The 57,026-nt window shown below is 55.2% G+C and carries 57 protein-coding genes (2 of these 57 only partly in view); 17 read left to right on the top strand and 40 right to left on the bottom strand.

What is annotated here, in order from left to right; all coding sequences use genetic code 11:
• Together J1C54_RS00875 and J1C54_RS00870 are read right to left on the bottom strand one after the other, a co-directional pair.
• Positions 1–2,336: the 5' portion of a cation-transporting P-type ATPase gene (locus J1C54_RS00875; protein ID WP_229143940.1), read on the bottom strand. It extends 391 nt beyond the left edge of the window; only the first 2,336 of its 2,727 coding nucleotides appear in the window; the start codon lies at positions 2,334–2,336; its stop codon lies off the left edge, out of view.
• Positions 2,337–2,357: 21 nt separating this feature from the next.
• Positions 2,358–4,019: a hypothetical protein gene (locus J1C54_RS00870; protein WP_229143939.1), complete on the bottom strand. Its 1,662-nt coding sequence runs from the start codon at positions 4,017–4,019 to the stop codon at positions 2,358–2,360.
• 175 nt (positions 4,020–4,194) lie between these two features.
• Here J1C54_RS00870 and J1C54_RS00865 point away from each other — a divergent pair, with 175 nt between their 5' ends.
• Positions 4,195–5,472 (top strand): MgtC/SapB family protein, encoded by a 1,278-nt coding sequence (locus J1C54_RS00865; protein WP_229143938.1) that lies wholly within the window; start codon positions 4,195–4,197, stop codon positions 5,470–5,472.
• Here the strand turns inward: J1C54_RS00865 and J1C54_RS00860 are convergent.
• The 8 genes from J1C54_RS00860 to J1C54_RS00825 all read right to left on the bottom strand — a co-directional run bounded on the left by J1C54_RS00860 (position 5,461) and on the right by J1C54_RS00825 (position 12,978).
• Positions 5,461–6,012, bottom strand: coding sequence for a methylated-DNA--[protein]-cysteine S-methyltransferase (locus tag J1C54_RS00860; protein WP_229143937.1), 552 nt, complete (start codon positions 6,010–6,012; stop codon positions 5,461–5,463). The genes J1C54_RS00865 and J1C54_RS00860 overlap by 12 nt on opposite strands.
• Before the next feature lie 33 nt (positions 6,013–6,045).
• Positions 6,046–6,429, bottom strand: coding sequence for a DUF302 domain-containing protein (locus J1C54_RS00855; RefSeq protein ID WP_229143936.1), 384 nt, complete (start codon positions 6,427–6,429; stop codon positions 6,046–6,048).
• 44 nt (positions 6,430–6,473) lie between these two features.
• A complete protein-coding gene (locus J1C54_RS00850; protein ID WP_229143935.1) occupies positions 6,474–8,714 on the bottom strand; it encodes an NADP-dependent isocitrate dehydrogenase in 2,241 nt (746 codons plus the stop codon).
• 214 nt (positions 8,715–8,928) lie between these two features.
• Complete coding sequence (locus J1C54_RS00845; protein ID WP_229143934.1) at positions 8,929–9,261, bottom strand: thioredoxin family protein; 333 nt, start codon at positions 9,259–9,261, stop codon at positions 8,929–8,931.
• Between the two features lie 74 nt (positions 9,262–9,335).
• Entirely contained in the window at positions 9,336–9,806 is a 471-nt protein-coding gene (locus J1C54_RS00840) for an RNA methyltransferase (protein WP_229143933.1), read from the bottom strand.
• Between the two features lie 5 nt (positions 9,807–9,811).
• Positions 9,812–11,626, bottom strand: a complete 1,815-nt coding sequence (locus tag J1C54_RS00835; protein WP_229143932.1) for a 7TM diverse intracellular signaling domain-containing protein — start codon at positions 11,624–11,626, stop codon at positions 9,812–9,814.
• Positions 11,627–11,728: 102 nt separating this feature from the next.
• Positions 11,729–12,031 carry a chaperone modulator CbpM gene (locus J1C54_RS00830; RefSeq protein WP_229143931.1) on the bottom strand — a complete coding sequence of 101 codons (303 nt, stop codon included), beginning with the start codon at positions 12,029–12,031 and terminating at the stop codon, positions 11,729–11,731.
• Between the two features lie 2 nt (positions 12,032–12,033).
• Complete coding sequence (locus J1C54_RS00825) at positions 12,034–12,978, bottom strand: DnaJ C-terminal domain-containing protein (protein ID WP_229143930.1); 945 nt, start codon at positions 12,976–12,978, stop codon at positions 12,034–12,036.
• 215 nt (positions 12,979–13,193) lie between these two features.
• Here J1C54_RS00825 and modA point away from each other — a divergent pair, with 215 nt between their 5' ends.
• From modA to J1C54_RS00805, 4 genes are read left to right on the top strand one after another with little or no spacing between them, the layout of a single operon-like run.
• Positions 13,194–13,952, top strand: coding sequence for a molybdate ABC transporter substrate-binding protein (gene modA / locus J1C54_RS00820; protein WP_229143929.1), 759 nt, complete (start codon positions 13,194–13,196; stop codon positions 13,950–13,952).
• Between the two features lie 33 nt (positions 13,953–13,985).
• Entirely contained in the window at positions 13,986–14,654 is a 669-nt protein-coding gene (gene modB, locus J1C54_RS00815) for a molybdate ABC transporter permease subunit (protein WP_229143928.1), read from the top strand.
• Positions 14,644–15,762: a molybdenum ABC transporter ATP-binding protein gene (modC, locus tag J1C54_RS00810; RefSeq protein WP_229143927.1), complete on the top strand. Its 1,119-nt coding sequence runs from the start codon at positions 14,644–14,646 to the stop codon at positions 15,760–15,762. Before modB ends, modC begins: the two co-directional genes overlap by 11 nt.
• Positions 15,763–15,790: 28 nt before the next feature.
• The gene (locus J1C54_RS00805; RefSeq protein ID WP_229143926.1) at positions 15,791–16,363 is read left to right on the top strand and encodes a hypothetical protein; all 573 of its coding nucleotides are present in this window, start codon (positions 15,791–15,793) and stop codon (positions 16,361–16,363) included.
• A gap of 32 nt (positions 16,364–16,395) precedes the next feature.
• Here the strand turns inward: J1C54_RS00805 and J1C54_RS00800 are convergent, their stop codons facing one another.
• The 3 genes from J1C54_RS00800 to J1C54_RS00790 are packed head-to-tail and all read right to left on the bottom strand — an operon-like array spanning position 16,396 to position 19,332.
• On the bottom strand, positions 16,396–17,220 hold the full coding sequence (locus J1C54_RS00800) for a hypothetical protein (protein WP_229143925.1): 825 nt from the start codon (positions 17,218–17,220) through the stop codon (positions 16,396–16,398).
• Between the two features lie 19 nt (positions 17,221–17,239).
• Positions 17,240–18,079: a hypothetical protein gene (locus J1C54_RS00795; RefSeq protein WP_229143924.1), complete on the bottom strand. Its 840-nt coding sequence runs from the start codon at positions 18,077–18,079 to the stop codon at positions 17,240–17,242.
• A 17-nt stretch (positions 18,080–18,096) separates the two neighbouring features.
• On the bottom strand, positions 18,097–19,332 hold the full coding sequence (locus J1C54_RS00790; protein WP_229143923.1) for an energy-coupling factor transporter transmembrane component T: 1,236 nt from the start codon (positions 19,330–19,332) through the stop codon (positions 18,097–18,099).
• 310 nt (positions 19,333–19,642) lie between these two features.
• Between J1C54_RS00790 and J1C54_RS00785 the strand changes: the two genes are divergently transcribed.
• From J1C54_RS00785 to J1C54_RS00770, 4 genes are all read left to right on the top strand, one after another.
• A complete protein-coding gene (locus tag J1C54_RS00785; protein WP_229143922.1) occupies positions 19,643–21,082 on the top strand; it encodes a hypothetical protein in 1,440 nt (479 codons plus the stop codon).
• Between the two features lie 120 nt (positions 21,083–21,202).
• On the top strand, positions 21,203–21,730 hold the full coding sequence (locus tag J1C54_RS00780; protein WP_229143921.1) for a hypothetical protein: 528 nt from the start codon (positions 21,203–21,205) through the stop codon (positions 21,728–21,730).
• A gap of 41 nt (positions 21,731–21,771) precedes the next feature.
• The gene (locus J1C54_RS00775) at positions 21,772–22,278 is read left to right on the top strand and encodes a hypothetical protein (RefSeq protein WP_229143920.1); all 507 of its coding nucleotides are present in this window, start codon (positions 21,772–21,774) and stop codon (positions 22,276–22,278) included.
• Between the two features lie 229 nt (positions 22,279–22,507).
• Positions 22,508–23,920 carry a hypothetical protein gene (locus tag J1C54_RS00770; protein WP_229143919.1) on the top strand — a complete coding sequence of 471 codons (1,413 nt, stop codon included), beginning with the start codon at positions 22,508–22,510 and terminating at the stop codon, positions 23,918–23,920.
• Positions 23,921–23,999: 79 nt separating this feature from the next.
• Here J1C54_RS00770 and J1C54_RS00765 read toward each other — a convergent pair whose 3' ends face one another.
• The 5 genes from J1C54_RS00765 to J1C54_RS00745 all read right to left on the bottom strand — a co-directional run bounded on the left by J1C54_RS00765 (position 24,000) and on the right by J1C54_RS00745 (position 27,974).
• Entirely contained in the window at positions 24,000–24,308 is a 309-nt protein-coding gene (locus J1C54_RS00765) for a DMT family protein (protein WP_229143918.1), read from the bottom strand.
• Between the two features lie 27 nt (positions 24,309–24,335).
• Positions 24,336–24,842, bottom strand: coding sequence for a DMT family protein (locus J1C54_RS00760; protein WP_229143917.1), 507 nt, complete (start codon positions 24,840–24,842; stop codon positions 24,336–24,338).
• A gap of 144 nt (positions 24,843–24,986) precedes the next feature.
• The gene (locus J1C54_RS00755) at positions 24,987–26,249 is read right to left on the bottom strand and encodes an NAD(P)/FAD-dependent oxidoreductase (protein WP_229143916.1); all 1,263 of its coding nucleotides are present in this window, start codon (positions 26,247–26,249) and stop codon (positions 24,987–24,989) included.
• A 3-nt stretch (positions 26,250–26,252) separates the two neighbouring features.
• Positions 26,253–27,641 (bottom strand): cytochrome P450, encoded by a 1,389-nt coding sequence (locus J1C54_RS00750; RefSeq protein ID WP_229143915.1) that lies wholly within the window; start codon positions 27,639–27,641, stop codon positions 26,253–26,255.
• Between the two features lie 12 nt (positions 27,642–27,653).
• A complete protein-coding gene (locus tag J1C54_RS00745) occupies positions 27,654–27,974 on the bottom strand; it encodes a 2Fe-2S iron-sulfur cluster-binding protein (protein ID WP_229143914.1) in 321 nt (106 codons plus the stop codon).
• Positions 27,975–28,137: 163 nt separating this feature from the next.
• Here J1C54_RS00745 and J1C54_RS00740 point away from each other — a divergent pair, with 163 nt between their 5' ends.
• The gene (locus J1C54_RS00740; protein WP_229143913.1) at positions 28,138–29,187 is read left to right on the top strand and encodes an AraC family transcriptional regulator; all 1,050 of its coding nucleotides are present in this window, start codon (positions 28,138–28,140) and stop codon (positions 29,185–29,187) included.
• A gap of 81 nt (positions 29,188–29,268) precedes the next feature.
• Here J1C54_RS00740 and J1C54_RS00735 read toward each other — a convergent pair whose 3' ends face one another.
• From J1C54_RS00735 to J1C54_RS00720, 4 genes are all read right to left on the bottom strand, one after another.
• A complete protein-coding gene (locus J1C54_RS00735) occupies positions 29,269–29,844 on the bottom strand; it encodes a DUF1415 domain-containing protein (RefSeq protein WP_229143912.1) in 576 nt (191 codons plus the stop codon).
• Between the two features lie 131 nt (positions 29,845–29,975).
• Positions 29,976–30,593 carry a GNAT family N-acetyltransferase gene (locus J1C54_RS00730; protein ID WP_229143911.1) on the bottom strand — a complete coding sequence of 206 codons (618 nt, stop codon included), beginning with the start codon at positions 30,591–30,593 and terminating at the stop codon, positions 29,976–29,978.
• Between the two features lie 202 nt (positions 30,594–30,795).
• Positions 30,796–31,197, bottom strand: coding sequence for a GFA family protein (locus J1C54_RS00725; protein ID WP_229143910.1), 402 nt, complete (start codon positions 31,195–31,197; stop codon positions 30,796–30,798).
• Positions 31,198–31,295: 98 nt separating this feature from the next.
• Positions 31,296–32,102 carry an amidohydrolase family protein gene (locus J1C54_RS00720; RefSeq protein ID WP_229143909.1) on the bottom strand — a complete coding sequence of 269 codons (807 nt, stop codon included), beginning with the start codon at positions 32,100–32,102 and terminating at the stop codon, positions 31,296–31,298.
• 422 nt (positions 32,103–32,524) lie between these two features.
• Between J1C54_RS00720 and J1C54_RS00715 the strand changes: the two genes are divergently transcribed.
• Positions 32,525–33,379 (top strand): HD domain-containing protein, encoded by an 855-nt coding sequence (locus J1C54_RS00715; RefSeq protein ID WP_229143908.1) that lies wholly within the window; start codon positions 32,525–32,527, stop codon positions 33,377–33,379.
• Positions 33,380–33,394: 15 nt separating this feature from the next.
• On the top strand, positions 33,395–34,270 hold the full coding sequence (locus tag J1C54_RS00710; protein WP_229143907.1) for an inositol oxygenase family protein: 876 nt from the start codon (positions 33,395–33,397) through the stop codon (positions 34,268–34,270).
• Between the two features lie 235 nt (positions 34,271–34,505).
• On the opposite strand, the gene J1C54_RS00705 is transcribed toward J1C54_RS00710, so the two are convergent.
• The 6 genes from J1C54_RS00705 to J1C54_RS00680 form a co-directional block, all read right to left on the bottom strand.
• On the bottom strand, positions 34,506–34,997 hold the full coding sequence (locus J1C54_RS00705) for a hypothetical protein (protein ID WP_229143906.1): 492 nt from the start codon (positions 34,995–34,997) through the stop codon (positions 34,506–34,508).
• Positions 34,998–35,329: 332 nt separating this feature from the next.
• Positions 35,330–35,935: an SMI1/KNR4 family protein gene (locus tag J1C54_RS00700; protein WP_229143905.1), complete on the bottom strand. Its 606-nt coding sequence runs from the start codon at positions 35,933–35,935 to the stop codon at positions 35,330–35,332.
• 74 nt (positions 35,936–36,009) lie between these two features.
• Positions 36,010–36,474 carry a hypothetical protein gene (locus J1C54_RS00695; protein ID WP_229143904.1) on the bottom strand — a complete coding sequence of 155 codons (465 nt, stop codon included), beginning with the start codon at positions 36,472–36,474 and terminating at the stop codon, positions 36,010–36,012.
• A gap of 84 nt (positions 36,475–36,558) precedes the next feature.
• On the bottom strand, positions 36,559–37,017 hold the full coding sequence (locus tag J1C54_RS00690; RefSeq protein WP_229143903.1) for a DMT family transporter: 459 nt from the start codon (positions 37,015–37,017) through the stop codon (positions 36,559–36,561).
• A gap of 5 nt (positions 37,018–37,022) precedes the next feature.
• Complete coding sequence (locus J1C54_RS00685; protein ID WP_229143902.1) at positions 37,023–37,409, bottom strand: VOC family protein; 387 nt, start codon at positions 37,407–37,409, stop codon at positions 37,023–37,025.
• Positions 37,409–37,612: a 2-hydroxymuconate tautomerase family protein gene (locus J1C54_RS00680; RefSeq protein ID WP_229143901.1), complete on the bottom strand. Its 204-nt coding sequence runs from the start codon at positions 37,610–37,612 to the stop codon at positions 37,409–37,411. The genes J1C54_RS00685 and J1C54_RS00680 overlap by 1 nt, the downstream gene beginning before the upstream one ends.
• A gap of 239 nt (positions 37,613–37,851) precedes the next feature.
• Here J1C54_RS00680 and J1C54_RS00675 point away from each other — a divergent pair, with 239 nt between their 5' ends.
• Positions 37,852–38,958: an integron integrase gene (locus tag J1C54_RS00675; RefSeq protein WP_229143900.1), complete on the top strand. Its 1,107-nt coding sequence runs from the start codon at positions 37,852–37,854 to the stop codon at positions 38,956–38,958.
• Here J1C54_RS00675 and J1C54_RS00670 read toward each other — a convergent pair.
• On the bottom strand, positions 38,894–40,471 hold the full coding sequence (locus J1C54_RS00670; RefSeq protein WP_229143899.1) for a peptide chain release factor 3: 1,578 nt from the start codon (positions 40,469–40,471) through the stop codon (positions 38,894–38,896). The two genes, J1C54_RS00675 and J1C54_RS00670, sit on opposite strands and share 65 nt — an antisense overlap.
• 117 nt (positions 40,472–40,588) lie before the next feature.
• Here J1C54_RS00670 and J1C54_RS00665 point away from each other — a divergent pair, with 117 nt between their 5' ends.
• Entirely contained in the window at positions 40,589–41,122 is a 534-nt protein-coding gene (locus J1C54_RS00665) for a hypothetical protein (RefSeq protein WP_229143898.1), read from the top strand.
• Between the two features lie 3 nt (positions 41,123–41,125).
• Here the strand turns inward: J1C54_RS00665 and rimI are convergent, their stop codons facing one another.
• The 6 genes from rimI to J1C54_RS00635 form a co-directional block, all read right to left on the bottom strand.
• Entirely contained in the window at positions 41,126–41,590 is a 465-nt protein-coding gene (gene rimI, locus J1C54_RS00660; RefSeq protein ID WP_229143897.1) for a ribosomal protein S18-alanine N-acetyltransferase, read from the bottom strand.
• Positions 41,587–42,318 carry a hypothetical protein gene (locus J1C54_RS00655; RefSeq protein ID WP_229143896.1) on the bottom strand — a complete coding sequence of 244 codons (732 nt, stop codon included), beginning with the start codon at positions 42,316–42,318 and terminating at the stop codon, positions 41,587–41,589. The genes rimI and J1C54_RS00655 overlap by 4 nt, the downstream gene beginning before the upstream one ends.
• Before the next feature lie 3 nt (positions 42,319–42,321).
• Positions 42,322–43,869, bottom strand: coding sequence for a 2-isopropylmalate synthase (locus tag J1C54_RS00650; protein WP_229143895.1), 1,548 nt, complete (start codon positions 43,867–43,869; stop codon positions 42,322–42,324).
• A 62-nt stretch (positions 43,870–43,931) separates the two neighbouring features.
• Entirely contained in the window at positions 43,932–45,641 is a 1,710-nt protein-coding gene (locus tag J1C54_RS00645; RefSeq protein ID WP_229143894.1) for a DUF3592 domain-containing protein, read from the bottom strand.
• Positions 45,599–46,201, bottom strand: a complete 603-nt coding sequence (gene rrtA, locus J1C54_RS00640) for a rhombosortase (RefSeq protein WP_229143893.1) — start codon at positions 46,199–46,201, stop codon at positions 45,599–45,601. Before rrtA ends, J1C54_RS00645 begins: the two co-directional genes overlap by 43 nt.
• A gap of 215 nt (positions 46,202–46,416) precedes the next feature.
• The gene (locus tag J1C54_RS00635) at positions 46,417–47,157 is read right to left on the bottom strand and encodes a hypothetical protein (RefSeq protein ID WP_229143892.1); all 741 of its coding nucleotides are present in this window, start codon (positions 47,155–47,157) and stop codon (positions 46,417–46,419) included.
• 94 nt (positions 47,158–47,251) lie between these two features.
• Between J1C54_RS00635 and J1C54_RS00630 the strand changes: the two genes are divergently transcribed.
• The 3 genes from J1C54_RS00630 to J1C54_RS00620 all read left to right on the top strand — a co-directional run bounded on the left by J1C54_RS00630 (position 47,252) and on the right by J1C54_RS00620 (position 49,687).
• A complete protein-coding gene (locus tag J1C54_RS00630; protein ID WP_229143891.1) occupies positions 47,252–48,574 on the top strand; it encodes an ATP-binding protein in 1,323 nt (440 codons plus the stop codon).
• Positions 48,571–49,254: a response regulator gene (locus J1C54_RS00625; RefSeq protein WP_229143890.1), complete on the top strand. Its 684-nt coding sequence runs from the start codon at positions 48,571–48,573 to the stop codon at positions 49,252–49,254. Before J1C54_RS00630 ends, J1C54_RS00625 begins: the two co-directional genes overlap by 4 nt.
• 88 nt (positions 49,255–49,342) lie before the next feature.
• Positions 49,343–49,687 (top strand): hypothetical protein, encoded by a 345-nt coding sequence (locus J1C54_RS00620; protein ID WP_229143889.1) that lies wholly within the window; start codon positions 49,343–49,345, stop codon positions 49,685–49,687.
• Positions 49,688–49,758: 71 nt separating this feature from the next.
• Here the strand turns inward: J1C54_RS00620 and aceF are convergent, their stop codons facing one another.
• The 5 genes from aceF to J1C54_RS00595 all read right to left on the bottom strand — a co-directional run.
• Positions 49,759–51,387, bottom strand: a complete 1,629-nt coding sequence (gene aceF, locus J1C54_RS00615; protein ID WP_229143888.1) for a dihydrolipoyllysine-residue acetyltransferase — start codon at positions 51,385–51,387, stop codon at positions 49,759–49,761.
• Positions 51,388–51,397: 10 nt separating this feature from the next.
• Positions 51,398–54,070 carry a pyruvate dehydrogenase (acetyl-transferring), homodimeric type gene (aceE, locus tag J1C54_RS00610; protein ID WP_229143887.1) on the bottom strand — a complete coding sequence of 891 codons (2,673 nt, stop codon included), beginning with the start codon at positions 54,068–54,070 and terminating at the stop codon, positions 51,398–51,400.
• Between the two features lie 145 nt (positions 54,071–54,215).
• Entirely contained in the window at positions 54,216–55,061 is an 846-nt protein-coding gene (locus tag J1C54_RS00605; protein WP_229143886.1) for a hypothetical protein, read from the bottom strand.
• Between the two features lie 42 nt (positions 55,062–55,103).
• Positions 55,104–55,661: a 1,6-anhydro-N-acetylmuramyl-L-alanine amidase AmpD gene (gene ampD / locus J1C54_RS00600; protein WP_229143885.1), complete on the bottom strand. Its 558-nt coding sequence runs from the start codon at positions 55,659–55,661 to the stop codon at positions 55,104–55,106.
• A gap of 87 nt (positions 55,662–55,748) precedes the next feature.
• Positions 55,749–57,026, bottom strand: the 3' portion of a protein-coding gene (locus J1C54_RS00595) for a DUF1631 domain-containing protein (protein WP_229143884.1). 1,008 nt of this gene lie beyond the right edge of the window; the window shows 1,278 of its 2,286 coding nt (coding positions 1,009–2,286); its start codon lies off the right edge, out of view — the gene reads right to left on this strand; it ends in the stop codon at positions 55,749–55,751.

The raw sequence follows: 57,026 nt of genomic DNA, 5'->3' as shown, positions 1-57,026 counted from the left end.
AAAAGCATCGACACAAATGCGATACGCCATACCAGCAGCCCGTTTAGCAGCTTCTCGTGGGAAGACCGGGGCGGGCGCTTCATAACGCCAGGCTCTGCCGGCTCAAACGCCAGGCTCATGGCCAGCGCTACAGAGCTGACCATATTCACCCAAAGAATCTGTACTGCGGTGATTGGCAGCGTCAGGCCTGCCAGCAAGGCAATAATCAGACTGCCCGACTCTCCGCCATTAATGGGTAGAAAAAAGACAATAGACTTCTTCAGATTATCGTAAACCGTGCGCCCGGCCCTGACAGCCGCCGCCAGAGTGGCAAAGTTGTCATCCAGCAGGACAATCTCGGCTGCTTCACGGGCGGCCTCCGAGCCCTTGCCCCCCATGGCAATACCCACATCCGCTCGCTTTAGTGCCGGCGCATCATTAACTCCGTCCCCGGTCATGGCCACCACTTCGCCAGCGCCCTGTAGTACCTCCACCAGACGTAGCTTATGTTCCGGGCTAGTGCGGGCAAATACATCCACCTCCTGAGCCAGAGCCTGCAACGCCTCATCACTTAGCTCATCGATCTCCTGCCCGGTGACCACGCGCTGCGAGTTCTTCAGGCCAAGCTGGGCGGCAATAGCGGATGCGGTCAGAGCATGATCGCCGGTAATCATCTTTACCCGAATACCAGCCCCATGGCAGTCGGCCACCGCTGCGACAGCCTCTTCCCGTGGCGGATCGATCATGCCCGCAATACCAATCAGGGTAAGGCCTGCTTCCACTTGCTCGAAATCCAGCTCCACATCACCCCGACTGGCCGGCTGGCTGGCGAACGCCAGCACGCGCATACCATCGGCAGCCAATGCATCAATCTGATCCTGCCAAAACTGGCGGTTCAGGGGTTCGTTACCATTCTCAGCATGCTGTTCGGCGCACATATCCAGAAGTCTTTCCGGCGCTCCTTTGACGAACACCTGCTGGTGATCATGGTGGTCATGATTCAACGTCGCCATAAAGCGATGCCGTGCATCAAAAGGAATCACATCGATACGGCGCCAGTCCTGTCTGGCCACCTGGTCGTCCAGACCGGCCTTGATGGCGAATGCCACCAGCGCACCTTCCATCGGATCGCCTTCAACCTGCCAGACCCCGTTTTTGTGACGTAGACTGGCGTCGTTGCACAACAGGGCGGCACGGCCCAGCAAAGTCAGCGGCGTGCTTTGTTGAGCGGGCTCACCGTCACAACGTACCGCACCATCCGGTGAGTAACCGTCGCCATCCGGTGAGTAACCGTCGCCATCCACCTGATAGCGCCGACCACCAACAACCACGGCAGCCACCATCATCTCATTGCGTGTCAACGTGCCGGTTTTATCCGAACAGATCACAGAAACGGCGCCCAGGGTTTCAATTGCCGGCATGCGCCGCACCACCGCATTGCGGCGCGCCATGCCCTGCACTCCAATCGCCAGAGTAACTGTCAAAATTGCCGGCAAACCCTCTGGAATCGCGGCAATGGTTAATGCCACCACCGCAACAAAGAGCTCCGTCGGATCATTATGGCCAAGCCAATAGCCGGCGAAGAATATCAATACACCAAGACCAATAATGACGAACGACAGATAACGAGCGAAAACATCCATCTGCCTCAGCAACGGTGTAGACAGCTGCTCAATTGCCGCCAACATACCGGAGATGCGACCAATTTCCGTATCTGCACCGCCAGCGACAACCACGCCACGGCCAGTGCCGTAGGTCACCAGGGTGCCGGAGTAGGCCATATTGCGCCGATCGCCCAATGGCAACACGCCACTCAGTACTTCGCTGCTCTTCTCCACCGCCATGGACTCGCCAGTCAATACGGCTTCGTCCACTGCTAAAGATCGGCTCTCCAGCAAACGTAAATCCGCCGGCACCCGATCACCCGCTTCCAACAAAACAATATCACCGGGGACCAGATCCTCTCCGGCCACTGTTTTACGATGCCCGTCACGCCATACGGTGGCTTTCGGTGCCAGCATATGACGAATGGCGGCCAGCGCCTGCTCCGCTTTACCTTCCTGAAGAAAGCCGATCACCGTCTGCACCAGCACCACGATAAGAATCACCGTGCTGTCGATCCAGTGACCCATCAATGCGGTAATGGTAGCTGCCGTGATTAGCACATAGATAAGCAGGTTATTGATCTGATCAACAAAGCGCCGCCAGGTAGACCGGCGCGCACCTTCAGGCAAACGATTGGCACCGTAACGAACAAGCCGATCCGTCGCTTCTTGCGACGACAAGCCTGCGCAATCCACCTGCAACTCAGCAAGTACCTGCTTTACCTCAAGCGTGTGCCACTGCGTAACAGTCATTCCTATCCCTGCTCAAGCAATCTAGAATTCGAGCTTGCCGACAATCACAATCTGGTAGTTGTCTATGCTTTCCGTGGCGGTCAGCGGTACCGCCAGGTCGACGTGCAAAATCCTGTCAGCGCGCGCCTTGGAGGAGCTAATCCGTAGTCCCAGCCCCGCGTTAGCCAGCGTTTCGTCAATCTGCACTATGCTGTCAGTACTATCCCAGGTTCGGCCTACATCCACATAGGCGGCACCACCAATCCGTATCAAGTTATACGGATGCCAGTCGGTAAAGTGTCGCCGCTCTATACTCATTAACCAGCGTCGATCACCACGCTGTGTGTCGATGGGATAACCACGCAAAACATCAGCGCCGCCACTACTTAATTGCTCGTCCTGACGAATACCTTCAGCACTGTCGAGCCTCAGTGAAGCGAACCAGCGATCACGCCGACCGATAAAGTAGTAGTAGCGTGCTTCCGCAGCAAAAAAAGTACTTACCAACTGATCATCATCACGGCGCCAACGACCGGTAGAGGAGAGAGCCCATTGAGTCAGGTGACGATCGCCACCGCGCATCGACTTGCCCAGCTCTGTGGAGAATGGAATGGAGTTTTCGCTACTACCCATTCCCATATCAGCCACACCGACACTGAACGCCCAGCGGATACCCAGCGGGATGTCTTCCTGGCGATTATTAAATGAGATATTAGTGGCCCGCCAGAATGTATTACTGACCGACTCCAGACTAAACCACGGATAACGTATTTGCTGATCCTGAGGAACAACGGAACCAACATCAGTGGCAAAGAATCGATCCGCCTGATCGGTAAAACCCAGACGCCAGCGCAGCACCCGATCATTTCGCACGCCCGCCGACCAGCCGCCGAAAACCCGATCATAATCCAGTTCATGGGCATAACGATTCAGCAGCACACCAAGAAGTTCTATTTCATGCTCTTCACTTTGCCGCTGCCACGTGCCACCCCCGCTCCACTGACTATTAAGCTGGTAAAAGGGGCGTTCCACATTGGCCAGTCGCAACTCACCGTCAGTACTATCCACATAGGCTGCCTGCATGGCGACATGCGCACCAAAAAAATCAGTGCCACTCCACCATACAGCCTGACTGGTGCGCTCCGGGCCTGTGGACCAGGACACCGACAGATCCTGCCCGCTACCCAGCACGTTGCCATAGCTAAAGCCGCCAGAAGAAGAAGCCTCCCCACCTTGGCGAGATGCTGAAGCGATTGGCGTCAGTGTCCAGACATCGCGCACCACCACCAGCAGATCAATACGTCCGGCGCATACTCTGGCGGGCACAATCATGGCATCCGCGAAGTAGGGCTTCTCCCGTAACAGCCGCTCGCTTTCCTCCACTTTGGCGGCGATCAGTGGTGCGCCGCTGCGGATGGTCAACTGCCGTCTGACGGTACTGTGCCGAGTACTGAAATGAACCCGGTTTGCCATCCGATAGAGGCGATGGTCTTCATCTGGATTATCAAGGTTAAAAATCGGCAACACGACAATCTGCCGGTCTCCGATAACCAGCCCTTCATAAGCAGCATAGTCCACCGTGGCACGAGTGCTAAGAAACTGGAACAGGGCCGGGTCGTCTTCACTGAAATATTCTACGCAACCCTCCTCCGCATAGCCCGCAAGAGGCCAGAAAAGCAGCATAGGCAGCCAATAGCGAAGCATGGCGCGAGCCGTCACCGGAGAGCCCTCACTATAATGTCGATCTCATTTCTCCCTGGTCAGCTAGCCAAATCAATATACCTAAACCACACTACACTGACACCCGGATAGTCCGCAGAGTTGCCTTACCCCCGAACATTCGCGCAGCATGGACTTTGCTGTGACAAGGAACACCTCAATGGATGAACTTGCCAACCAGTTCATAAGCACCAACCAGACCGCACTGCGGCTCATTTCCGCCTTACTTATCGGCATGCTGATCGGTGTCGAGAGAGGCTGGGAAGCGAGAGAAAAACAATCTGGCCAGCGCATTGCTGGCATCCGCACTCACTCGCTGGTCGGCCTGCTCGGTGGCCTGGGAGTACTGCTGTCCAACCTGATCGGCAGCTGGGTATGGCCCGCACTGCTGTTAGCGCTGACTGCAGTCAGTCTGTCCGCCTACCGCATGCACAGCCAGCGGACTGGCGACCTCAGTATTACTGGCCTGGTCAGCTTGTTATTAACCTTTTGCTTTGGCGCCATGGCCATGGCCGGAGAACTGGTCTTGGCCGCTGCTGCCGCAGTGGTGACCGTCATTATTCTGGACAACAAGCGCGAAATTCATGGCCTGCTGAGCAAACTGCAGGCCCATGAGCTGGACGCCGGCTTCAAGTTACTGCTGATCTCCGTGGTGGTGCTGCCACTGCTGCCCAATGAGGGCATGGGACCCTACCAGGCCATCAACCCGTTTGAGATCTGGTGGATGGTGGTACTGATTGCTTCGATCTCTTTTGTTGGCTACTTTGCCATGCGCGGCTGGGGTGCCAGCAAGGGCATCCTGTTCACCAGTCTGTTCGCCGGCCTCAGCTCATCCACTGCACTGACCCTGCAATTCGCTCGCCAGTCCCGTGATGCACCAGCACTCAGCCCACTGTTAGCCAGCGGCATCCTGCTAGCCTGCGGCACCATGTTTCCTCGCATACTGGTTTACTGCGCCCTGCTATCACCCGCCTTATTCAACAGCCTCATCGTGCCGATGCTGGTGATGACGCTGGCGCTTTATTTGCCGGCTCTGGCCATCTGGCGGCGCCACCGGGTGCAGTCCGTTGACAGTCCGGAAATGAAACAGAATCCACTGGATCTGTCCGCTGCGGTTTTATTTGGCCTGCTGCTGGGCGGCGTCATGCTATTAGCCTCCTGGATGCAGGAAGTGATGGGAGACCAGGGCCTGTACCTGCTGGCGGCCGCTTCCGGTATCGCTGACGTGGACGCAATCACTCTATCGCTAACCCGAATGACCACGAGCGGCCTAGACCTGAGCACCGCCACATTGGCGATCGTGGTCGCTGCGGCGGTCAACAGTCTGGTCAAATCGTTTATCGCGGTGGCAATCGGCACCCGTGCTCTGGCCCTGCGCGTTGCTGTGCCAATGATGCTGTCACTGGGCGGCGGGCTGGTGGCTGCGCTAGTGCTCTGAAAGAACTAAAGCGGACTCTGCCGCCAGTAAGGTCTGCTTTCTGTGGACGCCCCAGCGATACCCGCCGGGCTTGCCATCCTGACGAATCACCCGGTGACAGGGAATCAACAGCGCCACCGGATTGCTGGCCACCGCACTACCAACAGCTCTGGCGGCGCCGGGGTGACCACTGGCCAAGGCCAGCTGTGAATAACTAATGCAGTGCCCTGCTGGAATCTGCAGCAACGCCTGCCAGATATCGAACTGAAAATCTGTTCCGGCAATATGCACTGGCACTGACTGCTGGCTAGCACTGCCTGCAAACAGGGAAGAGATCACTGACTGAGTGCGCCCCGGGTTTTTCCGCAACTGCGCCTTCGGCCAAAGTGACTGCAAAAAAAGCACTGATTTTTCAGAGGACGAATCGCCACACAGGGCATCGACGAAATCCAGCCGACAAACCCCAAGATCGGTCATCGCCACCAGCACATCACCAAAGGAAGTAGAATGAACACCGTAATCAAGGTGCCGCGCCGCCCCTTGAGAGGGGCAAGCGCTCATCCTGATAATTTTCCCGGCTGCTGGATGCACCCGTTACCTGGCCTCGTCCACCATCTGTATGGTGATATCTTCCACTTCACCGGCCACCTGAGCCAGCGCCGGATCCTGCGACAAACCCGCCAGCATTTGCTTGGGCCGGATCATACCAATCATGGTTTTACCTTGTTCGGTGTAAACGGAAATACGACAGGGCAGCGCCATATTCAAACGCATATCCGCAGACATGACCTTCGCCGCCTGAACCGGATTGCACACTTCAAACACTTTGCACTGCTCGGCAAACTCGACTCCCTTGCTACGCAAGGTGGCGCCGATGTCATGCACATACAGCACCCCGAATTTATGTCGAATTACTGCCGCATTCAGGTCCGCTGCAGCCTGCTCAAAGGATTTTTCTGTCTCGACAACGTAGTACATAGCAAACCCTCACTGCGTAAAACAGCCCGCCGGCTGCAGCTCTTTCAGCCTTTCTGACAGAACGAATCAATAATCCGGTTAAGCGTCTTGCTGGGTCTCATGGCAGCAGTCACTTTAGCCACATCCGGGTGATAGTAACCCCCCATATCCACCGGCTGGCCCTGCACCTCCTGCAACTCCTTGAGAACCACCTCTTCGTTATCCGCCAGCTCTTTGGCCAGCTTGGCAAAGCGCGCCTTCAGATCCGCATCTTCATCCTGCGCCGCCAGTGCCTGCGCCCAGTACAGGGCAAGATAGAAATGGCTTCCCCGGTTATCCAGCTCGCCAGTTTTTCGCGATGGCGACTTGTCCTGGTCAAGAAATACTGCGGTGGCCTGATCCAGAGCCTTAGCGAGAATCGAGGACTTGTTGTTGCCCGTCTTTTCACCCAGATCCTCTAGCGACACCATCATTGCCAGAAACTCGCCCAGGGAATCCCAGCGCAGATGATTTTCCTCAACAAACTGCTGTACATGTTTGGGAGCCGAACCGCCCGCGCCGGTTTCAAACAGACCACCGCCAGCCAGCAACGGCACAATCGACAACATCTTGGCGCTGGTACCCAGCTCCAGAATGGGGAACAGATCGGTCAGGTAATCACGCAGTACGTTACCGGTTACCGAGATAGTGTCTTTGCCACGAATCAGCCGTTCCATGGTATGACGGATGGCCTGATCCAGCGACATGATGCTGATGTCCAAACCTTCGGTGTCATGATCCTTCAGGTAGCGCTCTACCTTCTTGATCATCTGCGCATCATGGGCCCGCTCTGAATCAAGCCAGAACACCGCCGGCATACCGCTAAGACGAGCACGCTGCACTGCCAAGCGCACCCAGTCACGGATCGGCGCATCCTTGGTCTGACACATACGCCAGATATCACCCTTCTCCACATTCTGGCTGAACAACACCTCACCAGCCTGATTAACCACCTGAACGACGCCATCTTCCGGCAGCTCAAAGGTCTTGTCGTGGGAGCCGTACTCTTCCGCCTGCTGCGCCATCAGGCCAACATTTGGCACCGTGCCCATGGTGCGTGGATCAAAAGCATCATGGTGTTTGCAGAAGTTAATCACTTCCTGATAGATGGTGGCGTAGGTGCTTTCCGGAATCACCGCCTTGGTGTCCTTGAGCTTGCCATCGGTACCCCACATCTTTCCGCCAGCGCGAATCATTGCCGGCATGGACGCATCCACAATCACGTCACTTGGCACATGCAAATTGGAAATGCCGCGATCAGAATCCACCATCGCCATTTCCGGGCGATGTGCATAGCAGTCACGAATATCTTCCTCGATTTCCGCCCGCACCGAATAAGGCAGCGAAGAAATCTTCTGGTAAAGATTACTCAGGCCATTCTTGGGGTTAACACCAATTTCCTCAAACAGTGCCTGATGTTTTTCGAACACTTCTCTGAAATACACGGTGACCGCGTGCCCAAAAACGATCGGGTGGGACACTTTCATCATGGTTGCTTTAACATGCAGCGAGAACAGCAAACCCGCATTACGGGCGCCCTCGATTTCTTCCTCCAGAAACTTGCGCAGCGCCTTGACGCTCATAAACATGGCATCGACCACCTCGCCTTCCAGCACCGGGGTCTTTTCCTTCAGAACAATGGTGTTGCCATCTTTGCTGAGCAACTGGATGCGTAGCACATCAGCCTGTTCCATGGTCCGCGACAGCTCACCATGATAGAAATCTCCCTGCCGCATATGCGCCACGTGGGTGCGCGAAGCCTGACTCCACTTACCCATGGAATGGGGGTGCTTTCTGGCAAAATTCTTTACCGCAGTAGATGCCCGGCGATCAGAGTTACCCTCTCGAATTACCGGATTGACAGCGCTGCCCAGAGCCTTGCCGTAACGTGTCTGAATGGCCTCTTCTGCCTCATTAGCAGGCTCGTCCGGGTAATCTGGCAGCGGATAACCCTGGGACTGCAGTTCGGCGATGGCATTCTTCAGCTGCGGAATAGAAGCACTGACGTTAGGCAGCTTGATGATATTGGCTTCCGGCTTGAGGGTCAGCTGACCCAAAGCAGCCAAATTGTCTGGAACTCGCTTGTCCTCCGGCAGGTACTCCGGAAACAGGGACAGAATGCGTGCCGACAGGGAAATATCGATGGGCTCTACAGCAATCCCGGCAGGGCAGGTAAAGGCATTAACAATGGGGAGAAAAGAGTAAGTAGCGAGGGCGGGGGCTTCGTCGGTCTGTGTATACACGATCTTGCGTGTTTCAGTGCTCATTTCGTTCCTCGAATGCGACTGGTTAAAGTTCGGCTATCTGGTTTGTCTGCAGGACACCCTCGACTTTTGGTCAGGACTGCCAGACAACACCTTTCCCGTGTGAGGCTTTTCTATTAGACCGCTAATCTACCACTTCTTCGTGAAGAATTGGATAAACCACCCTGCATGCTTGGTAACAGGATGATTTAGCGGAACTTTTGTGATCTCCGTCAGATTACTGGCGAATCAGCTTAGCCACCTGATCAGCGTCTGACGGCCGCACCAGACGCGCCACCTCCTGACCATCTCGTAACAGAATCAGGGTTGGCCAGAGCTTGACCCGAAAGGCCCGCCCCAGAGGTCTGCCCTTGCCGTCGGCTACCTTGATATGGGGTAGCCGGGGATGATCAGCCAATGCCTGCCGCACTGCCGGCGCCGCCGCCTGACAGTGACCACACCACGTGGCGCCGAACTCAAGCAGCGCATCACCAGTAAGTGCATCAAGTTGCTCAAGAGTCGGTGCATCGTCGCTATAGTCGGGATTAAACCCCACATTCGGGCTGGCCATGACCGCACTCCTGAACTAGAAATCAACGAACTTTTAAACGGTTATTGGTATCCCGATTACTCTTTATAAGGTCGTCACTGTGAACATTTTATAAGGTCGTCACTGTGAACATTCAATGGCAGCTTGGAGAGCCTGTCATAGAGCACCACATTGACTGCTGCCGCCAGATTCATACATCCCGTGGTGGGCACAAAAACCACCTCATCAGCAGCGTCGACGATGTCCTGGGAAACCGAGCCATCCTCCGGGCCAAATATGTATATGACGCTATCTGGATGACCAAAACCGGGAAGCGGCGTCGCCCCTTCAGCGAACTCCACACATACCACCTTCATGCCATCAGGCAATTGCTCAAGCAGGCTATCCACCCGCTGCAGTGGAACCCTGTCAACAACTTGCCTGGTGTCTGTTTGATACTGGGCCGCTCGCTCAAACCTGCCACCCGTATAGCACACCTTATCTGCCTGATAGCAGCCTGCTGCGCGCATCACAGCACCAACATTGGTCGGGCTTTTCGGGTTATACAGACCGATAAAAACAGCCACAGGCGTCAACCTTCCGGCAAGGCAAGAGATAAATGGAAGCAGGTACCGTTGGGCTGTCTACTCTGCCAGCTAACGTACGCCCCGATATCTGCCGCTCGATAACGAATATTGCCCAACCCGGCACCGAGCCACTGTGACTGTTCCGGCATGCCCGGACCGTCATCGGTAATCGTCAGCGTTAGCTTGCCCTGCTCCATGGCGCAATCAAGCTCCACCAGACCGTGGCCAACATGCTTGATGATATTGCTGGTCACCTCACGCAGAATGCGGCTTAGTTGATAGCCAATGGCGGGATCAATATCCTGATCCGGCAAAGAGTCCACGCCGTGGTACCGAAAACTCATATCTGCCCCCACCAGCCGGACCTCCATCTCCGCCACCATCGCCGTCATCAGCGCCAGCAGCTGGCGATACTCATAACGGCTCTGCGATACCGCCTCTCGCAGTGACATCAGCGCCTCACGGGCCAACTCGGTTTGCCGTTGGCTGGCATCCGCATGAACAATGGATACCAGCTTTGCCCCCACATCATCATGCAGATCCCGATAGATATTCTGTCGCTCCTGTTGCGCCGTGGCATGCAACTCCAGCGCCCGGTTCTCGGCGTAGCTGCGCTCCAGTGACGCCGACACATCACGCACCCGAGCCTCAAGCTGGGTGTTAAGGTGCTCGCTTTCATCCAGCGCTTTAACAAAGGTGCGGATCAGGTAGGCAAATATCAGCACCAACAATATGCCAAAGCCATACTGCATCAAAGTGCCTTCAGGCAATCCACCGGGCACCTGAGCTGCCGACCAGAAAGCACTGATATCGTGGGCCACCAATGCAGCTATCAGTAGAAAGCCCGGCATAAACCAGAGTATCCCCCGGGCATGGCCACGCAGCGCCCGCAATGCACCGATGGCCAACAGATAAAGCACCAGAGCCAGATGCACCCCATGAACCACCGTGATTACCAACGCATGATGACGGATGTCCATACTGAACAGGGCCACCCCGGAGCCGATCACCGCCAGTATCGCCAATCGTCTTGGCCAAGGCGCATTCAGCTGCATCAGGTGGTACAGGAACATAAACAGGAAAAAGCCCGCCAGATCCACGCAGTAGTAAGAGAAGCGCAGCCAGACACCATGGGGCAATGGCGAGAACGAAGACGCCAGATAGAACATCACCACAGACCAGCTCAAACACAGCAAGGCAAAGTGCAAATAGAGACTGTCATCGCGACGCTGCAACCAGACGAAAAAGGTAAACCCGCCCATAATCAGGCAGGCAATCATGCTCCATTCGGCAATAGTGACTTGCTGGAAGGTCTTGGCGCGATGCATCTCGGCAAGTGCCCCTGCCTCGGCAAAGATAACTGGAGACAACATCGCATTGGGCTCGCCGGCGCGAACACTGATCAGCAACTGATTGCCGCTATCTCGCCACAGGGGGGCGGCAATCCGCTCGAAGTAAGGCTGGTTCCAGCCGGTAGACTCAAGACCATCGGCACGGGTAGTGCCACCCAGGCGTGTCCCGTTCAGGAACAACTCAATGTCAAAAACATGATGCTGGATATACAGGCCACTACGATGCTGCTCTGGCACTGTGTCCAGATCAAGCCGAAACCAGAATTGACCGCTGGTCTGCTCAGCGGCAGCGGAGAATGGCAGATTGACCGATTGCCAACTTAGCTGCGCCGATGGCGCCTCGGAGCGTTGGGCGGTGAAGGCAACTTCGCCAGCAGACAAACGCGTGAAGTCCATCTCCCGGGCAACAACCGTCGAGACCGACAAACCTGAAAGTATTACGACACAAAGCAACAGGCAGCGACGCATGGAATCCAACCGGAACATCAAACCGGAACGCACCTTAACCGGTGCAGTCAGGCAGTAACAATACATCAGATTGCACGGCCGGCAGACTGTCCCTGTCACCGTTTACTCTTCGAGGCGCTCCAGTCGTCGCCGCAGTGCGCCATTTTCACGTCGTAACTCTTCCAGTTCATCCAGAAGCTCCAACGCCAATGCTATCCCGGCCCAGTCAACTTGCAGCTCCCTACGCAAACGAACAGCACGGGTTATCTGCGCTACGGCGGCTTCGTCGAACTGCCATTCAACAGCCTGCTGGTCGTGTGGCTCGGCAATGCCATGGCCTACCAGCTCGGCTAAATCCTGATCCGAGATCGCCACCAGCTGATAAAGCTCAGTGGTACAAACCGTCACTTCCACTTCGGAGGCCATCGCTATCGACTCCATTGCGCACGGGGGTCAAAGCTGGCCTTCTCGGCAAGCTGCTCCCACAACTGATTGATTTCATCACTGCTCGCCGGCGGCATCACCACCTTCAACAATACAAACAAATCGCCCTGCCCCGCCTTGCCGGGCAAACCCTTGCCCGCAATACGCAGCTTCTTGCCACTCTGACTATTGGCTGGAATGCTCACCTTGATCGGACTGGCCAGCGTTGGCACTTCAATCTTGGCGCCCAACGCGGCCTCCCATGGCGCCACCGGCACGGTAACAATCAGGTTATGCCCCTCCACATCAAACAGTGGATGGGGCACAAGACGAATACGCAAATACACATCGCCCGCTGGCATATCGCCAACACCTGCGCTGCCTTGTCCCTTCAGGCGAATGCGCTCGCCGTCGCTAACCCCTGCGGGAATCTTGACGTTCAGACTCTTGGTGGTTTCGCCAATCAGCTCACCATACTGGTTGTATTCAGGCAGGCGGAAGGAAATGGGCTTGGTTTCAGAGCTAACCGTGTCTTCAAGAAAGACCGGCAGATCTATTTCCACATCCCGCCCGCGCCGCCCTGGCGCAGGTCCACCTCGACCGCCCTGACGGGCACCAGAAAACAGAGACTCAAAAAAATCAGAGAACCCGGCACCAGAAGGGTCAAAGCCGCCACCGCCGGATGGCTGCCAGCCCGGTGGCGCCTCAAAGGGTCCCCGCCCGCCCTGCTGGCTGCGCATGGCGCGCAATTGATCGTAATCAGCCCGCTTGTCCGGATCCTTCAGCACCTGCCAGGCTTCCGCCACCTCTTTGAACTTGGCCTCGGCGTCTTTTTCCTGACTGATATCCGGATGATATTTGCGAGCCAGGCGACGATATGCCGTCTTGATGGTGGCCTCATCGGCCTCTGGCTCCACACCAAGCAATGCGTAGTAATCCTTAAACTCCATTTCGACCTCAACGTCTGCAGCTGATGGGCGAGCTAGCAACCCTGAATATAAGGCTACTCTAGTTCACCTGCGCGGGGGGCGAATTGTCACAGGTCAGGGTTGCTACGGGTGAAAGCAAAGATGACGGGGCTATACGACCACCCGAGGACTGCCTTGTGCCACTGAATCATTTTCGCGATAGTAACCAATCTAGACCGTTTTTTTGGGGACAGGGAATGACCGGATCCAGCTGGCTTTGGGGCGCTCTACTGCTAGTGGCGCAGACAGCAACAGCGGTCACACAAGTCACCGTTGCCGTTGCCAGCAACTTCACTCAAGCGGCGCGAGAGATCGCAGAAGCATTTGAGCAGGAAACCGGGCATCAGGTTCTCTTTAGCGTTTCCTCAAGTGGCAAGCTATATGCCCAGATCAGCCATGGTGCACCTTTTGACATCTTTCTTTCCGCAGACATTGAACGGCCTGCGCTGCTTGAATCAAACGGACTGGTGGCACCTGAATCCCGCCGTACCTACGCCACCGGCCGACTGGTTCTCTGGTCCGTTGATGAGCGCTATCAAGACAAGGACTGTGAAGCAGAACTGAGAGCGAAAAATTTTGCCAAACTCGCCATCGCCAACCCCAAAGCCGCGCCTTACGGTGTCGCTGCGGAGGAAGTTCTTGCCAGTATCGGGCTCGACAAGAACCAGCTGACCGAACGCATCGTCACCGGTGAGTCAATTGCCCAGGCACTTCATTTTGTCGCCAGTGGCAGCGCCAGCATGGGCCTGATTGCAGCAGCGCAGCTGAATTTGCCAGATATTCCAGAGGGCACATGCCATTGGCAGGTACCGCAGGCCCTGCACAGCAAAATCGAACAGCAGGTGGTGCTATTGACGCGGTCAGCAAATAATCCAGCCGCCAAGGCATTTATGGCGTTTCTTGCCAGTGAGAAGGCGCAAGCCATTATATTGGCTCACGGATATGGCATTGAATAAATAATGGAGCTCTTTAACTCTTGGACTGCGAATATGCCTGGCCTCGGCCCTCTTTGGCTGTCGGTCAAGCTTGGCCTTATCAGCACGGCGATCCTTATCCTGCTCGGAACACCGCTGGCATTCTGGCTATCTCGCACCCGGTCTCACGCAAAAACCTTTATTGAGGCCATGGTGGCACTTCCCATAGTGCTACCCCCTACAGTGCTCGGCTTCTATCTGCTGATTCTGCTCGGCCCGAATGGCTTGGTGGGCAGCTATTGGGTGAAGCTGACCGAAAGCTCCCTTACGTTCAGTTTTGGCGGGCTCGTGCTAGCGTCAATTCTTTATAGTATGCCTTTCGTTATTCAGCCGTTACAGAACGCCTTCGAAAGCATCGGCCGCGGCTTTGTCGAAGCGGCTGAGACACTGGGTGCACGACCTCTGGACATTTTTTTTACGATAATCCTGCCACTCAGCACCCGTGGCTTTCTGACCGCAGCCATCATGGGCTTTGCCCATACACTGGGCGAATTTGGTGTCGTGCTAATGGTTGGCGGCAATATCCCCGGGCAAACCCGGGTGATTTCCATTGCCATCTATGACCATGTTGAAGCGCTGGAGTATGCTCAGGCACACGTCTTGTCCGGCCTGCTGTTGGCGTTCAGTTTCACCTGCATGTTTGCGCTGTATTTCATCAATGGCAGGTTACGCCATGAAAACTGATGCAGGACATGTAACGGCGGCGCTAAGTCGCCCCGACTTTACTCTGGATGTCGACATCAAGGTGCCTTCCCATGGTGTCACCGGAATATTTGGCGCCTCCGGCTGCGGCAAAACCACCCTGCTTCGCTGTATTGCTGGACTGGAGCGTGACGCCCGTGGAAGCGTCGGATTTAATGGCCAACTATGGCAGGACTCAGAAAACTTCGTGCCGCCTTGGCAACGGCCTGTGGGCTTTGTATTTCAGGATGCGCGATTATTCCCACACATGACAGTAGCCCGTAATCTCAATTACGGCCGCCGTCGTTCTGCGCCTTCCCCGGAGCTAAGCTCGCCGGAGCAGATTATTGATATGCTGGGCATCGGTCATTTGCTTGATCGGAAACCAGCCCAACTTTCCGGCGGCGAGCAACAGCGTGCGTCGATTGCCCGCGCACTGTTGCGCTACCCGGCATTGGTCTTGATGGACGAGCCACTTGCCAATCTCGACGCGGGGCGCAAGCAAGAAATCATGCCATTCCTTGACCGCTTGCACGCCAACCTCCAGGTACCAATGCTGTATGTCAGCCACAGTCTGGATGAAATGACGCGCCTGTGTGACCACCTGGTGGTGATGCAGTCCGGTCGAGTGCTCGGCCAAGGCAGGCTACACGACATGCTGATGCGTACCGATCTACCCACACTGGGTGGTGGCGAGGCTAGTACCGTGCTGGATGTTCGCGTGCTTGATTACGATCCACATTATCAGCTTTCCAGACTACAGTTTGCTGGCGGTGAAGTGGTTGTACCCGGCCGCCACGGTGATCATTGTTGTCCGTTGCGTTTACGCATCATGGCGAGTGATGTGAGTTTATGCCGGGAACGTCCACAGTCGAGCAGTATTCTGAATATTCTGCCCGCGGTAGTGGAGAGCCGGCGAGCCGAATCCGGTGGCCATGTACTGGTCCAGCTGCGCGTCGGTGAGGCAAAGCTAATGGCCCGTGTAACGTTGAAATCAGCAGAAGCTCTAAACCTGACTCAGGGGCAGTCGCTATTTGCCCAGATAAAAGGTGTAGCGGTAAAAAACTCCGCCGAGCAGGTGGCCATCGATAACGCCAATGCAGAAGCATGAAAAACACAGTGATACATAGGGGCATGACATGAGAACTAAATTTGCGGTGTTGCTGGGCGCAGTATTGGTTGCCGCTGGCGTTTATATCTGGCTGGCCGGGAACAGTGTTAGCCCCATCAAGCCAGCTCAGACGCCTGCACAGCAATCCAACCCGAAACAAGAAGATGTCGCGCACAAGGGCGATGGTAGCGGTGGCAACCGCGAGGACAAAGGCAAGCAACAGGCCGACTGTAGCGACTCTCTTTCGCTCTACGCCGGGCAGCAGTTGCTATGGCAAAAACAAAGCCAAGCATTTGAGGATATGCCGGAAGTGCAGCCGCTTAATGCGGGTCATCGCGCCAGCACCCAAGGAGTGAACGTGCTCGTACTGGCAGGCATGGCACCGGATATTACTGTGGTCGAAGTGGTCACTTGCGAGGGTGACGTGGCTCGTTTCCCAGTAGATAAAGTGCAGCAGGACACCAGGCAGTTCTTTATTGGCGCTAACCGCCGTGGCGCGTTTAAGTTGATCGAACTTTCAGATGGGATGGAGCACACCTTGATGCGCAATGTCAGTCAAGTGGCATTAAAGCAAGGAGGCCAACGTCGGAGCGAAGATTAGTTCGCTCCGACATAGCTAAACGAGCAACATACTCAGGCGCGGATAATGGTGCCCACGTCTTCGCCGTTAAGAGCTGCGGTGATTTGTCCCTGCTTCAATCCGTTAACGATTTGCAGTTTCTTGATGTGATCACCACGCATCATGTACTCCAGTACAACGCGCTCCACAATCAGATCGTCCTGACCATTATTGAGTAGCTCTGAGGCGGTGGTTTCAGGAATGAACTCGGCATCCGGGTTCTTCTTCGGATCATCGGTGTACAGCCCGTCCTCATCCTTGATATAGAGCACGCCCTTGGCACCAAGGAACTCGGCCATCAGGTAAACACCCGCGTCAGTACGGTTAGCGGGAATCAGCCCCTCGGCCTGTGACTTCTCCCAGAACTCATTCGGCGGCATGCCGGAGGTAATCGGCAGGCAGCCCGCGTTGAGGAAGAAAGGCAGCTTCTCAAGCTCCTCCGGATAGCACATGATGCCGCCATGCTTGGCGGTGAGAATCTGCAGCATGCGTGCGTTTTGAACCGGCACACTGGCGCCGAGACGCGCCAACATGCCGGTGGGCATGTTCAGGTCCAGGCCAAGGGAGTAAACATGACGGGCACGGGTGCCACCACCGGCGGCCAAAATAAAGTTCACGCCATTTTTTTTTGCCGCAACCAGCTCTTCAAGAATCGGGTACACCGCCGCGCGGCCACGGTCCATAACGCTTTGACCGCCGATTTTAATAACCCATACGTCCGGCAGCACCGCGACCGTATCGCGAGCAGCAAGCTGTTCACGGATAGCATGACCAGAAAGCGATTGGTCGGACAGGGCATTATCCATGCCGTCGATCCAGATTTTTCCGTCTTTTTTCATTTTATTACTGCTCCCTAAATCACTTCGCGCGGCTGGACTTGACGATGGTGCCGACCAGCTCACCATTCAATGCCCGTTCCAGATTGTCTATTTTGAGGCCGTTAATCACCTGAATCTGGTGCACCGTTCTGGCATTCTCCAGAGTGCGCAGCAGTTCGCGCTCGATCGGCATGTCGGGCAAATCCATTTTCAGCAACTCTTTGGCGGTGATCTCGCGGATCAGCTCAGCGTCGGGATTCTTCTGAGGGTCTTCGGTATAGATACCATCAACATCCTTGACATAAATGACGCTCATTGCACCCATTACTTCTGCCATCAGGAACAGTCCGGTATCCGGGCCGTTATCCGGCAGCTGCCCTGCTTCTAACGATGGCGGCTCCCAGAAATGGTATGGCGGCTGGCCGATGCACACTGGAATCATGCCGTTCTTGAGGAACAGCTGCAGATCCTGAAAGTGATCCTTGACGAAAGTAATACCGCCATGAGGTGCCAGCAGAAATTGCAAAATGTCCCGATTGTTCTCTTCAACCCCACCGACGATACGGGCGAGACCACCAATCGGCAGACCTAAATCAATACCGATAGAGTAAGTATGCCGGGCGCGGGCGCCACCACCCACACCAATAACCATACGGTGGTTGCCATTCAGTTTAGCGATCGTATCCACAAGTGGAATAATGGCTTCGGCGCCACGGTCCATAATGCTACGCCCGCCCACACAGATCATGTTTACATCGGGAACCATACTCTTTACGGAAGCAGAGTCGGTCTCTTTGAGAAGGCGCCGACTAACAAGACTTTCTCTCATTAGTCCGCTAGAAATATGGGTCCTTCCGTCCCCCTTCACCAGTTCTGACATCTTTTATTCCCTCTGGATTATGATTTTTTCCGCTTATGGCTATTGTCAGCGGCCAGTAGCTGCGTGTCTGAATGATCTTCCGGTGAGTCGGTAAAATTGCGATTTACCAGCAGCACACTGACGAAGCAGCTTAAAGTGCCGAAAAGAAGCTGTGAAGCCAACATGGGCAAAAACAGCACAAAAGCTAACTGTGGCGCGCCGGCAAGCACAATAACAAGCAAGTTGGCAGCAAAACGGCCGGCACCGATAGCAGCACCAATTAATGCAAACTGCAGCAATTTGCCGCCACGACTGGTGGCCCTCGCAATAGGCATCAGCATATCTGCAAGCAAGCCAGGCACAGCAAAATGGGCAATTTCCAGAATACCGAACTTGCCATACCCCATCAGAAAAGAAACTATGCCGGTGGTGGTCCCCGCCGCCAGAGCACCAAAGCGCATATAAGTCGCATTGGCAGCGAACAGCAGCAACGGCACAATCAGCATGTTCTTGTGCCCGGATGCAATCGGCACCCCAGGCAGAATTTGCAGGACCTTGAGCCCCATCACAGTGAGGCTAACGCCCAGAACCACCGTCAGATCATGCAGCCGCTCCCGCGGCAGCTCCGGGTAGCGCTCCGCCAGCCATCTCCTACTTTGGCGAAACTTGCCCTGCAGCAGCTCATCCACAGCAGCCAGCCGGCCGGCACGGATATCAGCCCAGCTTATACCGCCGTCGCCACGCCCCTCACCATCCCCTTTACCTCGGCCCTTGCCGCCGCCCTTGCCATGGCCTTGACCACCTCTGTCCTGACCGCCGAGCAGAGCCAGCGTCGCGTCCACGGTTAAGGCAACACTCTCAGGAATACGCAAGTGTCGTAGTCCGACGACCAAGGCTCTGGGAGGGGATGTCTGCTGCAGCCAGGTGCTCGCCAGCACCAGGGTCATCACTCGCAGGCACATCAACAGGGCCAGAGTCGCCCCACTCAGGCTAAGGTCCGGCAGCCAGCTGACCGGGACTTCCAGCCAGTGATCAGTGTCCTCACCGGTACCAGTGAGCATGTAGGTTATAAAGATAATCAGGAAAAACAGTCGCAACTTACGCGCAATGTGAACCACCCCCGACACGGGCAGCTTGAAACGAAACCACATGGACAGCTGCAGTAGAAATAGCCCCGCCAGCAACAAGGGCTCGGCGATCAGGAACAGGCTTATGGCCAAGCCGAGAAGATAGTAGACCTTGGCAAGAGTGCTGCGGTTGTTACCGGCCGTCATTGGTTCCCTCAAGGTCCGCGCTGGATGTTTGTTGCGGTTAAATGTGCGCGCCAAACGAAAATAGCACAAACAAAACCACAGGTACTGATTGTTTGCCCTCACGTAGAGCGCGCTACCCACCAGCAGATCACAAACAATAACCACTCTCATTAGAAGCTATCAATACAGGAAGACTGCTTGCAAAACCGTTCAATAGGACTAGTGTGTCATCAGGATCATCCCCTCTAATCCGGCAACGGAATGCGATCAGTGTTCGTTTCACCGGGGCGTTAGGGTGAAATTATCTGGGGTTAATAAGAAGGAGAACGACATGGGGAACACTATTATCAAGCGTAGTGCAGGGCCGCTACTAGCCAGTCTGGCTGCTGCGATCATGTCACTGTCCGCATTGCCAGTATCCGCGGCAGAGCTGGCATACACCGAAATTTCTGCCGATACCGCGTTCGCGCGGGATCGCCCGCGCGTCGATAAAGACTCGGATGGCAACTATCACATCGTCTACCGCATCGGGAGTGCGGGGGTGCAAATGCGGGATACAGTTGCCAACCTCGGCTACATGATGGTCTCAAAGAATGGCACCGTGCTGATCGATGAGGTCAAGCTGACCACTGATGCGGCCAGCGACTCCGTCACCACTGCAGATATCGAGGTGGGATCGGACGACAAGGTATACGTTTCCTGGGGCTTTAGGGACGATCGTGGTGATGGCCCCGACCGCGTCGGCAGCTTGTATCTGATTAAGCTTGATCCCTCCCTTGCACCGCAGGACGGCACTTCGCCAGTTCTGGCCTCCATCACAGAAGAGGCAGAGGTTGATGTTGGGCCTGACTTCAAACATCCGTTTATCGAGTTGGATGATGCCGACAATGTTTACGTCTGGAGCCATGATGGCCAGTTTGCCAAATATGACTCTACGTTGACGGAAGTTATTGCACCGATGGCGCCGTTTACCGACGTAACCTACAACGGTCACGGCACCAACCCGATTGCGGTCGACAGCGACGGCAACGTCCATATTGTGTTTCAGGATTGCAACGACCCTAGGGGTCGTCTGTGTACGGTTTCCTACGGCATGCTGGACGGCACCGATGGCAGCGTGCTGATTGACGCTACCAACGTTATCACCACTAACCTGTCAACGGATCAGGGTGCTGAAACGGACGTAGGCGACGCTCCGCACGCAGTGCATTACAGCATTATGGCGGACAGCAAGGACAACATGGCTGTGGTTTGGGTCGACAAGCGCAATGCTCCAACTAGGGATGTCTATACCGCGGTCAGCGGTAGTGGAGGCACCTTGTTCTACGCCAAGCTTGATCCCTCCCTCGATGATCAAGACGGCAGTGCTGCGGACATGACGGCAATCAAAGTCGTTGATGATTCCGAGCTTGGCCCGTTCAAATATGCACAGGCCTTCATGGCAAGCAACAACACCGTGCAAGTGTTCCACGGCATGCGTGGTGGCATGAGCCATGTATCCGTCAGCAGCTCAGGCAAAGCGAGTGACTCTAGTGTCTTGACCAGTAATGCGGTGAGCTTCAATAGCTGGAACAAGGCCTACCCCGCTGCCATGGCGGACGATGGCAAGCTGTTCTGGCCCAGAGTCTATGCGGCCGATGATGCCGCAGGCAGCAAGATCGTCATGGGCAAGGTGTCCACTGGCGGTGGTAGCAGCGGTGGCAGCAGCGCACCTGCCGCGCTTCTGCTAATGCTGGGTGCAGCTATGCTGCGTCGTCGCATGGCGCGCTAATGCAGCGCTAGTTTCAGGCAAGGTGAAGTAAGCGAAAAGGCGACACCAAGGTGTCGCCTTTTTTTATTTGAGGTAGTCTGCATGGCAGGCACCGTTTCTATCTTAATCAGGGAAGTATGTATGCGTCGCCCACTTCAGCTATTGGCATTTTTGCTATCAGCCTGGTTTCTGACAGCATGCTCAGACCCCGCCGAGAGCGACACACCTGCTGCTGCGGCCCATTCTGGTGATGGCAGCAAGCAGGGACAAAAATTCAGTGGTGATCGGGTATGGCCGGGGCTGGAGCTGGGAAAGTGCGGCTCGCACTTGAACGTGGTGCCGGTGACAGGACAGGGTGTGGAGTATTTCCCACCGAAGGAGTTCTTCAAGGGGTTTGAAAGTCAAGATATCGACTTGGGCGAGAACCCTCGTCCGGCCACAGACCTGACCGGCATGATGGCGCAGTATAACGCCGATACGGTGACCCTCGCGCCTTGCACTGGCCCTGAGCTTGTACTGGATCAAGCCCAGCTGGCGGACCAACCCGGCTTGGCAGTACTGACCGGCAAAGGCCTGATCAAGCTGGTCAGGCAGCAGGGCGGTGCTTATATCACCGTTACCCGGGAAATCCGGGAGATTCGATTCAGTTCCTCTGAGCAAGCGGAGTAATGGGCACGGATATGTACACGGACATGTAGTTGGAGCAATAAATGAAATTACCCCTGATTTTGTCTGCCATGCTGCTAACAGTTTCTGTCGCCCATGCGCAGGTGACTGTTAATGGCGACAGCGTGGCAATAGAAGTAGCGCAGCAGTCCCTGACCACTGTACTGACCGGTGTTGCCCAGCAGGCAGGCGCCACCATCAAGGTGGATTCAAACGTGGAGCGCTTGGTATCCATATCCATTAAGAATATGCCCCTGCAGCGGGCAATGGACCAGATAGCCCGCCAGGAAGGGCTGAATATTGTCCTCGGCTGGCGGCGTGACAGCGAAGGCAATGATCATCTTGCAAGCATTGACGTTTTGCCGGACGGCAACATGGACCCGGCATCCTTGGCAGAGCAGGATGCGAGGCAGCAGCGTATCTTGCAGCAACAGCAAAAAACGCGTCGAGGCGGTCGAGCCATTCCTGGTGGGGCGGAAGACAAGAGCTGGAAGCCCAGCATGCTAAAGCAGATGGACCCTCCCCCTGACCGCACTCTGCATTCAGATTGATCCACTGTCCCTTGGCACTGTCGCCGACTCCCTCTGTTAATAAGAATCATTACCACCTAAAGCCAGCTCAGACGGCACCAAACCATGCTTGAGGGTTGCAAAATGGCTCGATGTTATTAGTCTGGATTGGTGCCATGCCCCGTAGAGTCATCTGGCTAATGCAGCCGATGTCGGTTTTCACAGGGTTAAGTGAAGGGCCGTTCTTGGCTTCAATTCAAAGGGGAAAACCATGAAAACCACATCTCCCAGAGGCAGCGCAGGGATACTGGCTTCAAGCTTCGCCGCTACAATCATGTCACTGTCTGCACTGCCGGTATCCGCGGCAGAGCTGGCATACACCGAAATTTCTGCAGACACCGCATTTGCGCGGGATCGTCCCCGCGTCGATAAAGACTCAGATGGCAACTACCACATCGTCTACCGCATGGGTGATGCGGATGGTCTAATAGAGAGCGGCATGACTGGCTCCAATGTTGGCTACATGATGGTATCCAAGAGCGGAACCGTCTTGATCGACGAGGTCAAGCTGACCGCTGATCGCACAAACAACATTAATACTGCGGATGTCGAGGTTACCTCTGACGACAAGGTTATTGTGTCGTTCTCCTTCCGCGGCAGCAACATGCAACTCATCAAGCTTGATCCTTCTGCTGCGCCGCAAGATGGCACAGCACCCGCGCTTGCTACCATTGAAGATGTAGCCGAGGTGACGTTAAGCGAGGATTTTGACCATCCGTTTATTGAGCTAGACAGCAGCGATAATGTCTACATCTGGAGCCATAATGGCACGTTCGCCAAAACAGACAGCTCACTCGTTGAACAAATCGCACCCATGTCGCCATTCCCGGACGTAAATAAAAATGGTCATGGCACCAACCCTATTGCCTTAGATAGCGACGGCAATGTCCATGTCGTGTTTCAGGACTGCAACAGTACTACCGGCAATCTTTGCACGGTTTCCTACGGTATGCTGGACGGCACTGACGGCAGTGTGTTGATTGACGTCACCAACGTGATCACCACAAATCTGACAACCGATCAGGGTGCCGAAACAGACGTAGGCGACGCTCCGCATGCAGCACACTACAGCATCATGGCAGACAGCAAGGACAGAATGGCTGTGGTTTGGGCCGACAAGCGCAATGCCCCGTTTAGCGATGTCTACTGCACAAAGTGCCAATCCGGGGGCACCTTGATGTACGCCAAACTCGATCCTTCCCTGGACGATCAGGACGGCAGTGCGGCGGACATGGCAGCCATAAAGATTGTTGGCGACTCTGAGCTTGGCCCATTTAAGTATGCGCAGGCCTTTATGGCGAAGAACAACACTGTGCAAGTGTTTTATAGCATGCGCAGTGGCATGAGCCATATTCCGGTTAGCACATCGGGCAAGCCTGGCGCTACGAAAGTCTTGACTTCCAATGCTGTGACCTTCAGCCCTTATCACAAGGCCTACCCCGCTGCCATGGCGGAAGATGGAGCCCTGTTCTGGCCCAGAGTCTATGCGGCCAATGATGGCGAGGGCAGCAAGATCGTCATGGGCAAGGTATCCACTGGTGGCAGCAGCGGTGGCAGCACTGCGCCAGCAGCGCTTCTGCTAATGCTGGGTGCAGCTATGCTGCGCCGTCGCATGGCACGCTAATGCAGCGCTAGTTTCAGGCAAGAAAAATAAAAAAGGCGACACTCAGGTGTCGCCTTTTTTATTGAAGAAATCTGAATGCTTAAAGCACAACCATAAATACGCCAAGCCCCATCAAGAAAAACCCGGCGATCTGGCGACGATTAAGATGCTCCCCCAGGAAGACCTTAGCCACGATAGCAACGCAAACAACTCCCGAACTCAGGTTCATGGCAGCCATTTCACTTGGCTGATAACTGCCAACGCCCCAGCGAATAGCCGAAATATTAAGAAGATATTCAGGTAACACGATAAACCAGCTCACACAAAGAGCGAAGAAAAACCCCTTGTGGCGAAAGCGGATATGCCCGAGCCATGCAAATGCCATCAATAGACTAGAAGCAAACAGCATTAGTGGGACTGCGTAGAACACCATTAGCTATTGCTCCATCGCTTTGCTACTGGAGCTTGATATAAGGATCATTGAAAGAGCCATAACCGCAAAGCCTAGCAACTTCTGGGTGGTTAGCTCCTCACCCAACACATAATGGGAAACAAAGGCGATAGCGACAACACCGGTGCATAGCCTGAACGCTCCCATCTGCCCGCCGGTGAACTTTCGATAACCAAGACGCAACGCAAGAATATTAAGCGCATACTCCGGAAGCACCAGCAGCCAGGCAAAAAGCGTCGCCATCAAGAAGGTCAGATCTTCCTTAAAACGCAAATGGCCAAGCCAGGCTGTCGCCATAATGGCGCTAGAGAACAGCAGCATCAGAGGAACAATAAAATATATCAGCGCCGCTTTGGGCTCTCCCTGAGGAAACTCAGCTGACAACTCATCGGATTGGGACGAACCTATGGGCATCCCTGATTTTGTTTCAGGAGTTTTTTTCAAAGCATTCCCAAGAATATTATGTGCAAATTGCCAAGCAATAAGGGGCAAGTCTCCATGAGAACGCCATTGCTGTCAAAGCATAAGCGGCCAGATAGCGATATTTCACATGGGCCAAGCAAATAGCCATAGCGTCATATCAGAGCCGCCAGTATCCGCCTTATGGTAAATACCAGCCTACCTCGCCATAGATTTTCAGGATGAAGTAGTCAGCTCCGCCATCAGTTGTTTAACTGGAATGGCTTCATCCGCGAGCCGCGTCATATCGGCAGTTTGCTTTTGGCTGAGCAGCTTCTTGGCCAGCATGAATTCAGGAGCGCGATTGATACAATCAGCGGCGATCAACTGCCCCTGCTGAAAATAGAACGCAGCGAAGCTGCAGCCCGAATCCGCAGTGCCGCGAATCACCACCTGATCGTAGCCCTGATTCAAGCCAGCCATTTGCAGCTTGAGGTCATATTGATCGGACCAGAACCAGGGCAAACTGATCTGCGGGATCTTTTCGCCGCACAAGGTAGCCGCAGCGGTTTTTGCCTGCTCCACCGCGTTGGGTACAGATTCCAGCCGCCGCCGCTGGCCTGAGCGTGGGTCCCATTGATTGGCACAATCGCCGGCCGCAACAATATCGGGATCCTGTGTTTGGCAGTACTCATCAACGACAATACCGTTATCTATTTCAAGCCCGGCAGCATCGGCAAGCTCACTATTCGGCCTAACGCCAATGCCAACAATCACCATGTCCGCGGGATAGAAACGTCCATCAGCACACACCACTCGTTCAACCCGTTCCTCGCCCTCAAACGCAGCCACCATTGTGCCGGTCTCAATAGTCACGCCGGCTTCGCTGTGCATACGTTGATAGAAGGCCGAAACTTCCGGCGCGGTGACCCGCTGCAGAACCCGCTCGGCCATTTCCAGCACGACCACATCAATGCCCTGCTTACGCAATGACGCGGCAGTTTCGAGGCCGATATAGCCTCCACCAATGATGACTACGCGACCGCTATCCGGCAGCTCGCGACGGATGCCTTCAACGTCTGCCAGAGTACGCAGATAATGCACACCGCCAAGATTTGCACCCTGAATCGGCAACCGAATGACTCTGGTGCCGGTACACAGCGCCAGCTTGTCATAGTGCTGCTCACTGCCATCCGCCAGAGTCAGCGTCTTGGCCACCCGATCAATCGCAGTCACCCTGCCCGGGATAAATTCTATTTCATGCTTCTCATAGAAAGCACTGGGTCGGATTATCAGGCTGTCTGCATCCTTCTCTCCGCACAGAAACGCCTTCGATAACGGTGGCCGCTGGTAAGGCAGCCCACCTTCATCGCCAATCATTCGGATGGGCCCGCTCCAGCCTTGCTGGCGCAGACTGGTGGCGAGCTGGGCTGCCGCATGACTGGCCCCGATGATCACACATACCTGATTCTCATCGGACTGGGACGGTGAATGACTCATGGCTCAGCTCCGGTTTTTCTTGCTCACTTTGACCATCATGCGGGTATAACCGCGGACAAAGTTCGACTGAACGTATTCCGGCTCACCCTGAACTTCGATCCGCTCAAATCGCTCCAGCAGCTCTTCCCATAGAATTCTGAGCTGCATCTCAGCCAAACGGTTACCCATGCAACGGTGAACCCCAAAACCAAAAGAAAGATGATTACGGGCACCTTTGCGATCAATGATGAACTCGTCCGGGTTGTCGATGGCGCGCTCGTCGCGATTACCAGAGGCATACCACATAACCACTTTGTCGCCCTTGCGGATGGTTTGACCATTTAGCTCCACGTCCACTTTGGCAACGCGGCGCATATAGGCCAGCGGTGTCTGCCAGCGAATAATTTCCGACACCATATTGGGAATAAGGGCAGGATTGGATTTCAGCTTGTCGAATTCCTGCGGGAACTTGTTCAAAGCCAGCACACCACCCGTCATAGAGTTGCGGGTGGTATCGTTACCACCAACGATCAGCAATGCCAGATTACCGAGAAACTCCATCGGCCGATGAATCAGGTCCTTGGTGTCCTCGTTATTCAACATCAGGCTAATAATGTCGAAACCCGGTTCTTCTCCAGCATCCTGACGAGCTGCTTTGTCTCGCCAAAGTTGAGAAAACGCTTTCGCCACCTCAGCAACAACAGGGAAGAACTCATCACGCTCCACCTCTCCTCCGGTGGTTTCCGGGCTGGCCGCAGCCACATCGGACCAGTACACCAGCTTGCGCCGCTGCTCGTAGGGGAAATCCAGCAATGTCGCCAGCATTCGCGCAGTCAACTCTATGGATACACTGCTCACCCAATCGAATGGCTGGTCCACCGGCAAGCTATCCAGCACCTCCTGGGTACGCTGTCGAATCAGACTTTCCATTTCCTTGAGGTTCTTTGGCGCAACCACATTCTGAACCGCCTGACGTTGTTTATCGTGCTTGGGCGGATCCATGGCAATAAAGGTTTCAATGGCCAGACCGGCGGGCTGATCACCCAGAGTGATGATTGGTTCAGCAGAGAACAGCTCGTGGTGCTTGTCGACAAAAAGAATATCGTCGAAACGGGTCACTGACCAAAAAGGCCCAAACGGGCTGCTTTTCTGAAAGTGCACGGGCTGCTCGTCGCGCAACCGCTTAAAATAGGAGCCCCACAATCCCTGGCGCCAGAGGAAGGGATTGCTGACATCAATATCTTCAATCGCCAAGGTGGATACATCCGGCAACGGGGATTCCACAAACTCCGGGACCTTCGGTGCCAGGCCAATTCTATCCAGTGTTTTTTGTGCCAGATGCGCCGCTTTGATCTGCCACTGCATCGGCACAACACGGGCGCTTAGATTCATCGCCAGGGTTGAAATACTCATAGTGTCTCTCCCTTACATCTGGAATTCAGGCAAATGGACCACTAGCCCGTCCAGGGCGTCCGTAACCTCAATCTGGCAGGCCAGACGAGATGTGGGGGCACCCTCCGGCGTCATCTCCAGCATCTGCTTCTCGTTGCTGTTGATCGCGCCGGTCTTGCCAAACCACTGCTCATCAACGATTACATGGCAGGTGCCACAGGCGCATTCGCCACCGCAGTCTGCATCGATACCGGGCACCATGTTGTCCGCTGCGTGCTGCATCAACGATTTGTCGGCCTCGATCTCCACTTCATGCCGGGTGCCGTCGTGTTCGATAAAAGTCATGCGTCCCATGAAACCCTCCGAGTCTGTTGATGGCTGAGGCTCAGCCACGTATAGGCTATGTTCACACTTGCCATGATTGCCCTTTACCGAGAAGGCTCAACAGGTCGGCAATTGACATAAGGGGGTCATTTCAAGACAATCCCGGGAGGGTTCGACGAAGGGCAATATAATAATGAGCCAACTGCCACGCGCGGACTCCGCCGTGCTGACCAGCATTCCCGCCAGCTACACGCGGCTGATCGCTCAGGAGCTGGGAATGCACGCCCGTGATCTGCCGGACCTCCTGTCAGAGACCGACCTCACTGTTGAACAGCTGCTGGATGAAGCAACTCGGCTCAGCACTAAGCAACAGATACAGGTTATTGAGAATGCCCTGCGCCTGTCCCAGGACGAGGGGTTTGGGTTACGACTTGGCAAACGGCTGACGCCACCCGCCCATGGCCCGATGGGCTTTCTGGCCAGTAGCAGCCCAAACCTTCTGGCCGCCGTCGAGGCGATTCAGGCCTTCTTGCCCACGCGCGTTAGTTTCGTCCAGCTGAGCCTTAATCAAAACGATGACAAGCTTGTCATAAGCTGCACCTTTGACGTTGAAATGCGCCCTGAGGTGAGCCGATTTATGGCTGAAATCTGCGCGATGGTTTTCTTCTCCTGCGCCGAGTTCATTATTGGCAGGCCTGCCGTTGAAGTTGAGACCCATTTTGCCCACGCAGATCCGGGGGCAAGCGCAGGTTATGCGGAGCATATTCCTGGCAGCGTCTCCTTTTCCAACGATGACATTGTTGTGCGCGTGCCGATGCACCTGTGCCGGATACCCAATGTCTCCGCAAATCACGAGAGCTACGCACTGGCACGCAAGCAATGTGAGGCGGCTCTGGCTAACCTGCGTGGCGCGCAGCACAGTTACCGCCGGCAAATTGAAACCATGATGCTCTCGCATCCCACCGGCACACTAACCGAAGAAGATGCGGCGGCAGCGCTCTTTGTCAGCAAACGCACCCTGGCGCGGCGCCTCAAGAAAGAAGGAGTAGGCTTTCGCCAGATTCGTGATGACCTTCTGGCACGTCAGGCCAAGAGCTATCTACGCGATGGGCAGCTCTCGGTAGATGCTATAGCAACGCTACTAAACTACCACGATAGCGCCAACTTTCGCCGGGCATTCAAGCGCTGGTGCGGAATGCCCCCTGATCAGTATCGTATTGCGGGCGATCTTACCTTGGAATGATTGGCCAGTTTAGCGGCATGAAGATTGTAGGCCAGAGTGTATCTTTGGTGATTTCTCTTGCTTGTATGTGCCATGCGGCACCTATAGTTTAAAGAGGCTCTCAAATAGTGCCTGCAACTTATTGCGCCCAAGGCTATTCATTAGTGCCACGTTTCGTGCCGGAACTTGATCGACATCGGGATATTCCGCAATAGCTCGCCCAAGACTCGCCTCCCGAATAATATGCAACAAGGGGTAGGGAGAGCGGTTTGTATAGTTCTCTGCATCGTCAGAATTTGTACTGCCAAACTGATAGTCTGGATGAAAACTGGCGACCTGATAGGTGCCTTCCAGTCCCATTTCCAAGAGCAGCTTATCGGCAGAACTCAAGAACTGATTGTAATCAAAAAAGTCACCCAAGACCTTTGAGTGGATTAGCAATGTAGTTTCCACTGACGGATGATTATTGAGCAATTCCAGCTCGTCCTTCAGCGACATCAGCAATTGCTCCTCAGTCATCGCACCCGTGGAAGCAAAGCGCGCCCTATCGTTAAGCACCTCATACTTGGCAAAAGGGCAAAGATTCATCTCCATGACAAAAGTTTTAACCCACTGCCGTACCGACAGAATAGCCTGCTCGTCATGTCGGAGCTCGCTCGGTCGTGCTGATATCTTCATTCGCTTTCCATATAAAGCTGCCAACAGAGGACTGCGCCGTGGCTATGCAAGCACGGCCAGCCTGCTTGGCAAGATTGGGATTCGGTAGCCGGTGGCAGCCTCGGACGCGGCTATGATCGCAAGCCGCCGGGCTAAAGCGCCATCACCATCTCATTGTGGAGCACAGCATTGCGGGTTTTGCCGGAAAACTTCTTGTTAGCCTTCACCACCTTGAAACCCAGTCGCTCGTAGAGGCGCTGGGCGTTAGGGTTCTGGGTGTCCACATCGAGGCTCATTCGCGGATAGCCCATTTCCCGAGCAACAGCGGCCTGATGAGTGAGCAGGCGGGAGCCGATACCGGCGCCACGGATGCCAGCTTTTACGCCGAGGTTGCACAGGTACATTTCCTTCATGCCTGGTGTCCGGAGCGCACTGGGTGCATGCAAGGTGCGGGCGATCACGCGCAGCCCGGTAACCGGCCCATAGAAGGAGAGAATGTTGACGGCGGTGCCGAGCGACATCCGCATATAGTCGGTCAGGTTATAGAACGACACGGTGCCGACAACCTCGCCCTCCTCGGTGATGGCCAGTGTCATTTGTTTATACCCACACATGCCGCGGCCAGAGCGATATTCATAGGCGATAAAGTCCAGGGCGCTGGCGCCAGGGGTATCGTAGAAATAATTGAAGATTTCTGGCGCGGCACTATGGGCCATCTTCGCGATATTGTCCGCGTCATCGACCAGTTTACGGGTGAATTCAAGTTCCACGGTGCATTCCTTCCGTCTGTTGTTGTGCCTGGAAGACGCCCGATTGGCTGCTTGAAGGCATGCTGCTGTAATGGCTGATTATGCCGTGAGAAATGCACGCCGAGCAAATAACGGATAAAGGCCAGAAATAGTCACCCACTTCGTTGAAAGATGGGGATCATGCCCACCCCGTCCGGCAACAGCGCTGTTTATGTGATGGCGCTCAATCCGGGAGTTCCTCGAACTTTGTAACCTCTCCTAACCCCTCCTCCCACACAGCTTTGCTGGACAAAAAAATATGCGCAGTCGGCAACATAGTGATCTCCGTGTCCAGGCACCCTGCAGGAACGACAAGCAAATCTGCGATCTGAGTGCCTGGCAATGCTGAACCACACAACTTGCAGAAGCTTTTGCTATGACGGGTGCCACGGAGCGTAAAGGAAGTCACAGCATCTTCCCCCGACTGCCAAACCAATTTGGCCGAACGCGAGAATAGATTCGCGGCATGAGCCGACCCTGTATCTTTCTGACAATGCCGACAATGGCACAGGTAAAAGCTGTCAAACTCCCCTTTCACCACAAAGCTCACGGCACCACACAGACAAGAACCGAAATGATCAGCCATCAGAACTCCTTCCCTTGCCTATGGGTGAAAACACATAACGCCGTGTTCTGCGGAAAAGTTGTCGCTTGGCAGCGCCTTGTTGGGCCAAACCACATCTACTATAAACTGAACACTCGGCATGCGTTACCACCCAGGAAAAGCTCCTGCACATCATCTCCCAGCGCCAGCTCTGGGAGATGCTCTAAGGCTTTGGCGGGCATGATCATTGGGTAATTTGTGCCGAAGAGAACTTTGTTACGGCCATGTCCTCGCATAAAGTCAACTAGAGCCTGTGGATATCTCCTAGTGGTGTATGCAGAGGTGTCGATGTACACGTTTTCGTGCTTTGTGGCTACCGCAATTGCCTCATCTGTCCAAGGGTAGCCAATATGGCCTGCGACGATTTTCAACTCCGGAAAGTCCAGCGCCACCTGATCCAGGTAGATAGGCCGACCAACCTCCGACGGCATGAGCGGCCCAGTGTGGCCAATCTGGGTGCAGAACGGAACATCAAGATCACAGCATGCTGTGTATACGGGATAAAACCGACGATCGATCGGCGGCACCTCCCAAAGCCAGGGCAAGACCCGAATCGCCTTGAAACCAAGTTCGTTTACGCAGCGTCGAATCTCGCGAACAGCCTCCATCGGCTTTGAGATGTCCACGGATCCCACCCCAACTAACCTGTCAGGCGCCTTAGCGACGAAACCTGCGACTTCATCATTGGAGATCATGACATTTCGGGGAGCGACCCAAGCCGATATCAGGCTGCGATCCACACCGCCCTGATCCATCATTGCGATAGTCATCTCAATCGGAATTTCTATTGTCGGCATTGGCATCTTCGTCCATCGACGTAACGACTCGAAGACTGGATCTTGCGAGTGCCGCAATGTCGGGTGCTGCGCCCAAGCATCAACAATCATCAAAATTTCTCCCGTAGTGCATAACGTTACCAACAGGGGCCCGGATAGCGACAACCGAGCACCGCACTTGCTGCTCTTTGTAACTTATCCCTTAGCAAAACCTTACCGCTTTCACTGACACGCCGAGATAGACTGATGTGCTACTTGTTGTCTAGACAACACCGAAAAGTCCATTCAAGTCCACTCAGCCGCCCAATCTAACTATTTAACTAATACTTTTCCGCGCTTACTAGGACTTTAGTCTGGCAGCAATCTGAGCCTGGTTTAAGCAATTTTCGATTTATCGCCACGCGTGACACCTATTGTTAGCATTCTGTCACTTTTCGAACCCTTCCTTTTCTTATAGTTGCGTCACTAATAGCAATTAGTATCGACGGTGCGCTCAGGCAAAGACAAAAAGCCAATAATAAAAAGGAAAAACCATGGAATCGAAAGTCACGAAACCTAATGATCGCGTCACTCCGTGCGATGATGACGAAAGTACTAACTCTTCTTCTGACAATCGACTTGGTAAAGCGGCAGCTGGCTTGGCAGTAGGTGCAGTAGGTCTGGGCGCAACAGGTGAAGCCGCTGCATGGTTCTGGAACCCCAGCCGTGTGATCATCCCTGACGGCCCCGCTCCATGCACGGGTGTCTGCGGTCCCCAAGCTACCGAGTTTCAAACCATTATCGATAATGAAGCCACGACCAGATTCAGGCGCATGGATTGGAGCAATCCTCTTGACTGGCTCATCATTGCAACTTCTTCATCGAGTCTGCATAAAATCAATGCCGACAAAGCAATTATCAATTTACTAAGGCAATGTAACCGTTATTCGTTTGGAATGCCTGTCAATGTCTTGCAGCACTGCTTGCAAACGGCCACGCGAGCAGCCAGAGCAAGCGCCAGTGATGAAATGGTTTTGGCTGCATTGCTGCATGATGTCGGTATCGCCATTTCTTACCCTGGTCATGCCCAAATATCCGCTTCGATTATTCGCCCCTTTGTGTCTGAAGCTGTGTATAAAACCGTGTTTCATCATCACGAATTCGAATTGGCACACTATGGGCACAGGATCGGGGAATCGACGACAATGCGTGACCTGTACCTGAATCAACCTTGGTATGCCACCGCCGCAAAATTTGTGGATGAGTGGGTGCAGGTGTCTTACGACCCCAGCTACGATAGCTATCCGCTAAAGGATTTCAAGCCGTTAATTAAAGAAAAATTTGCGCCTTATGACACAGAAAGTATGAACGTGACGATGAGCGATTGTTTCAGAGAAGATCCGGCCTAAATAAAGGACTTAGCAATGAGTAACGCTAACGAGAAAAATAAAGATATATCTCTAGGTGAGAAAAACGACACTGGTTCATATGACTACTTCGTGGATAGTACCTATAAAAAGAACCTGCAGACCTTGCTATTGGAAAAAGAGTGCATAGAAAAGTCCCAGCGTTTTGGTATATCACGCCGTCACTTTTTAAGGAGTTCTTTTGGGGCTGTCGCTGCGACCAGTATTTTTGGCCAGATTGCAGGCTTTTCCAGCAAGGCCGAAGCGATGGACGGATTTATCTCCCCCTCAGAGGATCTGTACCAGTCTGTAGCTACAACGACAAGCTTTACCCGGCTTGATCAAAGCACCGCAGCGGATTGGGCGATCATTGAAAACGCGGTACGAGCGCAGCAACAAGGCGTCGTCGATACCATCATGAACATGATTAACGCCTGCCGCGGCTATCATCTGGGTTTTGGGCCTGATCAATTTACCCATGTGACACAAGCGGCCACGCGAGCGAGGCGTGACAACGCCTCTGATGAAATGATTCTTGTCTGTTTGGTTCATGATCTGGGCAAGGTGATCTCCAATCTGGCGCATCCCGACATTATTGCCGGTATCGTGCGTCCTTATGTATCCGATGGCTCGTTCTACCTGTTGCGTCATCACATGGAGTATCAATGGAAGCACTACGGTCACTATATATTCAAGCCTACCAATGGGCGAAACCGTTATGTTGGCGAGTCGTGGCATGCAGATGCTGTTAGATTCAGTGATGAGTATGATCAGAAGGCGTTTGATCCATACTATCGTACGGACCCCATAGAAGCATTCCTGCCATTGGTAGAGCAGTTCTTTGGGACAGCCACACCGAGAAAAAATCTGACTCACCAAATTTGCTTTGGTTAATCCTACCCGTCCGTTCACCCGTACTTTGGGTCATCGCCAGAACTGGCGGTGGCCCAATGAGGATATAGAGGGAGAGTGGTGGACACAGAAGGACTTGAAAGTTTGTTCTGCCGATGCCTTTTTGATGGCGTTTGAGTTGATCATAGGCTTCGCCTAGCGTCCACATAAAGGGCCGACTGGAGTGCAGCCCAAGGCGGTCCAGCAGAACGAAGTGGAGCGTTCTTTGATGTGCTTGTTATGCGTAAATAAACTTGGTTATTTGACGTCCCAAACTAATTAACCGTCCGTATTTTCTGTCTATATGTTTGCCTGACAATTGTATTTCAACATTATCTAGAGCGTCTTCGATTAACGCATCATGCAATGCTCGCATTACTAACTTCCATTTTAGCACCATCAATCCCGTCAGGTTTGCATTAACCGAATGACGCACTAAACACCGAGCATCATCAATCTCTTCGAGAGCTAAATCGTGGTAGCCACAAAAGCCCCTCGGTCCGGTGAATTTAAACTGAATACGTTCACCCGGTGAATAAGACTCAACCATATATCTGATTGGCCCATGGCCACCCTTAGCGCCAACCTTAAGAGGCCCATCCAGTTTGATTCTTGGCCATTTATCAGACGGCCAAACCCTATCTTCAGCGGAAGATAACGCATCCAGCGCTGCTCCAACCTCTTTTAACGGTGCTGCAATTTCGCGTTCGTGGATATTTATTACTTTCACAACCAATCTGAATCCTTATTTCGCAGTAGTGGTTGGACGCCCAGCTATCCAAACGCCCCCACTCAGATCCCAGCGAGCGGAATTCCCGCACTGGGCTCTTCAGTAATAACATTGCTACCGTGTAAGGCAGCCCTCTCTTTCGAAAAGCCATGTGATATTAACATTCTTATCACCGTCATACCTGGGCTAGGGACTTTTACCCTACAAGATGCAGCTCTAACGCCCGGCTCACCAGCGCCCAAACTGTAGTGGTTTTTGTGATAAAGTGTGGCGCAGCGAAACCACAAAAACTGCGTAGGTTTGGGCGTCTGCGTGCAGCCGTTTGTTAGACACTAGTAGTTGCTCTCTTGGTAGGAATTTTGATCTACCGCTACTCTTACTGAATCAATGTCTTCAAAATATTCGTATGGATCTTCCTCTTCTGGTATAGGCAATATGCCTTTTTCATAGCAAGAGGATAGCGTTAAAAACACTGCCTCTAGGCTTGTAAATATAGGGTATTCACCTTCTGGCCAACAGGAGCATGAATATATCGGTGTTTTGCTCTCTTTTGTTTTAGTGCCGGCAATACCCAAATAATGTTTGTCTGTTTGAAAAACAGGAAGCGCACCATATTTTATAATATCGCTTTTCGGCCAATAACGAGGCTTATTTCCTGTCACTTGTTCCGTGACTTCTAAACACTGCTGGTAAGTTTGAACTGCGACATGAAGTGGAACAAAAGTATACCCATTGAAGAAGTCTTCTAAGTAGTCATACCCCTTTAACCCATTGCGCCACATATAAAGCTCGACAAGCTCTTCCGGTAGTTCAATGCTTAGAGTCGAAATTATGCTTTGAATTTCATCTTCAGTTAACCCTGGATTGAAAAGCTTCAATCTACCTGGGTCCTTTTCATCAATGCATTCTTCATATTTTTTTATTGCATCGACCAGCATGACACCCTCATTTTTTTGCCTAACGACAAGCTAAGCTGCTGCCTGCAAGGCAGTCCGCTATTTTCAGCGCCTTGTTAAGCAAGTGGCGCCCCTGGGTACCCAATGGACAGAGACACGTTTTTGATAAGTTCTCTATTGAGGGATTCTAAGGTCCCCCAGTTCGGAAATCTGCAGCTTCCAGTTTTTATATAATTCAGCATCTTGGTCCGATAGAGGTCGTTCAAAACACCCATCGCCTTCAGCTCATCTTTAGAAAACTCACAAATCTCAAGGATGCCAGCAGCCTTACACTTTGAGTATGCCGTTTCTAGATTGTGGCCAATTCTTCGTAGCGTATTAAGGTCTCGTCCTTTGTGCCGGAGGTAAGCCTTGAACCCGAGCTCGGTGGAGTGCCCCATTAGGTACAAGGCGGGGATTGGCGCGAGCCAATCGTTGGCCACCTCTTTTGACAGAGCCTTGTCAGTGGCTTGGGCTGCCTTTCTGAAATCACTAGCAAACCTTATCAGGCCGAATGAAGTTGTCCGTTCTTCGTCATCCATCTTAATTGCCTAACGCCTCAATAACCGGCGCACGCTTTTTGCGCGTCCGGCGCCGAAGACGCGTAGTTGATTGCCTTGTTAGATTTACGTACTTGGCGCACGATTGACCACCATCAAAACCCCCACAGCCATAAACAGCAGACCAAGTATTCTTTGGCCAGTAATGGAGTACTGAGGGACGCCTATAAAACCATAATGGTCTATTACGGTCATGGCGACAAGTTGGCCTAGTAATACAAATGAAACTGCGTTAGCAACACCAAAACGCGGAGCAACCCAAGTTATTGCCAAGACATAAAAGATGACAAATATCCCACCACAGAATAAATACCAGGGAGTTGATTTGAGGGGAATGTCCTGGGGCAACCCTTCAGTCAACAACAGCACACATAACGAGATCGCCAAGCCAACAGCGAATAAGATCGTAGCGGCCAATACTGGACTTTGTAGCTTCCCACCCAAACTGCCATTCAAAGCAGCCATAATGGGTATACCTAAGCCAGCGAACAGCATGATTAATGCGTAAGTAAAGGAGCTACTCATACCTGTCATTCTGGAACCCATATTAATTCAATGCGAATACCACTGGGATCGTAGCAAATCATATGCTTTGCAGGACCCTCTCTAAGGAATTCAGGAGCAAATTCGATGCTCACGCCTGTCGCCAACTTCAGCTTTTCGTAAATTAGTAATAATTCTTCCTCTGATTCAACCAGCAGTGCTACGTGGTGCAAGCCCACATTATTGCGGCGGTCAAATGCATTTGCTTCACTCGATGTTTGCCACAAAGTGAACATTACCGCTTCATTCGTAACAAATACCGCAGGGTACTCCTCAACACGACGAACCTCGCGCCAACCAAGAGTTTTACAGAAGAATTTGCAAGACTCCTCCAAGTTTGAAACAGACAAACCCAGATGATGTATGCCCTTCATCAGTTTCCTCGTTTTCGCCGCTCTGTAACAAGCTCACCAGCAATGCCCCAATTGTCGGTATCAACTTCGTCGATTACAACAACAGTTGTTGCTGGGTTTTTGTTTAATACCCGCTGCAGCAGCTCAGTCGCCCCTGCGACTAACTCAGCCTTTTGTTCTTTGGTTACACCTTCGTTGGTGATCTTGATATTCACATAGGGCATAAGTAAAACCTCCAAATAAATCTAACAGTTATTAGACAGCGTGCTGTGTTTCCAGAAAAAAGCAGCATGCTGTCTAACTCTGCTCTGTTCTGATTGATGGCGAGCATTATTCAACAAAATCAACGCTCCGCGTGTAAGCCATTTCCTACAACGCTGAAAAACACAGCAGGGGTTGCTGTCTAATTATTTATACTGTACATATGAACAGTATTCTATAGCAACATTCTCTGAGGCCCATCATGGATGATGTCGAGCAAGGTCCGCAGTCCCTTTCCACTGCCAGACCCGGTGCATTGAAAGAGCAGTTCCGTACTGTCTTGCGCCGGAATCATTACAGTCGCCGCACCGAGAAGACCTACTGGTACTGGATTATCAGCTTTATCCGCTTCCATCAGAATCGGCATCCGCTGGAGCTTCATGAGCAAGATGTCGCCCTGTTCCTGTCGCATCTGGCCTGCAATCGCGATATCACGGCCAACACTCAGAAACTGGCATTGAATGCGGTGGTGTTTCTTTATAAACGTGTGCTGGATCGGCCGCTCGACAAGATTCCCGGCATCCATTTCGCCACCGCACCACGTCGACTGCCGACAGTATTCAGCCATGAAGATGCTATGGCAGTCATCGATCTGCTGCCAAACCCGCATCGTCTAGTGGCGTCATTGATGTACGGCAGCGGGCTTCGGGTTACCGAGGCGTGCCGTATTCGACTTAAGGATCTGGACTTCAGCAATAGCTTGGTCGTGGTGCGCGACGGTAAGGGCGGCAAGGATCGTACAACCCTGCTGCCGCCCAGTTTACGTGAGGAACTGCTGGCCATGGTTCGCGAACGTGGTGATCAACTCAGGGCGATCCCCCGCGAAAAGCGTGTTCCGGTGGTATTACCCTATGCGCTCGACAGAAAGTATCCGCAAGCCGCCACATCGGTGCAGTGGCAGTGGCTATTTCCTTCCACCGGCACCTGCCATGATGATCGCGGCAGAATAGTGCAGTACCACTTGCACGTTACCGCCGTGCAACGGCAGGTGCGCAAAGCACTCGCTGCGCTCGATCTCAACTATCGGGCAAGTTGCCATACGTTCCGGCACACTTTCGCCACTGAGCTGTTAAAACAGGGCACGGATATTCGCACAGTGCAGGAATTACTTGGCCACAGTGACCTGAACACCACACAGATCTACACGCATCTGATCGGCCAGCGTTATGCCGGCACAGTAAGCCCGCTTAGCAAGAGCGCCCTGCCAGTGCGCGAAGAGATGGCCCTCTGGCAGGTGTCCACGATTAGATCTCCCGCGTCTCGCGGAACTGGATTTCCGGGTGGCGTTCCTGGGCTAGTTGCAGGTTGACCCGGGTCGGGGCCAGGTAGGTGAGGAAGCCGGCACCGTCGACGGCAAGGTTTTCGTAGGCTTTGTCGCGGAATTTATCCAGCTCCCGTTCAGTGTCTGCGCTGGCCCAGCGGGCGGTGGCCACGCTGATGACGTCGTAGGCGCATTCCACCCCGTATTCGTGCTTCAGACGGTGGGCCACCACGTCAAACTGCAGCGAGCCGACGGCGCCAAGAATGACGTCGTTGTTTTTTAGCGGGAAGAACACCTGCACGGCGCCCTCTTCCGATAGCTGGGTCAAGCCCTTGTGGAGCTGCTTGGATTTCAGTGGGTCGCGCAGTACTACCCGGCGGAACAGCTCCGGGGCGAAGAACGGGATACCGGTGAAGCGCAGCTTCTCGCCTTCGGTGAAGGTGTCGCCGATCTGGATGGTGCCGTGGTTGTGCAGGCCGATGATATCGCCGGCAAACGCCTCTTCGATATTCTCGCGCTCGCCGGCGAGAAAGGTCAGCGCGTCGGCGATGCGCACGTCCTTGCCGGTGCGGCACTGCTGTAACTTGATTCCCTTTTCATATCTGCCGGAGCAGATGCGCATAAAGGCAATGCGGTCGCGGTGTTTGGGATCCATGTTTGCCTGGATCTTGAACACGAAGCCGGTAAATTTGGGTTCGTCTGCACTGATGGTGCGCTCTTCCGCTGCACGCGGCAGCGGTGATGGGGCCCACTCCACCAGCCCATCGAGCAGGTGGTCTACGCCGAAGTTGCCCAGCGCGGTGCCGAAGAATACCGGCGTCAGCTTGCCGGCGCGGAATGCTTGCAGATCAAATGCGTGGCTGGCGCCCTGCACCAGTTCCAGGGTTTCGCGCAGTTCGTCGGCGTAGCTGCCTATGGCCTTGTCCAACTCCGGGTTGTCTAACCCGGCGATGGCACGCACGGCCTGAACGGTGTGGCCCTGCCCGCTCTGGTACAGCACGGTGGTGTCGGTGAGCAGGTTGTAGACGCCCTTGAAGTTTTTGCCCATGCCAATCGGCCAGGTAACCGGGCTGCACTGGATGCCCAGTACTTCTTCTACTTCGTCCATTACTTCAATCGGGTCGCGGACTTCGCGATCCAGCTTGTTAATAAAGGTCAGGATCGGCGTATCACGCAGGCGACACACTTCCATCAACTTGATGGTGCGCTCTTCCACGCCTTTGGCGCAGTCAATCACCATCAGCGCCGAATCCACCGCTGTCAGGGTGCGGTAGGTGTCTTCAGAAAAGTCGGCGTGTCCCGGGGTGTCGAGCAGGTTGACCATGGCGCCCTTGTAGGGGAACTGCATCACTGAGGTGGTCACCGAAATGCCACGCTCTTTCTCCATCTCCATCCAGTCAGAGGTGGCGTGCCTGCCGGATTTCTTGCCCTTTACGGTGCCCGCCATCTGGATCAGGTTGCCGTATAGCAGCAACTTTTCGGTAATGGTGGTCTTACCGGCATCCGGGTGGGAGATGATGGCGAAGGTGCGCCGTTTGCGAATCTCGTCAAGCTGGCTCATGGCACTCAAAAGGGGGTCGGCAATAAAGGGCGGCAGTATACAGGATCACCTCAGCGGATGTAGGCGCGCGGCATCATCAGGGTGGTGTTCGGCCCGCTTTTTCGTTCCAATGGGCGGATGACTATTGCCCTGCGTTTCGAACAGATCATCGCCGTCGATCTTGATCAGGCGTGGCAGTCCCTGCATCAGGATCTCAGTCTGATGCCGGCGGACCTGCCCCATGTCCGTCATATCCGTGAACTCACCCGGCAGGCCGGAGCGGATGGCCCGGCGCGCATAGACTTTGCCTGGGGCATTGAGCACAGCGTGGTGCCGGCCGTGGCGCGGCCGTTTTTGCGTGATCTGCTGGACGAGGTACGCTCCGACACCCATTGGCACCACCACATGCGCCGGGTGGAGTTTTTGTTTTATAGCGAGGGGCTGCGCGAGCTATTTAACTGCCGCGGCGAGTTTGTCCTTGATGCCTGTGGCGAGGGAACTCGAATGAGCTTTGTCGGCGATCTTGATGTCACTCCCCACCAGTTGCCGGGAGTTCCGAAACTGCTGGCTCGCACCATTATGCCGGCGGTGGAACGTGTGGTGCGCGACAGCATTAGTCCGCCACTGGAAGCCCTGCCCGGCGCCTTGCAAAAACGCATCCAGACAGCCTGAGCCTCAGTGCTGCAATGCGAGGCTCATGAGGATGGCATCTTCGCGGCCATCGACTGTGCGGTAGTAGTTTTTCCGCTCGCCGTTAAGCTGAAAGCCAAGCCGCTCGTAAAGCTGCCGGGCACCCTGATTGCTGGCGCGTACTTCCAGATAGATATATCCCATGCTGCGCTGCTGATAATCGGCAATAAGCTCCCGCAGTGCCGCCCAGGCCAGCCCACGGCGTTGCATGGCCGGGGCCACGGCGATATTTAAAAGGTGTACTTCGTCCAGCACCGAGGACAGCACGGCAAAGCCGGCAATGTCGCCATCGCGCGCAATTACCCGACAGTCATAGTGGGAGTTAAAACAATCGCGGAACACCTGCTCGGTCCAGGGGGTGGGCTGGGTGGCATCTTCGATGGCCACCACTGCGGGCAAGTCATTGTCACCCATAGTGCGCAGTTGAAAGCCAGCGTGCAGAGCGGTCATACAAAGCCGTGGGTTTGCATCGCCTTCCAGCTGGGCACTTTATGGGCCGCCGGATCGGCCAGCATTTCTGTCAGGCTGCTGACCGGCAGCAGGGTGATCTGGCCGCGCACCACTGGCTGGTAACGGGGACTGTTGAACAGCGCCTGCACCGTTTCTTCACGGGCGCATAGCAGCAGTTTTATTTCACCCTGACGACCAAGCATGCCACTCAAGAAAGCATCAAACATGGGCCGAACGTTCTCGGCGGTCATCGGCTTACCCGCAGTGGGCGCACAGAAGAACCGTTTCGCATCGCTGCTCACGGTGCCGCCAAACAATTTCAGCAGGGCCGCCAACTGCTGCAGCTCTTCGCGGTTAAGTCCGGGGGCATCAGCTTGCTGTTGCTCGGCCCACAGATGTATCTGGGCGCCACGATGAGCTTGCAGGGTAAACGTCAACGACGGCGCAGCAACGGGCTCACTAACAGCAGGGGCAGTCTTGTCAGAAGACTGAACCGGCGGCGCAGCCAGCCTGGGCTTTTCGTCGGCTTTCAGTAGCGCAGCCACTTGCTCCGGCATGCCCTGCTGAACGCCCGGCGACTCTGGCTTGATATCAGGCAGCGCATTGAGCTCTGGCAGCGGCTCGATGTCGAGTAGCGGCGATGGTGCCGCCCCCGGCAATGGCACCGCCGCCACCCAGGGAGTAAAGCCCATCTGCTTGAGATATCGCTGACGCAGCCGCTCTTCCATTAATCAGACATCCGCTGCCTGCGGGTGGGCGCGTGGCACGCCAGCCGCAATATGGTTTAGGGCATCCAGGTAGGCTTTCGCCGAGGCGGTAATAATGTCCGTGTCGGCACCATGCCCGTTAACGATGCGTCCGCCCCGCTCCAGCCGCACGGTGACCTCACCCTGACTGTCGGTGCCAGAGGTAATGGCATTGACCGAGTACAACTGCAACATGGAGTCGCTTTGCGCGATCTGCTCAATGGCGCGGAAGGTGGCATCCACCGGGCCGGCTCCTTCGCAGCTGGCTTCCACTTCGCTGCCGTCCACATTCAGCACCACTCGTGCTTCCGGGGTTTCACCGGTCTTTGAGGCGACGTCCAGCAGCACCAGTTTATAGCGCTCGTCTTCCGCCGCTTTTTTCACATCGCTGACCAGTGCCTGCAAATCTTCATCAAACACTTCGTGCTTTTTATCGGCCAGATCCTTGAAGCGTTGGAAGGTATCGTTAAGCGCTTCATTGGTATCAAAACTGATGCCAAGTTCTTCCAGGCGAGCTCGAAACGCAGCACGACCAGAGTGCTTTCCGAGCACCATGCGGTTGGTGTTCCAGCCGACATCTTCGGCGCGCATGATTTCGTAGGTTTCCCGGTGCTTGAGAACGCCATCCTGATGGATACCGGATTCATGGGCGAAGGCATTGGCACCGACAATGGCCTTGTTTGGCTGCACCGGAAAACCGGTAATGGTGGACACCAGTCGCGACGCTGGAACGATGCCGGTGGTGTCAATACGGGTTTCTACCGGGAACAGGTCGCCCCGGGTGCGCACCGCCATGACAATCTCTTCCAGAGAGGCATTACCGGCACGCTCGCCCAAACCATTGATGGTGCACTCCACCTGCCGGGCACCGTTGAGCACCGCCGCCAGCGAGTTGGCCACAGCCAAACCAAGATCATTATGGCAATGCACCGAGAACACTGCTTTGTGACTGTTGGGAATACGCTCGATGAGCTGGCCAATGGTGTGGCCGAACTGTTCCGGAATGGCGTAGCCAACGGTGTCAGGAATATTGATGGTGCGCGCACCGGCGTCGATTACCTTCTCGATAATGCGACACAGGAAGTCGATCTCCGAACGGCCTGCATCCTCACAGGAAAATTCCACATCGGCACACAGATTGCGGGCATATTTCACCGCCTTTACTGCCGCTTCCACCACATCATCTGGCTGCATGCGCAGCTTGTGCTGCATATGGATCGGGCTGGTGGCAATAAAGGTATGGATGCGACCACTGGCTGCATTTTTCAAGGCTTCGCCAGCACGGTCGATATCCGCGTCCTTGGCCCGCGCCAATGAGCATACGGTGGAATCCTTGATGGTTTCGGCAATCGCCTTGACCGACTCGAAGTCGCCCTGGCTGGCGATGGCAAAACCGGCCTCGATGACATCCACCTTGAGGCGCTCAAGGGCCCGGGCAATGCGCAATTTCTCGTCGCGATCCATGGTTGCGCCGGGGCTCTGCTCGCCGTCGCGCAGGGTGGTATCGAAAATGATCAGGCGATCTTTGCTCATGGGTTCTCCGGAATACTGCGGTGGCCCCGTGGCCGCCAGCTAATCGGCCAAGTCTAGCAGAATCAGTGCAGCCCCAGCAGGCGTATCAAGCTAGCGCGCAGCGCCTCGGCCGCCTCGCGGCCGCTGATATCCTCCGCCAGCCGTATCTTGCGGCTCTGGTCCTGTGCCTCCAGATGCAGGTACTCGGTATGACGGCGACCATTGTTGCTCTTTACCCCTTGCGCCAGCTTCAGCTGGTCGGCCCGTAACAGCTCCATCTGGCGACGCCAGAGTGGTATGCCAAACCAGCGCCGCACGGTGCGTATTTGTCCGGCGCGGATTTCGGTGGTCAGTGAGCGGCCCACCGTAAACAGGCCGCCCAGCAGCATCGGGTAACCGAACAGGGAGAACACCACCGCCATCAGCCACAACATGCCGCCCTCCTCCAGTGCCTTATAGCTGAGGAAGGCTGCGGCGCCGGCAAATACCACACCAAGCAGCAACAGCATCAGTTTCATGCCCAGGTGCAGGCCGAAGGGAGAGTGCAAACGTACGCCATCGCCCAGCTGGGTCAGCTGGATCTGGCTATCCGCGGATTGCAGCGCCCGAATTCTGGCCTTGGCACTCTGCTCCTCAATATGTCGGCTGGGGATATCTACCCGCGAACGAACCGTGCCTTTTACCACGGGCACGGTATAGGTACGCTCCAGCTTGACCGGCTTGTCCGGCCCGCACAGCAACAACCGCCACAGGTGGTAGTCATTACTGACCGCCTCGCTTTCCGGCAGATGTGCCGGTGGGGTAAAGACAAACTGTAGCAGGGTGCCGACAGCGCTGGCCTCGGCAAATGGCACCAGCTCCTGCTGCCATACCAGCGACTCACGGCGGCTGCGGTTCTTGCCGCTACCTGTCACCTTGGAGCGCAGGCACTGCAATGTCAGCCGGTAAGGGTTTTCCAGACGCCACGGCTCACGCAGCTCAATAGTGCCACCGATATCACCACCGATCTGACCGGGAGCCGGATCCATCTGCACGGGTAACGGGCCATAGTGACGCCAGTTACGAAAGGTTCGAATACCCAGCCAGATCAACCAGCCTCCCACCAGCGGGAAAAGCAGCACCAACAGAATCAGGTAGTTTTCCTTGCCCAGCTCCGCCGGTAAATCGATCAGCGCCGGCAACGGCATAAGCACAAACAGGGAGCCAAACACCCACCATATCCAGTAGCCATGTTTCTCACTGGAATACACTGGTGCGGTCATCGTTACCCCGTTTATTACCACCGAAGGCGGACCGGGTTTGCGTAGCCCGAACACCATGATAAAGGCACCAATGCCGGCAAAAATAAGTCCGAAAACACTACTGAACAAAACTTTCTTCCAGCGCAGCTCCCTTACCAGAAACGACTGATCGGGCTGTGCCGGATTCACCCAGGCAGTCAGCGTGCCGCGCTGCTGACTACTTTTTATCCGCGACACAATGTCGTAGTGATCGTTGCCAATATTGTCACTGCCGGTGTCATAACTGATGCGACTGCTGTGATGATGTCTGCCGGCGAAGGTGTAGGAATAACTGCCAGCAATCCGATAGGTAGTGGAGTCCGACCCGCGCGAGCTGATCACATCAATGTTATTCAGGGTGGCCGGCACCTGCACCCAGCCGCCACTGACAAAATGCAACCGCAGGGTATCCAGTGGACTGACCACCAGCACCACCAGCCCCGCCAATAGAAATGGCAGGCCAAACAGGGCTACTCCCCAGCTTCGACCAGCCTTCGCTTTCTTTCCTGCCACCAGAAAATCCCCCCAAGCACTGCCCCCACCAACGAGCCATACAGGTGCGCATTGACGTACACCGACCCACCGATGGTATCGACCAGATAATTGACGTTATACCCCGGCGTCTGCTCCCAGGTCAGCCGGCCGATCACCACCAGCAGCGTCAGGCCATGCAACTTGGGATGACCGGACAGGCCGGTCAGCAAGCACATCACCAGCAAACCATGCAGTACCCCGGAAAACCCCACATAGCCCTGCAGCTGGGGATCCAGGAACCAGAAACCGGCACTCACCAGCGGAATCGACACCCCCAGCCATACCCACAGCCGCCGCCGGGTTAGCAGATCAGGGAAGAACAGCCAGCACAGCAGGAAGCCGGCCATATTCATGCCCATGTGCCACAGGTTCATATGCACCAGGTGGCCGGTAACCAGCCGCCATAGCTGGCCATTGGCAACCTCACTGCGCTGGTATTCCAGCCATGGGTTAACCGCCTCATGGAACAGACCAAGCACCAGCATCAGGGCAATCAGGGCAAAAACATGCCAGCGCAGAGCGGGATCGGCAGTGTGCATAACGAATCCGGTGGGAGGTTGGAGGGCAAGCATACCCGGATCAACCCGCTCAGGTCAGGTTGGCCGAAAAAACCGCACATCGGTCTTAGCGGCGAATGTCACAGTGACTCTATTATGTACACTTGTACACCTCGGCTTCGGCCGGGTATGGAGTTAATCTCCGTGAAGCTCTCCCGAGCAAAGTATTTACCGGCGCCCTCTGGGCGCCGTTTTTTTTATTGCTCCGGCAGCAGCGCCGGCAGGTCCAAATCCAGATAATACCGGGGCCTCCCGGTTTCCCGGTCTGCCAGCACCGTGCCAGTCTTCAGCATTCCATATACCGGCAGCGCCATACTCTCGGCCAAAACACCGGGGTCCAGACCGGCGATGGCCTGCGCCACCTCAGGATGCAGTGCAGCCAGTGCCTGCAGGTCGTAGGCCCGGGGCGCCATTAGCGGCACCTTCTCTTCCAGCCGGCGGTACTGCCCGGGCAGCGCCTGAATGTCCGGGGCACCGTCCAGCATGACTTTCAGCAGATAGTCCGGGTCATCGACAAGTTCGGCAAACACCGGTGCCGGTCCCCGCCAGGAACGCTCGCTGATCAGCCAGCCCGGCAGCTCTCGCTCAGCCAGGTCTTTGGGGTTGACCACATAGAAACCGTCCACCGCAAACGCCATCACTAACGGGCGCTGGGACCAGAGCGCGTAGGCACCATACAAAAGCGCACTAATCTGCAGCAAAAAAATGAACGCCATATCCAGCCACAACCAGCGCTTGCCCGGCTTGAACACCAGCAACGTCAGTAATGGACCAAGGATAAGGTCCACTGAAATGAGGATTCGCAAAGGCCCCCAGGCACCTTCGTAATCAAAAAACGGGGCCGGATACCAGAACACAAAAACCAGCATCAGCACTGCAGCAATGATCGCAACACTGATTGCCAAATGCAGCAGAAATGCTTTAACCCTTGGCGCCATAACGCTCCTCCCGATCAAGGAAAAACTGTGCAAGCTGCCCTATCAGACCAGAATCCGGCTAGCATACAAGATATCGAAGCTATGCCCGCTCCCTATGCGTCTGCGAACCCGTGTCTTTATAACCCTGCTGTCAGTCAGTGTTGTGCTGGTACTAACCATGGCCGGGCTATTCCAGTTCGGCTTCGAACGTGGCCTGGACCGCTTTCTCAACGAGCGCCGCCAGTCATTGCTCAGCGAGATTGCCGCCGATCTGTCCGGTTACTACAGCGAGCGTGGCGATTTTGACGGCATTGGCCTGCGCCTGCTGATCTGGGCAGAAGAGGATGGTCGCAATCAGCCGCCGGATAACCTGGTGCTGCTGGATGCCGAGCGCATGCCTTTATTCGGACCGCAGTTACCGGAAGATGAACTGGTGCTATACCCCATTGAAGTCTTCACCGAGGTGGTCGGTTGGGTTGGCGTGCCCAGTGCCAGTCGCCACCGCGACCGTCTGGCGCGCAATTTCCGCGACAGTCAGATAGAAACCCTGATCCGCATTATCCTGCCCGCCCTGCTGCTGGCCCTTATCGGCACCTGGTTGCTGTCACGCCAGTTGCTCAGGCCCATTGAGCAAAGCGCGGCACTGGCACGACGACTCAGTGACGGTGAGTATCAGGCCCGCTTGCCCGAGCAGCGCGACGACGAACTGGGTGATCTGATCCGCAGCATGAACCGACTGGCCCACTCGCTGGCCGCATCCAGCACCGCCCGGGAGCGTTGGCTGGCGGATATCTCCCATGAACTGCGCACCCCGGTGGCGGTGCTGCAGGGCGAGCTTGAGGCGCTGGTTGATGGAATCCGCGCCCCGGACCCACAGCGTCTGGCCTCGCTACATCAGGAGGTATTGCACCTGCGGCACCTGCTTGATGACCTGCACGATCTCGCCCTGGCGGATGCCGGTGCGCTGCGCTACCGGTTTGTCCGCCTCGACCTGAAAGCACTTTTGCAAGACGCCCTGCAGGCCATGGGCGGACGCCTTGCTGATCATGCGCTGCAGCTTTCCCTGCAAGCTGATTCCCAGCCTGTAATGATGCAAGGGGATGCCACCCGTCTGCGCCAGCTGATTGATAACCTGCTCGACAACAGCATCAAGTACACCGACCGTGGCGGCCAGATTCAGGTTTCGCTGCAAAGCACCGCCGAGGGAATACAACTGACCCTGGCCGACAGCGCTCCCGGCGTTGCCGAGCAGAATCACGACAAACTGTTCGAGCGCCTGTTCCGGGTGGAGAGTTCGCGCAATCGGGAACTGGGCGGCGCCGGTCTTGGTCTGGCCCTGTGCCGGCGCATCGCCGAGGCCCATGGAGGCAATATTACTGCAGCCGCATCACCACTGGGCGGCCTGCAAATCACCGTAAACCTGAGAAAATCCCCATGACCCGGGTACTGATTATCGAAGATGAGGACAAACTGGCCAGCCTGCTATCGGACTATTGCCGCCACGCGGGCTTTGAGCCAACGGTTTGTCAGCGTGGTGCCGCAGGCCTGCAACACTTGCGCGATCAGGGCGCTGATGTGGTGCTGCTCGACTTGATGCTACCGGATGGCGATGGTCTGGACGTGTGCAAGGAGATGCGCCGTTTTAGCAGCGTACCGATTTTGATTATCAGCGCCAAAGTGGACGAACTGGACCGCCTGTTGGGTCTGGAACTGGGTGCCGACGACTATATCTGCAAGCCCTTCAGCCCCCGCGAAGTAATCGCCCGCATCAAGGTAATTCTGCGCCGCCTGCAGCAGCCCGCCAGCAATGACAGTAATCTGCAACTGGATGCGGACCGCCTGACCATTAGTCTGGCCGGCCAGACACTTTCCCTGACCGCCGTGGAGTTTGCCCTGATGCAGGCGCTGGCGGACCACCCGGGCTATATCCGTTCGCGCCAGCAGTTGATGGACCGGATCTACGACGACCACCGCATCGTCAGTGATCGCACCATCGACAGCCATGTGAAAAAGCTGCGCCAGAAACTGGCCGAGCGCTTTCCCGGCATCCCGTTTATCGACTCAGTCTATGGCGCCGGCTACCGGCTTGGCAGCCTCAGTCCGGAAACCGCTGAATAATCCCCTATCCCTGCCCGGTGCTTGCGTATTCGTTGCACATTCTGCGGCCATGATGTCTGGGTAGACACAATCATTCGGGAGACACAACATGAAGAAGACACTACTTGCTCTGCTAATTGCCGCACCTCTGGCCGCCACTCCGCTATTGGCCAACGCCCAGCCGGATCAGGACCGCTTTCAGGAACATGCCCTTGAGCGCATGCAAAAGAACCTGGATCTATCTGCCCAGCAAAAAACACAGATAGACAAGATCTTCAGGGAGCATCGTGAAGAAATGGAAGCGCTGCGCGGCAAGACCCATGAACGGGTGAATGCTGTTCTGAACGAAGAACAGCGCGCCAAGATGGCTACCATGCAGGAACAGCGCAAGGAACGATGGGAGGAGCGCAAAAGCGAAATGAAGGAAAAGCGCGGCGAGAAAATGAAGCAGTAATAGCACACGGCAGGAGCAGCTGGCCTGGCTGCTCCTGCCGTGCTGTCACAACTCACTGCTACAATTCACCACTACAACAGCGCCCGTCGCATATCCGTCAGCAACTGATTAACGAAGGTTATAAACCGGGCCGCGTCTGCCCCATCAATGACCCGATGATCATAGGACAGGGATAACGGCAGCATCAGCCGGGGCTCAAAATCCTTACCATTCCAACGCGGTTTCATTTCCGATTTACTGACCCCGAGAATCGCCACTTCAGGCCAGTTAACGATCGGTGTAAACGCCGTGCCACCAATTCCACCCAGCGATGAAATACTGAAAGTGCCACCCTGCATATCCGCGGGAGTGAGCTTGCGATTGCGTGCTTTGGCAGCCAACTCGGATACTTCCGCAGCAATCTGCACGATGCCTTTCTTATCCGCATCGCGCAGCACTGGCACCATCAAACCGTTTTCCGTTTCTACCGCCACACCGATATGCACGTAGCGCTTCTCGATTAGCACTTCGCCATCCACCGTCAGCGAACTGTTGAAACGGGGGAACTTGTGCAGCGCCACAGCGCAGGCACGCACCAGGAAAGCCAGCATGGTCAGTTTTACGCCTTCATTTTTCAGACGCTGATTTTCACTTTGTCGAAATGCTTCCAGCTCGGTGATATCCGCGTCATCGTGCTGGGTAACATGGGGAATGGTTAGCCAGCTACGGTGCAGGTTAGCTGCAGCCACTTTACGCAGCTTGTTCAGCTCTACCCGCTCGATGTCACCAAATCGACTGAAATCAATTTCCGGCAGGGCTGGCAATACACCTCCTGCCGACACAGTCGATTGCGACTGGGCAAGCTTCTGCTTAACCCAGGCATGCACATCTTCCTGAAGAATACGTTTTCGTGGCCCTGTGCCTTTGATCGGCGCCAAATCCACTCCCAGCTCACGGGCCAGTTTGCGTACCCCAGGCCCTGCGTGTACCGGCTGCGAGGACGAAGCCACCGACAGCTCGGGGATTTTCACTGCAGACTGGGGCGCTGCCGCTGGCTCTGCCGGCGTCCCTTGCTCAGTGTCTTGCGAGGTCGGCGGTGGAGCCGATTGCGGTTCTGCCGCCGATGCCCGCGCTGCAGTCTCCGAAACACCAGACAGCAGGCCGAGCAAGTCGCCAGTTTTCAGCTTATCGCCTACTTTGACTGACAGCTTGCTCAGCACACCAGAGGCCAGCGCCGGAATTTCCACCGAGGCCTTGTCCGACTCCAGCACCGCAACAATCTGATCAACGTTGACTTGGTCGCCTTCCTTGATCAGTAGCTCAATAATCTCGGCGCCATCAATATCACCCAGATCGGGCACCCGAAGTTCACCGTCGGCGCCAGCCGCTTTACTAGCCGTAGCTGCAACCGGCGGCGCCTTCTTTGCCACAGCAGGCTGACTGTCCGGCTCGGGCTTTTCCTCCAGCTTGCTCTTCTCTACCTCACTTAGCTCCAGTTCCAGCAGTGCATCGCCCTGCTTCACCCGGTCGCCGGTTTTCACCAGCACCTTGCTAACCTTGCCAGCCTTCGGCAGAGGCACTTCCACGGTGGCTTTATCCGACTCCAGCACCACAATGGTGGCTTCCTGCTCCAGCTGGTCTCCAGCCTTGACCGGTACTTCAATCACATCCACTGCATCATCGCTGCCGATATCCGGCACGCGCACGGTTTCCATGCTCATGCTGTTCTCCTCAATGCAGCGGCGGGTAGGGTTTGTTGGCATCGATGCCAAATTTTTTCATCGCAGCGACAACCTGCTTGCCGTCCATCTGCCCCTCATCTGCCAGCGCTTTCAACGCCGCCAGCGCGATAAAATAGCGGTCCACTTCAAAGAACTGGCGCAGCTTCTGGCGCGAATCACTGCGGCCAAAACCGTCTGTGCCGAGTACCACATAACGCTGCCTGATCCATGGCCTGATCAGATCGCCCTGCAACTTCATATGGTCGGTGGCGGTAATCACCGGCCCCTTGGCATCCTTGAGACAATCCTGCACCCAGCAGGTCTTGGCCGGTTTGTCCGCATGCAGCAGGTTATCGCGGTCCACCCGCATGCCTTCGCGACGCAGTTCGGTAAAGCTGGTGACGCTCCAGATGTCGGCAGCTACTGCAAAGTCTTGCTGCAGAATTTCCGCAGCGGCTTCTACCTCACGCAAAATAGTGCCGCTGCCCAGTAACTGCACATGCAGTTTCGACTTACCTTTTGCTGCCGCCTTTTTCAACGGATACATGCCACGCAAAATGCCTTTCTCTGCGCCCTTGGGCATCACTCCGTGAACATAGTTTTCGTTCATCAAGGTAAGGTAATAAAACACCTTCTCCTGCTCGCCATACATGCGCCTCAGACCATCCTGCAGGATTACCGCCAGCTCGTAGGCGTAAGTCGGGTCGTAACCGATGCAGTTCGGAATGGTGCTGGCCAGCAAATGACTATGGCCATCCTGATGCTGCAGGCCTTCACCGTTCAAGGTGGTACGTCCGGCGGTAGCGCCCAGCAAAAAGCCCTTGGCCTGACTGTCACCAGCGGCCCAGGCCAGATCGCCGATACGCTGGAAGCCGAACATGGAGTAATAGATATAAAACGGAATCATCGGCTTGTCGTGCACCGAATAGCTGGTGCCGGCGGCAATCCAGGCAGACATGGCTCCCGCCTCGTTAATGCCCTCTTCCAGAATCCGGCCCTTTTTATCTTCCCGGTAATACATCACCTGACCGGCATCCTCCGGCTGGTATTTCTGCCCTTCTGAAGAGTAGATACCCAGCTGACGGAACATGCCTTCCATACCAAAAGTACGTGCTTCGTCCGGAACAATGGGCACCACGCGATCACCGATGCCCGGCTGCTTGATCAGCGTCGACAACATGCGCACAAACGCCATGGTGGTAGAGATTTCCCGCTCACCGCTGCCTTCTTCGATAAATTGTTTAAAGGCCGATAAGGGTGGTACTGGCAGCCTTTCCGAAGAGCTGCTTCGCCGCGCAGGTAAAACACCACCGCCCAGCTCCGCCCGGCGCTCACGCATGTAGCGCATTTCCGGGCTGTCTTGCGCCGGCCGATAGAACGGCACATCTTCAAGCTGTTCATCAGTAAACGGCATATTGAAGCGGTCGCGGAAGTCCTTCAGCGACTCCATATCCAGCTTTTTCATCTGGTGGGCTTTGTTCACTGCCTCGCCCGCACCAGTGGCATAACCCTTGATGGTTTTCGCCAGAATTACCGTTGGCCGGCCAGTGCTATTAGCTGCTTCATGATAGGCCGCGTAGACCTTGTAGGGGTCGTGTCCACCACGGTTCAAGTCCGTGATTTCATCGTCAGAGAGATGCGCCACCATCTCCTTGAGCTCCGGGTATTTGCCAAAGAAATGTTCCCGCGTGTAGGCGCCGCCGTTTTTCTTGTAGGCCTGATATTCACCGTCAACGCACTCTTCCATGCGCCGACGTAACAGTCCTTTGTGATCACGGGCCAGCAACTGATCCCAGCGCCGCCCCCAGATCACCTTGATAACATTCCATCCGGCGCCGCGGAACAGACCTTCCAGCTCCTGAATAATCTTGCCGTTACCACGCACTGGGCCATCCAGGCGCTGCAAATTACAGTTCACCACAAAAATCAGGTTATCCAGTTTTTCTCGCCCGGCCAAAGCCAATGCGCCGAGAGATTCCGGCTCGTCCATTTCGCCGTCGCCGAGGAAAGCCCAGACCTTACGCTGCTGGGCCGGGATCAGCTCCTGATGCTCCATATACTTCATGAAGTGGGCCTGGTAGATCGCCTGAATCGCACCAAGGCCCATGGACACCGTGGGAAACTGCCAGAAATCCGGCATCAGCCAGGGGTGCGGATAGGACGACAAACCAGCACCATCCACCTCGCGGCGATAATTATTCAGCTGCTCTTCTGTCAGCCGCCCTTCAAGAAAAGCTTGAGCGTAAATACCTGGTGCGGAATGCCCCTGGTAATAAATCAGGTCACCGCCAAAGGTATCCGTAGCGGCGCGAAAAAAGTGATTGAAGCCAATGTCATAGAGCGTCGCCGATGAGGCAAACGTGGCGATATGGCCGCCCAGATCATCGTCGTTCATGTTGGCCCGCATCACCATAGCAAGCGCATTCCAGCGCACCAGTGAACGGATACGCCGCTCCATCATCATGTCGCCGGGTAACGGCTGCTGCCTTTCCGGCGAGATGGTATTGAGATAAGGGGTATATAGATGCTTGCGGTAGATGCCCAATTCGGAGGCGGTATCGGACAGTCGATCAATCAACCAACCGGCCCTTTCCGGGCTTTCCTGTTCAATTACGGAGTTCAGTGAATCAAGCCACTCACGGGTTTCCGCCGGGTCCTGATCATCAAAAAAGCTGCGCGTCATGGCTATCTGTCCTTGGTCGCGTGAAACAACGGGCCGGGGTCACCGGCCTGCCGCAGAGCTGAGCGGTGTGTGGGTAAACACACCGTCTAGGAGAGTATGGCGCCGTGACTAATGGCCGGCAAGGACAGGTTCGTGTAAAAAAATGTCAGACCAGCATGATCCAGATCGCCGCCAGAATGAGCCACAGGGCAAGACAGCGCAGCAACAGGGACTGCAGCGCTTCGAGCATATCCACACCCGCTGGCAGATCGTCCTGATCCGGTGCCTCACCAAGATCCAGCGCAGCGATAGTGGCGTCTTCCAGAACCTGACGATTGTCTTCCAGCTGCAACATGCGGCCATCCACGGCATCCATCACCCGACGGAAATCTCCCGCCAGGGCCATGACCAGAATCAGCAGCCGCGATGGCAGCCAAAACATGGCTGCGTCCACGGTCAGCGCGGCCTGCTGCCCGGGTGCTGATGAACGGCTCATCAACCAACGATTGGCCAGATACAAGAAGGCCGCCCAGTAACCCAACGCCATCAGAAAAAATACGGTGGCAAACAGATGACCGCTGTCGCGGTGCAAAATGCGCATCATTAACTCGGCAAAATAGCCGTCATCGCCGGGCTTACCCTCGGCGCCAAAATGCTCCGTTGCCAGATTGCCCAGCGTATCCGGATCGTTCATCCGGCCACGCACCAGCATGTCATCAAGATGGCGGAACTCGCTTTCCGGCCCCAGTAATGCCAGCAGCAACAGTCCGCCGGCCAACCAGCCGGCCAGCCCCCAGAGCAAGTCATGCAGCACCAGCATCAGGATGGCAACCAGCAGTGACGGCAATGCCACCCGAACGGCCCAGGCCAGCAAGTCCGGCGTACTGTCCGCCAGCAGCTTGCCGATTGCCTGCTGCAGGCGCTCCATTTGCCCACCACCCGCCAGCCACGCCGGCCACACCACATCCAGTCGACGTAATCCAAGTACTACCAGCAGCACCAGAAGCTTCATCAGTTTCACTCTCCGTTGTGCGTTGTCTGTTAGCCGGGGGTATCAGGCCAGCTTGCCGGAATCACCTGTCCCTTCCACCCTGGCCCACTCAAACGCTGGCCCCGGGTCAGTTTTTCTGCCCGGCGCAATCTGATCATGCCCGGCCAGCGCCTGCGGGGGAATCCCGTAGTGTTGCCGCAGCACTTCGAGCAACTCGTTCAACCGAGCATACTGCATGCTTGTGTAAGCTTCATGATCACTGCCTTCAAGCTCAATGCCGATAGAAAAGTCGTTACAGTTTTCCCGTCCCTGCCACTGCGACTTGCCTGCATGCCAGGCACGCTGGTGGCAGGCCACATACTGCACCAGCTCACCATCACGGCGGATAAGAAAGTGTGATGACACTTGCATGGCGGCAATTTCGGCAAAATAGGGGTGAGCGTGCGGATCAAGACAATTGCAGAACAGCTCATCAATATGCGGACCACCAAACTGCGCCGGTGGCAAACTGATGTTATGGATCACAATCAGGGAAATGTCGTTGGTGTCCGGACGCTCATTGAAATTCGGCGATGGACAGTGACGGGCCTCAATCACCCAGTGGTTCTTCACGGTCAGCAACGGCGTGTCCTCCAGCGGCGCATACGTCAGAGCATATGCCTACATAACGTCGCCACAGTATCGACACTTTGACTGCCGAGTAAAAGCTCAGGCACTAACAGGTTGTTGCCGCATGCGCCGCAGATCACCGATCACCGATTCCAGCGCCCGGTCAAACAGCGGGCTGCCGTCTACTACACGGATTTCACCGGCCTCTACTGCCAGCGCCAGCGCCATGCCGGAATACTCCGCCTCGCGGATACCGCGGGCGTTGATAAACACCAGCTTGCTGCCATGGCGCACATTGGCCGCCAACCGCAGGCGCTTACTGCCTTCGCCGCCACCAATATCAATCCAGGTTCCGGACTTCATGGTACAGGCCATTTTCAAAGTCGGATGATCAATCGGCAGTTCTTCCGCCTCCTCTTGTTCAGCTTGCTGCTCGGGCTCCACTTGCGGCTCCGGCTCCAGCACTACTACTTCGCGGGCCGGTTCAACATCCGTGACGGGCTGCAGCAGCTGGCCATGCAGCACCACCAGCTCATCCAGCATCCGGCGCTGCTCGCGAGCGTCATAGCCAATAGCTTCAAGTCCCTTGCGCAGGCTGACTATCAACTTAGGCGCCAAATCAGCCAGCTTGGCCCGCGCTGCATCATCTTTCTTCGGCAGCACGCTCCAGATCAGTACCTCAAGCACTTTCAGATAGCGATTCCACGGCTCGCTGCCACTGCCCTCACGCAAACAGGTCAGATACAGCACCTGCTGCCAGGCGTCTCGAATCAGGCTGGCCGCTACGGCGGGCAAGGCTCGCTGGCCAATGCGTTCCTGCACGGCCACGGTGACAATACGCCGGGTCTGCTCGGCCAGCACCTTACCTTGCTCCACTTCCTGCAGGCGCTCTTCGATACGCTGGCGCTGGCTTTCCTGTCGATCTACCACATCTTCGATATCCGCACGCAGGCGCTCGAACAGGCGCGCATCCAAATCAAAATCATTCAGCACCTTGAACACGCTTTCGCGAATCAACCGATAAAGCGGATCAGACACTCCTTGAGAAGACGACCACTGGCTGCCCGCCTTGGCCAGCGTATTAAGAAATTGCCGAGCAGCATGTTGTTCATTGCTAAAGAAGCTTTTATCAGCGATGGCCGTCTTCAGGAACGGAATCTGCAAACGGCCGATCAGCGCCTTGATTTCAGTGGCCAGCGCCTGATCGTCGAAAATAAAATCAAACAGCATCGACACCAGATTAATCACCGCGTCGTCTGCCTGATCAAGGGCATGCACAGCTTCCTCACCACCTTCCGCACCGAGCAGACTGGATAGCTCAACCCGGACATCCATATCTTCAGCGCGCAACGGATCATGGCCATCCTGACCAAGTTC

This window comes from Alcanivorax sp. 1008 (assembly GCF_020667895.1).
Taxonomy (GTDB): Bacteria; Pseudomonadota; Gammaproteobacteria; order Pseudomonadales; family Alcanivoracaceae; genus PGZG01.
This window is presented reverse-complemented; position numbering and strand designations above follow the sequence as displayed.

Coding starts and splice junctions, on each gene's coding strand:
- modA (WP_229143929.1), top strand. CDS start 13,194: ATGACCGGATCCAGCTGGCTTTGGGGCGCTCTACTGCTAGTGGCGCAG.
- J1C54_RS00635 (WP_229143892.1), bottom strand. CDS start 47,157: ATGGCGCCAAGGGTTAAAGCATTTCTGCTGCATTTGGCAATCAGTGTT.
- J1C54_RS00845 (WP_229143934.1), bottom strand. CDS start 9,261: ATGGCCAGCCCGAATGTGGGGTTTAATCCCGACTATAGCGACGATGCA.
- J1C54_RS00670 (WP_229143899.1), bottom strand. CDS start 40,471: ATGAGCCAGCTTGACGAGATTCGCAAACGGCGCACCTTCGCCATCATC.
- J1C54_RS00715 (WP_229143908.1), top strand. CDS start 32,525: ATGGAATCGAAAGTCACGAAACCTAATGATCGCGTCACTCCGTGCGAT.
- J1C54_RS00770 (WP_229143919.1), top strand. CDS start 22,508: ATGAAAACCACATCTCCCAGAGGCAGCGCAGGGATACTGGCTTCAAGC.
- J1C54_RS00655 (WP_229143896.1), bottom strand. CDS start 42,318: ATGGAAGAGCGGCTGCGTCAGCGATATCTCAAGCAGATGGGCTTTACT.
- J1C54_RS00785 (WP_229143922.1), top strand. CDS start 19,643: ATGGGGAACACTATTATCAAGCGTAGTGCAGGGCCGCTACTAGCCAGT.
- J1C54_RS00695 (WP_229143904.1), bottom strand. CDS start 36,474: ATGGATGACGAAGAACGGACAACTTCATTCGGCCTGATAAGGTTTGCT.
- J1C54_RS00800 (WP_229143925.1), bottom strand. CDS start 17,220: ATGAAAAAAGACGGAAAAATCTGGATCGACGGCATGGATAATGCCCTG.
- J1C54_RS00765 (WP_229143918.1), bottom strand. CDS start 24,308: ATGCTGTTTGCTTCTAGTCTATTGATGGCATTTGCATGGCTCGGGCAT.
- J1C54_RS00745 (WP_229143914.1), bottom strand. CDS start 27,974: ATGGGACGCATGACTTTTATCGAACACGACGGCACCCGGCATGAAGTG.
- J1C54_RS00865 (WP_229143938.1), top strand. CDS start 4,195: ATGGATGAACTTGCCAACCAGTTCATAAGCACCAACCAGACCGCACTG.
- J1C54_RS00835 (WP_229143932.1), bottom strand. CDS start 11,626: ATGCGTCGCTGCCTGTTGCTTTGTGTCGTAATACTTTCAGGTTTGTCG.
- J1C54_RS00870 (WP_229143939.1), bottom strand. CDS start 4,019: ATGCTTCGCTATTGGCTGCCTATGCTGCTTTTCTGGCCTCTTGCGGGC.
- J1C54_RS00775 (WP_229143920.1), top strand. CDS start 21,772: ATGAAATTACCCCTGATTTTGTCTGCCATGCTGCTAACAGTTTCTGTC.
- J1C54_RS00680 (WP_229143901.1), bottom strand. CDS start 37,612: ATGCCCTATGTGAATATCAAGATCACCAACGAAGGTGTAACCAAAGAA.
- J1C54_RS00805 (WP_229143926.1), top strand. CDS start 15,791: ATGAGAACTAAATTTGCGGTGTTGCTGGGCGCAGTATTGGTTGCCGCT.
- modC (WP_229143927.1), top strand. CDS start 14,644: ATGAAAACTGATGCAGGACATGTAACGGCGGCGCTAAGTCGCCCCGAC.
- J1C54_RS00725 (WP_229143910.1), bottom strand. CDS start 31,197: ATGGCTGATCATTTCGGTTCTTGTCTGTGTGGTGCCGTGAGCTTTGTG.
- J1C54_RS00675 (WP_229143900.1), top strand. CDS start 37,852: ATGGATGATGTCGAGCAAGGTCCGCAGTCCCTTTCCACTGCCAGACCC.
- rrtA (WP_229143893.1), bottom strand. CDS start 46,201: ATGCACACTGCCGATCCCGCTCTGCGCTGGCATGTTTTTGCCCTGATT.
- J1C54_RS00830 (WP_229143931.1), bottom strand. CDS start 12,031: ATGGCCTCCGAAGTGGAAGTGACGGTTTGTACCACTGAGCTTTATCAG.
- J1C54_RS00605 (WP_229143886.1), bottom strand. CDS start 55,061: ATGAAGCTTCTGGTGCTGCTGGTAGTACTTGGATTACGTCGACTGGAT.
- aceF (WP_229143888.1), bottom strand. CDS start 51,387: ATGAGCATGGAAACCGTGCGCGTGCCGGATATCGGCAGCGATGATGCA.
- J1C54_RS00795 (WP_229143924.1), bottom strand. CDS start 18,079: ATGTCAGAACTGGTGAAGGGGGACGGAAGGACCCATATTTCTAGCGGA.
- J1C54_RS00630 (WP_229143891.1), top strand. CDS start 47,252: ATGCGTCTGCGAACCCGTGTCTTTATAACCCTGCTGTCAGTCAGTGTT.
- J1C54_RS00740 (WP_229143913.1), top strand. CDS start 28,138: ATGAGCCAACTGCCACGCGCGGACTCCGCCGTGCTGACCAGCATTCCC.
- J1C54_RS00780 (WP_229143921.1), top strand. CDS start 21,203: ATGCGTCGCCCACTTCAGCTATTGGCATTTTTGCTATCAGCCTGGTTT.
- J1C54_RS00750 (WP_229143915.1), bottom strand. CDS start 27,641: ATGAGTATTTCAACCCTGGCGATGAATCTAAGCGCCCGTGTTGTGCCG.
- J1C54_RS00825 (WP_229143930.1), bottom strand. CDS start 12,978: ATGGAGTTTAAGGATTACTACGCATTGCTTGGTGTGGAGCCAGAGGCC.
- J1C54_RS00755 (WP_229143916.1), bottom strand. CDS start 26,249: ATGAGTCATTCACCGTCCCAGTCCGATGAGAATCAGGTATGTGTGATC.
- J1C54_RS00685 (WP_229143902.1), bottom strand. CDS start 37,409: ATGAAGGGCATACATCATCTGGGTTTGTCTGTTTCAAACTTGGAGGAG.
- rimI (WP_229143897.1), bottom strand. CDS start 41,590: ATGACCGCTCTGCACGCTGGCTTTCAACTGCGCACTATGGGTGACAAT.
- J1C54_RS00790 (WP_229143923.1), bottom strand. CDS start 19,332: ATGACGGCCGGTAACAACCGCAGCACTCTTGCCAAGGTCTACTATCTT.
- J1C54_RS00700 (WP_229143905.1), bottom strand. CDS start 35,935: ATGCTGGTCGATGCAATAAAAAAATATGAAGAATGCATTGATGAAAAG.
- J1C54_RS00860 (WP_229143937.1), bottom strand. CDS start 6,012: ATGAGCGCTTGCCCCTCTCAAGGGGCGGCGCGGCACCTTGATTACGGT.
- J1C54_RS00855 (WP_229143936.1), bottom strand. CDS start 6,429: ATGTACTACGTTGTCGAGACAGAAAAATCCTTTGAGCAGGCTGCAGCG.
- modB (WP_229143928.1), top strand. CDS start 13,986: ATGCCTGGCCTCGGCCCTCTTTGGCTGTCGGTCAAGCTTGGCCTTATC.
- aceE (WP_229143887.1), bottom strand. CDS start 54,070: ATGACGCGCAGCTTTTTTGATGATCAGGACCCGGCGGAAACCCGTGAG.
- J1C54_RS00720 (WP_229143909.1), bottom strand. CDS start 32,102: ATGATTGTTGATGCTTGGGCGCAGCACCCGACATTGCGGCACTCGCAA.
- J1C54_RS00650 (WP_229143895.1), bottom strand. CDS start 43,869: ATGAGCAAAGATCGCCTGATCATTTTCGATACCACCCTGCGCGACGGC.
- J1C54_RS00625 (WP_229143890.1), top strand. CDS start 48,571: ATGACCCGGGTACTGATTATCGAAGATGAGGACAAACTGGCCAGCCTG.
- J1C54_RS00690 (WP_229143903.1), bottom strand. CDS start 37,017: ATGAGTAGCTCCTTTACTTACGCATTAATCATGCTGTTCGCTGGCTTA.
- J1C54_RS00710 (WP_229143907.1), top strand. CDS start 33,395: ATGAGTAACGCTAACGAGAAAAATAAAGATATATCTCTAGGTGAGAAA.
- J1C54_RS00620 (WP_229143889.1), top strand. CDS start 49,343: ATGAAGAAGACACTACTTGCTCTGCTAATTGCCGCACCTCTGGCCGCC.
- J1C54_RS00850 (WP_229143935.1), bottom strand. CDS start 8,714: ATGAGCACTGAAACACGCAAGATCGTGTATACACAGACCGACGAAGCC.
- J1C54_RS00665 (WP_229143898.1), top strand. CDS start 40,589: ATGACTATTGCCCTGCGTTTCGAACAGATCATCGCCGTCGATCTTGAT.
- J1C54_RS00735 (WP_229143912.1), bottom strand. CDS start 29,844: ATGAAGATATCAGCACGACCGAGCGAGCTCCGACATGACGAGCAGGCT.